Genomic DNA, 56621 nt, shown 5'->3' with positions numbered 1-56621 from the left:
CGCCATCGTCACCTTCGTTATCGCTGGCGGAATTTTTGCAGTGAGAATTGCTTTCGACACTTCCATCCTAACAGCTGCCTGGCAAGCCATTAGCTCTGCCTTAACCGTAGCTGGATTTGCTTTTGGTTTCTTTGCCAGACGCACTTGGAACTATCCACTACTGGCCAAATGGCTTGGCCGCCCGATTGTCCATGGCCTCTGGCGAGGCACCTTAAACACAAGCTATAAGCGCCCTGATGGCCAAGCAATACCTCCAATTGAAATCGCATTTGTAATACGACAGACGTACCTTTCTTTGTCGATAGAGTCGTTTACTAGCGATCAAGAAGGCGAATCGAAAGTTGAGGCCCTTATTCAAAACATGCGGACGGATGCCACGCGGATTTGCTACATCTTTGAACTCCGAAGACAGTACAACGGAGAAAACAAGCTCACCACCGGTTCGGGCGAATTAAAACTTCTCGATGCTGGAAATCGCCTTAAAGGGCACTACTGGACTAACTCTCCAACTCAAGGTGACCTGGAGCTGCGACTGGTCACTCGTGACTGTGAAGAGGTAAATTGCTATGAAGTGGCTGAGCGCAAATGGCTTGAAATTACGTCGCAAATATAATTTTCCGCTTAGTTTAAAGTCAGAGAGAACGTGAATATCCCGTCTGATTCACCGGTACTTGCGCTCGAACACAACATCACTTGGGCCTTCGAGAATGCGACTCCATATTCAGGCGCATCGTTGACTGAAGCTGTTAATGACGGTCGTGTAAGCGCAGAAATCGGGCTGAACTGCGACCTAACCGCAGCGCCACCGAAAGGCCCATGTCTTCATCGGCACACAGCCAAAGCTGTGCCAGAAATGCATCTGAGCTTAAAGCACCTGGAACTATTGTGGTCGTTCATATATTCCTGGATGGTGATTTACGAACGCGGGATCCAAATGCCTATGCTCGCAGGAGTTTGGAATGGTTCCGTTGACACAAGTGACCCAATTATCCAGCGAGCCCTTCAGTTGCGTGGATGGTCAGCCTCTCTTCGTACATTAGCTAGCCACTGGCCCGCACACCTCCCCTCTCCCATTCACTATCCATCAGACCAAGAGCAATGGTACGGAGAAAAAGCTAACTTAGTTTTTCAGCAAGCAGCCGCCTTTTTGCTCGGGCATGAATACGCTCATGCGCTTGGAAAACACATTCAAGCAATAACTCCCGATGTCTCTGACGTCGAAGCGGTCCTGGCTGAAAAGGAAGCGGACGTCAGAGCGTTTGAGAGCTTGGTCGAGTTTGCTACAGATGATGAGCAAAAATTGGACAAGGCTTGGGCAATCATCTCCGCGCTACTTAGCTCCCTATACCTATGCACCGACATGAAGCGAGCGTTTCGACAGTACCGCCACCCGCAGCTACATCATCGACTTCAACACTTCTTGAGCATGTTGAATTTACAGGGCGAGCAATACCAAAGTTACTTCCCGATGTTGTGCGCAATCATCCTTGAGCACGCCATTCCTGAACTCGAAGACACACCTCGTTCTGAAACAATTTTCGAGGATTCTAATCATGCGCTTGATGACGTACTTGACCGCATTACCACTTGGTCAGCATAGGAAACCCCCAGGCGATGAGGAGCAGATTCTGGCCATCCTGCCAGGCGTGTCCGTTATTTTGTGTAAAGCAGCCATTGCTCTGCATTCCGATGAAGGGAATTTTTGGCCGATTAGCCAGCATACGTAACATGCCGTTCACAAAAAATCATTTTCCGCAAAAAAGATGGCTGCCACGAAACACTCGCGCTCCAAGCTGCGGCATGTTCGTAGCAGCCACTATCAATTTGCCGAATTGTTAAAGAACCAAGGCCTGTCAGCTATCGAGGGAGTTCATCAGCGCAATTGATTTAAATTGCTCATAGATATCCTGACGGTGTTGCTCTATAAACCGACTGACGGCGTCGTTAGCCAATAATTTGCTCAGATATCCCTGCGCTACAACCAAATTTAGAACGTCGTCTGCATAGCTATCTTCTATAAGCTTGTACTGGCCTTGCAGGTTTTCCATTTCGTGCTCCATCCGAGCCATTTGTTCAGCAGTGACCCCCTTCATTTCGGGCTTTTCCCCACCCACCAAAAGCTCGGCTGGCGTTGTGGCCAAAAGCGCCTCTGCATAGTTAACAGTCAAACTATTGGCAGAGAGCATCAAATCGACACATACAACCTGACGAGTTGCCTTCATTTTGCGAAGTATTCGCGAGATTTCGGGTGAAAACTGCAGATCTCTCAACAGCTCTACAGCTTCTGGGCATATTCCATCCAAGAGCTTGAGTTTTTTGAGCAGGCTGCTGATGTCGATGTTTAGTGACTGAGCAAGACGATCTTTTGATACCCCCTTGGCCACCGCCTCCTGGAGCATTCTGGTCTCCTGAATACTCGACAGCCGGTTGATCCGACTGTTATAGGTATACGCCTCATCATCCGCCGCCAACAGACACGGAGCCACCGAAAACTCGAGCTCTTGCATAGCCATAAGCCGTACATGCCCATCAAGCACCAGGTACTGTCCAGATATTGCATCCATAGGACTGATTGACAGTGGCTCAATCAAACCAACACTTTGAATTGAGCTGACGATCTGTCGAAACTTCACTGACCCCGGCACACTGCTAGGTAAGCTTCTAGAAGGTAGAAGCTTGTCCAGAGGCACTTGAAGAATTTCCGGAGAGAAAGCACGAGGCACACCGTTCATCGCCTAATCTTCTCCGGCCATACACGCTCTGCCAGATACATCGGCATCACATCGAGTTGTTCTGCCCGCAGCAAATTGACGAAATGTTCGTTGCTCAATAGCTGACGTAGTGCACTGGTGACGAAAAGCAAACGTTTTTGGGTTAAATCTGCCTTTCTGAGAATTAGTTTCTTCCGCTCGACTTCTTTTTCATACACCCGAACCAAACTTGCCGATGTAACGTTGGTGCGCTTCCTCTTGCTAATATGATTAAGTGAGGGTCCCAGCGTTGTACGGCGCTCCAAAATACGTCGGAGCTTGGTCAGTTTGGTGCCTCTTAACAAACCCGATTCATAGGCTTCCTGCATTGCGGTTTGTAGAGCTACGTTGTCCTCGCCTGCGCTGACAATATCTAGGGCGGTATTGAGAGGAACCATTCCTTTTTCAACGGCCATAAGGAGTCTCTCTTCGCCACAACTGAGCAACTTCAGAATTCCAGACACATATTGAGACGACAATGCTGTTTTCTTGCCAATGTCGCCGGGACTATAGCCACGCTCAGATAATTGCTTAATGCTTCTGAGAATTTCCAGCGGCCGGTACTGACGACGTGCGATGTTCTCGACAAGACTCATGATGTAGGCGTCCTCATCACTCGCCTCCACCACCAATGCGGGGATTTGCTTTTCGCCAAGCATCCGAAACGCACTCAGACGGCCTTCCCCGCAAACCAAGGCATACTCATGCTGGCCCCCAACGTTAGCTCGCCGGGTCACAACAATAGGTTTTTTCAGGCCAACATTGCGAATGCTTTCAACAATGCCCTCAAAACTGCGTTGATTTCTCTCCCGGGGATTTAGTACCCGAATCAGCTCAACGGGAAGCATCTCCACTTTTTTTGCATCTAGCTGAAGCATCACGCTGCCCTCCGAATCCGAAAACGTTCCGCCATCCCATAGAGATAGTCCAGCGTATCGAAGCGATAGCTATCCAGCTCAAATGCGTTTGACTCAGCCAAACAGAGACGATCTAGCCCAAAATCCAAGCGGGGCAGCAAGTAGTAATCCAGTGCAGACTGATTTTCGTAATTCAGACGAACCGCTACCGTGATATCTGGGCAGAGACTGGTATCAAAACGGATTTTCCAGCGCCGCCCACCAGCCTCTGTCGTATGACATCGGGACAAAACGATTGAGATGCTGAATTCGTCATTCACATCCAAAATACCAGTAGCTGGATCACGAACAACACTGCCGCCTAGCTCTTGAATACTCAACTCAGTTTGCCGAACGATACCGGGATGCATTTCCCTTAGATAGCGGTTGATTTCGAGATAGCCAAAATCTCTGTCTGGCGTAAAACCAACCATCTGGTACGCACGGATCAAGCTGCCGAAGCGATGTGCATAAACGGAAGTTGACGGCATACCATCGGTTTCATTGATGATGAGCCCGGAGAGGAATCCACGGGTCTGATATAGGTTCCTCAAGCGTTCGAGCAAGTCGTTGTCAGAATATCGACGAAACCGCGCTCGCATAATGCCTTGTGCTGTGTAAAACAACTCCGAGGGGACAACCGACTCGAACGCTCCCTCTTTTCGTATCCACATATCTGGAGTGTTGGTCACCCGAGCCTTCTTTAACTTGAAGGAGATACGGTTGTATACGTTATTGCCAATGTATTTCTCATTAGTCAGCACTTCGCTGACGGTTGCTCTCGTCCAATCGCGATCTAAATCCGTCCTATGTCCAAGCGTGTTCAGTCTGGATGCGATCTGGGACTCCGTCAGTCCATCTTCGATAAACCAACGGTAGATCTGATTAACCACCAGGACCTCCTCCTCTGGCCCTGGGACCAAAATGACACGGTCAGTCTGAAGACTTTTGTGCTCCCCTCGAGCCAACTCGCCCTTGTGATTACCATGCTGGTCGATCAAGACCCTGCGTAACCCATACCCAGCAGGCCCTCCCTGGCGATACCCAAGTTCGATCAACCGACATTGCCCAGCAAAGACCTTAGCGGAAAGCTCACGGCTATACTCACCAGCCATAGCTCTCTTGACGCCCTTAACGATCGTCGACACGGGCGAGCCATCGTTTTCGAATTGCTCAGCAACGTAGCTGACCAAGATGTTTTTTCGCTTGCAGATGTACTCGTAATAGGCCGACTCATCGGCATCCTGAAAGCGCCCCCAACGACTGACGTCGTATACGAGGATGAGATTGAATTCGGCCTTCCCTGACTCAACATCGGAGATGAGCTGTTGCAGTGCCTGGCGACCGTCAATTCGCAGTCCGCTCTTTCCTTCATCTGCGTACGTTTTCACGATCTGAATTCCGCGTCGTTGCGCGTATTCGCGGATATTGGCTGCCTGATTTTCAGTTGAGTATTGTTGATGCTCAGTCGACATCCGTACATACTCAGCCGCCCTGAACAAAGCAGTCTGAACTCCGTCGCCATCAACCAATGCTTGAATAGGCATTTTTGTTCTCCACCCGATTAACCAGGCGCAACATGGCGCCTGGCAGAATGAACAAATCACAAAAAAAATCAAACGATTGGCCCAAGCTAGCAAGAAATTAGAAACATGAAAATGTGGGCGACATTTGCAATCACCCATCTCTCGAAAATGCTGACAGGACGTGGATTTCGACGATCCACACCACCCCGTTTGCAATACTGTCGCCGTCTAAGCGCTCAAGACGGTAGCGCCCAGGTGGTAGATGCGTTATTCCGTTGGTTTCTCGAGGTAACGTTCGCCGTAAATTTCGGCCCTTTTGCAGAAGACGATTTCGATCAGCGTAGTCGGGATGATCTGCTCGATAGTCCCGCCAATAGCCTGGTTTGTCAGACGCCCAATCGGCATTACTATCGGATGGCTGTTTAGGGGTGGACAGCCGCTCTCGTTGCTTAGCCCGACGACGCCGCTCCCGCTGACACTCAGCTTTTGAGCAGTAGGTTTGATCAGGGGTTTGCGGCCACGGTTTGAAATATTGGCCGCAGGCAATGCACTTTTTCGTGTTCACTTTTTGAGCTCCATGGGTTGAAAACCACATGGATTCACGAAAAGCTTCGGAGAACTGGCCCTGGCGTTGAGCCACCCCGCTTGCGTGACTAATAAAATTTCATAAACACTTGTAAATCAGAAGCTTGCAGAGATCACAAGAATTCCCGGATAGAGCCCACCAAGAGCCTAGAAGGCGTAAAATTTGAGCTATCCATATGATCTGTATCCTTTTTCGCTCCTTTATTTGTGCAGCACACCCCCAGGACGACCGGGGCTTCCCCGAAAAAAAACAGGGCACCGCGGTGCCCTGTTTTCATTCAGCCCGAAGCGAACATCGGATCAGACTTTATAGACGGCCAAGGTAGTCAATACCTGATCAGCCAGTTGATCAACCCGCTTGGCACTCTCGGCAGTTCGCTCCGTTGCGGCGTTGTTTTCTTCGGTCATCTGGGCGACAGACTCAACGTGCATGGCGATATCGTTGCTGGCCGAACTCTGTTCGCGCAACGCCTCTGCAATATCGGAAATTGCTGCAGCAACCTGCTGGGTATCCTGCCCGATACCGGTAATTTGCTCACCGGCCGAGCTGGTCAGTTCCCGCTCCTGATTCACCTGGGTGACGACATGCTGCATACCTTCAACGGCAGCGAGACTGCTCTGCTGAATGGCAGCAATCATCCGTCCAATTTCACCGGTGGACTGGGTGGTCCGCTCAGCCAATTTTCGTACCTCGTCGGCGACGACGGCAAAACCACGCCCCTGCTCCCCTGCCCGGGCAGCTTCGATCGCAGCATTGAGGGCCAGCAGATTAGTCTGGTCGGCAACGTCCTTGATCACCTGGACGACAGCTGAAATCTGCTCGGACTGACGGCCAAGTTCCTGAATCGTACCGGCCGCCCGGTCGACCGTGGCACTGATCTCAACCATGCCTTGCACCGAGCGATTAATCGTTCGCCCACCGGCCTCCGAACGTTCCTCGGCCGTTTTTGAAATACGCAGGGCATCGGCGGCACTATCGGAAACATGATTGATGCTGACCGTCACCTGCTCAACCGCTGCCGCCATCGATGAGGCCGCGGAGGCTTGATGTGCGGTGGCCGCAGCAACTTCGTGAGCGGCGCCGGAAAGCTCACCCACCTCGCGACGAACATCACTCATCCGCTCGGTCACATTTTTCAGGGAGGCTTGCATTTGAGCAACCAGACCATTGAAAGCCGAGGCGGTCCGCCCGACCTCATCATCACTCTGCACCTCGACACGCAAACGAAAATCAGAACTGCTTCCGATTTCCTGCATGGCTTTCTGCATGGCGGAAAGCGGGCCAATCACGGCGCGATAAATCCAGATACCGACCAGCACCATGACCAACATCGCAACAACCACGACCGTAACGCTAACCAAGTGCGCCTGGCGCTCCTTGGCCTCGGCATCGGCCTTTGCGGCACTGGCGGTAGCGATATTGATATCGACCACTTTACCCAGACTCGCCTCGGCCTTGATGAAGCTGTTGCGCTGAGCATCAAAAGCATCGTAAAAGCGCTTGAATGCTTCTTTCTGTGCCGGCTCTCCCAGCCCCGTCGCAAGCTTCTGCATTTCTGCCGTCACCTTCAGGTCAAGCTGCTTCCAGCTTTCCCAGTCCGCCATGAAAGCCTTCCACAACAGTGCTTCCTCAGGCGTTTGTGGCAATGGTTCGTAAATTTTCCAACCCTTGTCGATCCGCTTCCATGCATCATTTTTGGCCGCCAGTGCGCTGACAAAATTGGCTTTTGCAGCCGCACTGTAATCATTTTCCCAAATGGCCGTTTCCAGCGAAGCGCGTGCTAGATCGGTCTGCGCTTCATTAATGATTTCCAGGCCAAGGATCGATGGCAAGCGCACATCGACCGCCTCGTGCAGGGCGGCCCCCTCCTGAGCCGTCGCCCACAAACCGACCGCACCCACACTGCACACAGCAAATACGGCAAAACAGATCAGCGTAATCAAACGCACTTTGATGGTCATGACTATTCCTTTAGGCATATACAACGATAATACCGAAGGAAGTACGACATATTGCAATCAATTGTTACAAACAACCGCCAATCGCAGCTATTTAAGTATCACAATCGGCGGCAAAAACACCTCGGTCACCAACACCCGCTGGGTTGCCAGTACGTGGAGCGAACGGCGAGCCCAGAGGTGGCGCGGTGCGTGACCAAGACCTGCCGCCCGAATGGCCCGGCCAAAAAGCGGGTGGCGCGGGTCGAGCCGAATGAACTCGATGGCTCCGCGGTTGAAGCCCGGATGTGCAAAAAGCAGGGAGCCCAGCGAACGCGTCCCCAGGCGGGCCAACCAGCGGCCGAGCCGACCGTTTGTCGCGGTCGACAGCATGGTATGGGCAAAAATCACCGGGACGGCATCGCATTCCAGCAAGACTTCGCGGACATGCGCCTGATGGCGGCCGGCTTCAAGCTGGATGGCCTCGTCGGGTAAGGGCTGGCCGAGACGATAGCTGAGCAGGCGCACCCGAAACGACCGGCTGCAGCGCTGGAGTCGGGTCGTCAGCGAGCCCGGCTCGACCAGCCAGGAATGAAGTTGCGGATCAAGCCGCCCGCGCGGCAAATACTCGCGCCATTTGCTGCGTTTCATTACTGGGGACGCGGAGCCTTGTCGATGCCGTTGAGCTTGCTGCCGGGCTTGATGCCGCGCTGGGCGAACCAGCCAAGATTCATTTCCAGGGCGTAACGGGCCGGCTTACGGGCGCAGTGGTTGTCTTCGGTCTGCGGCTGCATGTCCTCGATATTGATGATGTAGCCATCGGCATCGACGAAAGCCACTGACAAGGGCAGCAAGGTGTTGCGCATCCACATGCAGTGCGTGTTGTTCTGAGCGAAGACAAACAACATGCCATGCTGCTGCGGCATGCTCTTGCGATTCATCAGGCCCACTTGGCGATTCTGGTCGTTGGCGGCAACTTCAGCCTCGATGCGGTGGAATCCCGTGGTCAACTCCATGACCGGCATCGAACTCTGGGCCAGCGCAGCACCGCTGAGCAGACCGGCGGCCAGCAGGCCGAAAAGGGTTTTATTCATTGATTTTTCCTTGCAAATCCTTGTAACTGCCTTCGAAGCGCCGCCATTCTCCCAGCCCCAGGCCAGTCACCGTCAGTCCGCCAATCGCGGCACGCACCAGGCGCAGCGTAGGATACCCGATGGCCGCCGTCATCCGCCTGACCTGGCGGTTCTTGCCTTCGGAAATCCGGATTTCCAGCCATGAGGTTGGAATTGCCTGGCGAAAACGGATCGGCGGATCGCGCGGCCAGAGTTCGGCCGGCGGGTCGATCAACCGTACCTTGGCTGGCTGGGCGGTGAAATCGGAGAGCTTGATACCGGCCCGCAAACGATCGAGCGCCGTCTCATCCGGCACGCCTTCGACCTGAGCCCAATAGGTTTTTTCCAGCTTGTGCTTCGGGTCGGCGATGCGCGCCTGCAACTTGCCGTCATCAGTCAGGATCAACAGGCCTTCGCTGTCGGCATCCAACCGGCCGGCGACATAAACATCCTTGAGCGGAATGAACTCGTCGAGCGCCCGCCACTTGCCTTCCGGCGTGAACTGGCTGAGAACACCGTAAGGCTTGTTGAGGAGAACGATGGTGGACACGCGCTCAGGCTTGAATGGAAAAGCGCGATTTTGACCGATTTTCATCGTCGACCGCAGCATTCTCAGTGATAAAAGGCATAGCCGATCAGGATCGCCCCGACCAGCCCGACCGCATCGGCAATCAGTCCGCCGGCCAGCGCATAGCGCGTCTTGGTGATACCGACGCTGCCAAAATAGACCGCCAGCACATAGAACGTCGTTTCGGTCGAGCCCTGGATGATCGCCGCCAGCTTGCCCTGGAAGGAATCGACACCGTAGGTGGTCATCACATCGACCATCAGGCCGCGCGCTCCGCTGCCAGAAAGTGTCTTCATCAGACCGACCGGCAGGGCCGGCACGAAGTCGTCGTTCATGCCGAGCGCCAGCACCAGGCTGCGAATTCCGCCGATCAGGTAATCCATGCAGCCGGTGGTGCGAAACACCGAGATGGCGACAAGCATGGCGATCAGGTAAGGAATGATCTGCACGGCAACACCGAAGCCTTCCTTGGCCCCTTCGACGAAACTTTCGTACACATCGATGCCGCGCCAGGCGGCAACGGCGACAAACAGGACAATGATCGACACGATCAGCCCGCTGCCGAGCAAGCCGATCATTTGCGCCATCTGCTCCGCCGGCATGCCGGCCAGCCAGAAATACAAACCGGCCATCAGCGTGGCAAAACCAGCGAAAAACGCCAGCACCGGCTTGCAGAACAGGTTGATACGCTGCCAGACGGCGACCGCGATCAGCCCGGCGCAAAAGGAGACGAAGGTCCCGAGCAGCGTCGGCAGGAAAATATCGGCCGCATTGAAACCGACCAGCCCCTGCTGCAGCGCAATGCTCTGGCGGATGGCGATCACCGAGGTCGGAATCAGCGTGATGCCCGCCGTATTGAGCACCAGGAACATGATCATCGGGTTGCTCGCCGTATCCTTCTGCGGATTGATTTCCTGCAGCTCACGCATCGCCTTCAGACCGAGCGGCGTCGCTGCATTATCCAGCCCCAGCATGTTGGCGCTGACATTCATCACGATACTGCCGCTGGCCGGATGACCGGCTGGAATATCAGGAAAGACGCGGCGAAAGAACGGCCCCAGCGCACGCCCGAAAAGCTGGATCAACCCGCCTTTCTCGCCGATTTTCATGACCCCCAGCCACAAGCTCATGACACCGACCAGGCCGAGCGAAATATCGAAACCGGTTTTTGCGGTATCGAACAAACCGTTCAGCACGCGCGAAAACACCGCCAGATCGCCCTGCAGCAACTGCAGCACGGCAGCCGCAAAGCCGACAAGGATGAAAGCGACCCAGATTCGATTCAGCACGGGAAAAGGCGGGCAGGTTGAAGGTGCGCCAGTCTAGCCCAGTCACCGGCGACTGTCGCCGTCAGTCCATGCCGTCCGATCATGGCTGCAGGCCGACCAGTTCCGGCCCACCCCACAGCGGCAAGGCCCAGTCCGCCCGCAACGAGGCATACGCCTGGCTCGGCAATTGAAGCAAAACAGGCGCTGCCGCACCCTCCAGCCAAGCAACGATGCGGCGCATATCGGCCAGCGCCATGGCGGTACAACCCGCCGTCGGCACGCCCGGGGCTTCCCAGACATGCAGAAAAATACACGAGCCGCAGCCGGCCTTCGGTGCATCGGCATTGTGGGCCACCACGGCGCCCAACTCGTAACGGGCATCGCTGCGCAACATCGCCTCGCTCGACGTCCAGTCCACCGCACAGGACGCTTGATCGACCAGGCAGTTGTAGTGTGCCGAGGCGGGATCATCGACACACCTCAGCCCAGGGTGGGCCGACAGATAAGGCAGGCCGTTCACGCAGGCGGCGGGCGCATAACCGAAGACTGCGCTGATCGAAAACACGCCGGCCGGCGCACGTCCATCACCTTCCTGCTTGGCCAGGCCGCTCATTGCTGGATGCCGGCCACGCCCCCAGGCCAGACCGTTACGCCCCAAAGTCACAGGCAGGGCTTCGCCTTCAGGTTTCCATGCACCGCCCGGCAAACGCTCGAAACACTGCAAACGCCCGTCCTGGGCATCCCAGGTCGGGGCCAGGCAGAGCAGAATTTGGCGGCAATCAGCGGGAATCGGGATCATCGGGGATCATCGAAAAGTTTCAGGCAGGCCATACGGATTCAGGCTTGTTGCTGCGGTCGACCGCAGCAAACGGCCCAAAATGCAACGCCCCGGATTCGGGCCGGGGCGTTATCGCACCTGCGGCAGACTCAGGCCGCAGCCTTCTTGCATTCCTTGACGCAGGCCGCGCAGGAGTCGGCGCAGGCTTTGCATTCAGCGTGGTGATCGGCGTGCTTGCGACACTCTTTCTCACAGGTCGCACACACTTCAGCGGCCAGCTTGGCAAACGCCGGCACATAACGGGAATCCTGGCCGGCCAGCTTCATCAGCGCCGTGCAGGAGGCAAGCAGTTCGTTGACCGACTGTGCGCAGGCCGCCATTTCCTTGTCGCCCGTCCCCAGCAAATAAATACAGTGGGCCAGACAGGCCTCACCGGTTTTGAGGCAATCTGCGCTGGCTGCGATCAGACCTGCATTGCGTTTGGCCATGTTGCCGTGATCGTGGTGGTCATGCTGCCCTGCCGCCATCGCCGTCCCCGACAAGGCACCGGCCATCGCTGCGGCCACTGTTTTCAGTACATCGCGTCGTTGCATCGTTATTTCCTTTCCTGAATAAGCCATTGGGAGCCGGACAAGCGGCTCGCGAAAAACTGTTCATTGGGTGGTCGATTGTATTTCAGGCTTTGTATTTTCAGTTTGCGCTAGCGCAAATCGCCGGCCCCATGGCCTTGTTATCCTTGCCGCAAGCGGATCGGCATTCCCATTGCCGCGCCCGCCCTATACACTGGGGCTGTCAATGCCTCACAACCTGGAGAATGAAACATGCAAGGATCGTTCGAGTACAAGATCAATGCCCATGGCGACAAAGTGGCGCTCAGTATCGATATGGATACGATCAGCGCCAACGCACTGGTCCGGCTTGATCGTTACATCAATTGGGCTGAAATCCTGAAACAAACCGAAAACGACCCGGAAGCAGCGTACGCAGCTGAACGCCTGCACACCGTATTGCATCATCTCGGGCGCTAATCCCCAAAATACATGACAACGAGGCCGGCCAGGCCTCCCGCTGGCGCCGGCCATGAAATTCTCGCGCATCTTCCTGAATCGACTGCACAACCAGCCTGATCCACAGGACACCGTCGTAGTCATCGACGTGCTGCGCTCGTTCACGACAGCAGCCGTCGCCCTGTCCAAGGGAGCATCGGCGATTTACCCGGTCGAGGCGATTGCCTCGGCAGTTGCGCTGCACGCCAGATTGCCCGGCGCCGTATCAATCGGCGCCATCGGCGGCGGCGATCCGGTTCCCGGTTTCAATTACGGCAACTCCCCTTCGCAACTGATCAATGCCGAGCTATCCGGCAAACCCGTCGTCATGACGACGGCGGCAGGCGTCCGTGGTTTGCAGCGTTTCCATCATGCACGCCAGCTTTACGCTGCCAGCCTGGTCTGCGCCCGCGCCACGGCAGAAGCCATTCGCCGCTCGGGGGCCAGCGAAATCTGCTTTGTCATTACCGGCGAGTGGGTAGACCGCGACGGCGATGAAGACATCGCGTGCGCCGACTACATCGAAGCCCTGCTGCGTGAGGAACAACCCAGCGCGCAAGTATTTTCCGAACGCGTCAGGCATTCCGATTTCGGCCGGCGTTTCAGTGCCGGCACCTGGCCGAACTTGCCGCTGGCCGATCTCGATCTCTGTGCCGAGCCGGATCGTTTCAACTTTGCCATGCCGGTCAGCCACGACGGCACGCAACTGATGATCCGCTGAAACCGGGCCGGCGTGGCGACCGGGCGGGCATGCCGCGGTCGACCGCTCATTTCAGCCCGAAACGATGGCCGGCACCAGCGTTCGGAGTACCTGGCACCTAGTGGCTGGTCCCTTCCGACTTCGTGATCTTGTTCCAGATATTGTATTTGCCGACCGGTTTCTTCATCGGCAGGCGCTTCACTTCCTTGAGCGTCACCGCGTCGTAAATGATCAGCGCGCCGTCCATTTCCCACAGGCTGGCCAGCACATATTTACCATCCTTGGTGAACTCGACGTGGGCGAAGGTCTTGCCCGGCGCCGGCTTGAGTTCGGCGACGATTTCCAGCTTCTCCTTGTCGATGATCTGCATGGTGTCCTTGAACTCCTTGCTCATCATCGAATCGGTCCATGCATAGCGGCTGTTTTCGTGGCTACGCATGAAGAAACCGGGGCCGCGGGTCTTGATCTGCTTGATCGTCTTCCACGTTTTCATGTCGATGATGCTGATCAGCCCTTCGTTCAGGTTCGGCGTCGCCATCACGGTCCTGTCCTGTCCGCTATCATCCTTCCACGTCCAGCTAATGCCGGAACCAAGATGCGGCATGCCGGGCAACTCCAGATCGGCAATTTTCTTGCGCGCATCGAGATTGACCACCTGCCCCGTCACGGCCGCCTTGGCATCGTTGCGCGAAGCCCCCATGACCTCGTCGTAACCCTGCGTGAAATAGAAATCATCGAGGTAGTCGTCAAGCTGGCTGCGCTGCGGATTGAGGAAGCCGGAAACAAACGCGCCTTCCTTGTATTTGAAATCGTGAATCATGCCGGCCGGGATGTCGTCGGCCTTCGGGTTGTACGAGACTTCCCAGACTTCTTTCACGTCCTTCAATGCAGCCACGAAACTCTGGCGCGGGCTGGCGTCATAGACGGCCGAAACGCGCGAAGTCGTCTTGCCATCCTTGTCGGCGACCGGCAGGATCTTTTTCAGATTGAGATCGGCATCGAGGATGACCAGGCTGTGCGGCAGGTAATTAGCCACCGCCACCCATTTGCCATCGCCGGAAACCGCGGCGTTGCGCGTATTGATCCCGGCCCGCACTTCGGCGATCACTTTCAGGTTCCACAGGTCAAACTTGGTGATCCAGCCATCACGCGAGGCAAAAAATACGTAACGCCCATCCGGCGTGAATTTCGGCCCGCCGTGCAGGGCGAAGCGCGACTGGAAGCGATGGATCGGTTCCAGCTTGTCGCCGTCGAGAATCGACACATGGTGGTCGCCGCTTTCAACCACGACGAACAGGTTCATCGGATCGGCCTTGAACTGCGGCTTATCCGGCAAACTGCCTGGCACATGATTGACGATACGCGAAGCCTTGATCGCCGCTTCATCCCACACCGGCATCGGCATGATCGGCGTGTAGGCGTACTCAACCAGCGCCTTGACTTCGGCCGGCGCAAGCTTCTCCCCAAAGGACGGCATCTGGGTGGCAGCCCGCCCTTCCTTGATCACCTTTTCCGCCTCGCCTTTGCGCAGGCGCGCCAGGTTTTCCGGAATCAGGGCCGGGCCGACACCGCCGAGCCGCGCTTCTCCATGACAAGCCGCGCAATGCTCCTTGTAGGCAGCCGGCGCATCTGCCGCTTCTGCCATCTGCGCCATGCCCAGCAGAAAATACGCCGCGAAACCGGCCGGGATCAGGATTTTCCAACCCAAAGCACCGGGCACCGCGCTTGGTTGATCGTCTTGTTGCATGTTCATAACCCGATTTCCTCATCGACCAGATAACAACCCGGATCTTCCGCCCAGGCATCGCCGGTCATCTGCTGGGCGCGCACACGGGTGTTGCCGTTGCAGATATCCAGGTAGGCACATTCGCCGCAACGCCCCTTGACGGCCCGCGGGTGCTGCTTGAGGCCGGCCATCAGTTCGTCCGACGTATCCGGCCAGATGTCCGAAAACGGCCGATCCTTCACATTGCCCAGCTTGTGGTGCCACCACATGGTGTCCGGATGCACGTTGCCCAGGTTGTCGATGTTGGCGACATTGACGCCCGATGAATTACCGCCCCACTGGCGGAGCTTGGCCTCGACGTGGGCCGCCTTGTCCGGAAAACGGCGACGCACCCAATGCAGGAAATACACGCCGTCGGCATCGTTGTTGCCGGTGGTGAATTCCTTCTCCAGCCCGCGCTGCTTGTATTCCCAGCAGGTATCAAAGAGCAGGTCCATCGCCCAGCGCGTCAGCTTGTGCTGGGCGTCGTCCTTGCGATTCTTGTTGCCGCGTCCGGCATAGTTCAAATGCGAGAAATAGAAGCGGTCGATGCCTTCATCCTCAACCAGCTTGAGCAGGCCGGGCAGATCATGGGCGTTATCCTGCGTCATGGTGAAGCGGACACCGATTTTCAGGCCGAGATCGCGGCACAGGCGGATGCCTTTCAGCGAGGCCTCGAAAGCGCCATCCATACGGCGGAATTTATCGTGCGTCTCGCGGATGCCGTCGAGCGACACGCCGACGTAGTTGAAATCGCACTCGGCAATCTGGTCGATATTGTTTTCATCGATCAGCGTGCCATTCGACGACAGACCGACATAAAACCCCTTGGCCTTGGCGCGCTTGGCGATGTCGTAGATATCCGGGCGCAGCAGCGGCTCCCCGCCGGAAAGAATGAGCACCGGCACCTTGAAGCCCTTGAGATCGTCCATGACCGTATAAACCTGCTCGGTCGTCAGTTCACCGGGGAAATTGGTGTCGGCCGAAATCGAATAGCAATGCTTGCAGGTCAGATTGCAACGGCGAATCAGGTTCCAGATCACCACCGGGCCGGGCGGATTGCGCTTCGGACCGAGCGGACTTGGCTCAGCGATTTCCTGCATGTACTGGGAGATTCGGAACATGAAATGCCTTCAAAAAGTGTTGGCGCTATTGCACCCGAAGGCCGGAAGCCAAGCCTTGACGTGCATCAACGGAGAAAGACCTTATGCCCGCTCCGGACATTGCAAAAATCACAAATATAACTAAAATGACAACACCAAACCCACTGGCAAAATCATGGAAACCCTCCGCTCAGAACAATCCGGCGACGCACCGCTGGCCCGAGTGCTGGTTGTCGACGACTCCGCCTCGATGCGCGAAGGGATTTCGGCCATTCTTCGTCATATGGGCTGCGCTGTCGAGATGGCGCGCGACGGCCTTGAAGGCTACCAAAAAGCGCAATACCTATCGCCTGATTTGATCATCAGCGATCTGGAAATGCCGAAAGCCAACGGTTTCGATCTACTGTCCAGCGTCAGGTCGGATAGCGCACTGACCATGGTGCCGTTCATCATGATCACCGGCGTCTCCGACCGCTCCAGCACACGCCGGGCAATGGAACTGGGAGCCGACGACTATCTGACCAAACCGTTCACGCCGGAAGAGGTCATGTCCGCCGTGCAAAGCCGCATCGAGAAACAGCGCAACTGGCGCCAGGCGACCGAGGCCCTGGCGACCAGCTACAGCCAGGGCATGATGGGTGTTCTGCCGCACGAGTTTCGCACACCGCTCAATGCCATTCTCGGTTTTGCCGAACTGATGGCGATGATCGCCGACAACGGATTGACGCCAAAGCAGACGCGTGAGTTTGCCGAAACCATCCAGCGCGCCGGAAAAAAGTTGCTCAGCCACACCACCCGCTTCCTGACTTTGATGGAATATCAGGGGCAGAACACGCCGATCCCGCCCGGTACAAGTTGTGAAATTTCGCATGAGCGGGTCGAGCAACTGGTCAACGAGATGCTCGCCGAGCAATTGCCAACCAGCCAGGTAAATGCCTGCATCGATATCACCCAAGCAAACCTGAAATGCCGTGAAGACCTCTTGCGCACGATGATTCGCGAGTTGAGCAGCAATGCCATCAAATTTGCCGAAGCTCATTCGACGGTATCCGTCACCGGCCATCCGAAGGGCAACGATTACCTGCTGACGATCGACAACCACGGCCATCGTTTCCCGCTCGACAAGATCCGCAACGTCGGCGCCTTTGTCCAGTTCGAACGCGACACGCAGGAGCAGCAAGGGCTGGGCATCGGGTTGGCCACGGTGACGCATGCCGCACGGCTGGGACGAGTACAGCTCGATATCCGGAACATAGCCCCCGACATCGTCCGTTTCACGCTGCGCCTGGCGCTCGCCTGACACCGGCCGGAGACGGTGCGGCGCACGCTGATTCAATAGTCGCCCGATGCGTTGCGGTATACTGGCCGGATGACCCCAAAAGCAAACACCCTTGCCAGCACCGAGCTGGCGTTGCCCGGTCGCTGGGCCGCCGAAGTCGAGCCCAAACTGGCAAGCGACGAAAAGATCCAGGCCTGGCTTGAAATTGACCTCGACAGTCGTTTGCAGTTTTCATCCGGCCTCGTTCTTGTAAGCAACCGACGCCTGCTGGCATTTGCGCCCGGCCAAGACCGTGCCGAAGAGTGGCCGTTGCGAGAGGGACTGACACTGGATCACCACGACCACGCGGGTGTCGGGGCGCTTGAACTGGTCGACACCGATGGCCGACTCGCTACCTGGCGCTACACACTGGCCAAGAACCTCGCCGCACTGCGCGTCATCAATGAATTCAACCTGCATCGCGACAGCGTTGCCAAGGGTCAGCCGGTACTGCGGTCTACCGAGGATTGTTGCCCGAAATGCAAGGTGCAGTTGCCACCCGGCGAAGAGGAATGCCCGGTATGCAACCGCGAATCAAGCGTCGCCCCATCGACCTGGACACTGTTCCGTCTGTGGCGCTTTGCCCGGCCGTATCGCTGGCAGCTGATTCTCGGTTTTGCCCTGACTTTGGCGTCGACCGCAGCAACGCTGGTCCCGCCCTACCTGACCATGCCGTTGATGGATAACGTGCTGATCCCGTTCCAGAACGGCAAGCCGATCGACTGGCCGCTGGTCTCGATGTACCTCGGCGGACTGTTCGGCGCCGCGCTGCTCGCCTGGGTGCTCGGCTGGATTCGCACCTATATTTTGTCGCTTGTTTCCGAACGCATGGGCCGCGATCTGCGCACGCAGACCTACGACCACCTGCTCGGTCTGTCGCTCGAATATTTCGGCGGCAAGCGGACCGGCGACTTGATGGCGCGCATCGGCAACGAAACCGACCGGATCAATATCTTCCTGTCGCTCGACCTGCTGAACTTCGCCACCGACGTGCTGATGATCACGATGACCGCCGTCATCCTGTTCAGCATCAACCCGTGGCTGGCGCTGGTCACGCTGCTGCCGCTGCCGATCATCGGCTGGCTGATCCATTTCGTCCGCGAAAAGCTGCGTACCGGCTTCGAGAAAATCGACCGCGTCTGGGCCGAAGTGACCAACGTGCTGGCCGACACCATCCCCGGCATCCGCGTGGTCAAGGCTTTTGCCCAGGAAAAGCGCGAAGGCGAGCGTTTCCGCACGGCCAACGAGCACAACCTGCAGATGAACGACAAGCTGAACAAGACCTGGTCCTTGTTCACCCCGACCGTGACGCTGCTCACCGAAATCGGCCTGCTCGTCGTGTGGATTTTCGGCATCTGGCAAATTTCCAAGGGCGACAGCTCGGTCGGCGTGCTCACCGCCTTCCTCGCCTATATCGGCCGCTTCTACACCCGCCTCGACTCGATGAGCCGCATCGTCTCGGCCACGCAACGTGCCGCCTCCAGCACCAAGCGCATTTTCGACATCCTCGATCACGTTTCCAGTGTGCCTGAACCGACCAACCCGATTCATCTTGACAAAGTCACCGGCCGGCTTGAGTTGAAAAAAGCCAGCTTCCGCTACGGCACCCGCTCGGTCACCCGCGACGTCGATCTGGTCATCCAGCCCGGTGAAATGATCGGTCTGGTCGGCCACTCCGGCTCAGGAAAGTCGACGCTGGTCAATCTGATCTGCCGCTTCTACGACGTTTCCGAAGGTCAGGTGCTGATCGACGGCGTCGACGTCCGCTCGGTGCCGGTCGCCGAATTCCGCCAGCACATCGGCCTCGTTTTGCAGGAACCCTTCCTCTTCTTCGGCACCATCGCCGACAACATCGCCTACGGCAAGCCGAACGCGACGCGCCAGGAAATCATCGCCGCCGCCCGTGCCGCACACGCGCACGAGTTCATCCTGCGTCTGCCGCATGGTTACGACTCGTTGGTTGGCGAACGCGGCCAGGGCCTGTCCGGCGGCGAGCGCCAGCGCATTTCCATCGCCCGCGCCCTGTTGATCGACCCGCGTATCCTGATCCTCGATGAAGCGACTTCCGCGGTCGACACCGAAACCGAGAAGGAAATCCAGAAGGCGCTCGACAATCTGGTCAAGGGCCGCACCACCATCGCCATCGCCCACCGCCTGAGCACGCTGCGCAAGGCCGACCGGCTGGTTGTCATGGATCGTGGCCAGATCGTTGAAATCGGCAATCATGACCAGTTGATGGCCGTTGAGGGGCATTACTACAAGTTGTATCAGGCTCAGGCGCGCAATGTGGACACCGAGCCGGAACTGCCGCGCACCCCCGACCTCCCGAAAACCGTCACGGTCTGAGAAACAACCCCATGTCGAATTGCTCCTTTCAGCTTTTGCGCGATGCCTACGGTCAACTGGTTTTCATTGCCGAAAACGGTGACCGCCATGAAGGCATCACTCCCGTGCGAGCCTTTCCGATCGCCGCCCCCGACGAAGGTTTGTCGCTGGTCAATTACGAAGGCCACGAAGTCGCGTGGATCGAAAACCTGGCCGACCTGCCCGCCCCGATCGGCACGCTGCTCGAAGAAGAGCTGGCCAGTCGCGAATTCGTCCCTGAAATCAAGGGCATCACCGAGGTCTCCAGCTTCGCCTGCCCAAGCACCTGGCAGGTCCTCACCGATCGCGGCAGCACCGAGTTGATCCTCAAGGGGGAAGAAGACATCCGCCGCTTGAGCGCCAGCCGCCTGCTGATTGCCGATACCCACGGCATCCAGTTTCTGGTGCGCGACATGAGCCAGCTTGACCGCCATAGCCGCAAACTGCTTGACCGCTTTCTCTAAACCAACGGATGTGACGGGTTGTAGCAATGTGTGACATTTTTTTGTCGCCGGTAATCCATCCTCCGCTGAAAGCGTTAATAATTCACAACTGCCCCAATAACAAACTTTGAACCGTGGAACGGAGCCGGGCGATACAAGCATGAGCAAAAAAGAAATCATCATTCGGGACATCATTTCCCTGCGTGGCCCAAGCATCTGGACCTACCCGCCCGCCCTCGAAGCCTGGATCGACATCGGCGAATTCGAAGACTATCCGAGCAACAAACTGCCCGGCTTCACCGAACGCCTGAAAGCCTGGTTACCCTCGCTGGTCGAGCACCGCTGCAACTACGGCGAACACGGCGGTTTCCTGCGCCGGCTCGATGAAGGCACCTGGATCGGCCACGTACTTGAACACGTTGCCCTTGAACTGATGACGCTCGGCGGCCTGCCCGACGGGTTCGGACGGACTCGCGAAACGACAACACGGGGCGTCTACAAGCTGGTCGTCAGCAACTGGCAGGACGACATCACCCGCACGGCGCTCGACATCGGGATTGCCCTGATCATGGCCGCTGTCGAAGACAAGCCTTTCGACATGGCCGAAGCGATCACGACCATGCGCCGCCGGGTCGACCGCAAATATCTCGGCCCATCGACGGCAGCCATCGTCAATGCCGGCGAAGCACGCGGCATTCCGGCAATTCGCCTGCTCGAAGACGGCAATCTCGTCCAACTCGGCTACGGCGCTTCGGCCCGCCGCATCTGGACGGCTGAAACCGACCAGACCAGCGCCATTGCTGAAACGATTTCCCGTGACAAGGACCTGACCAAGGAACTGATTTCCTCGGTCGGCGTACCGGTGCCGGAAGGCCGCGAAGTCGATAGCGCCGACGATGCCTGGGATGCCGCCGAAGACATCGGCGTACCGGTCGTCGTCAAACCGACCGACGGCAATCATGGCCGCGGCGTGTTCATCGACCTGACTACCAAGGAAGAAGTCGCCAAGGCCTACGCCATTGCCGTAGAAGAAGGCTCCGGCGTTCTGGTCGAACGCTCGATCCAGGGCATCGAACACCGCCTGCTGGTCGTGGGCGGCAAACTGGTTGCCGCCAACCGCAGCGACCTGATCACTATCACCGGCGACGGCAAATCCTCCGTCCAGTCCCTGATCGACAGCCAGATCAACATCGACCCACGGCGTGGTACGACCGAATTACATCCGCTCTCGATCATCCGCATCGACACCGCCGCCAAGATCGAACTCGAACGCCAGGGCCTGGATGCCGACAGCGTCCCGGCCAAGGGCCGCGAAGTGCTGATCCAGCGCAATGCCAACCACGCTTTCGACTGCACGGATGACGTTCATCCCGAAACAGCCCAGGTCGTTGCACTTGCTGCCCGCGTTGTCGGCCTCGACATTGCCGGTATCGATCTGGTCTGCAAGGACGTTTCCAAGCCACTCGGCGAACAAGGCGGCGCGATTGTCGAAGTCAATGCCGGCCCCAGCCTGCTGATGCACATCAAACCCGGCATCGGCAAGCCCCGTCCGGTCGGCCAAGCCATCGTCAACAACCTGTTCGGCGAAAGTGCCACCGGCCGGATTCCCCTGGTTGGCGTCACCGGTACCCACGGCAAGAATGCCGTCGCCAAGCTGGTTGCGCACCTGATCTACCTCTCCGGCCAACATGCCGGTCTGGCCTGCAAGGACGGCATTTACCTCGGCCGCCGCCAGGTCCAGAAAACCAATGCCGCCAACTGGGAAGGCGGTCGTCGTCTGCTGCTCAACCGCGCCGTTCAGGCTGCGGTGATCGAGAACGGCGCACCGGTCATTCTGGGCGAAGGGCTGGCCTATGACCGTTGCTCGGTCGGTATCGTCACCAATATCGTGCCGGAAGACGAAGATCTGTCGCGCTGGGATGTCCAACCGACCGGCGGCGAGTATTACACCACCCACCGCTCCATTTTCCGTACCCAGGTCGATGTCGTCCTGCCCAGCGGTCATGCCGTGCTCAACGCAGAAGACGAACTGGTCGCCGATTTTGCCGATCTATGCGACGGCGAAGTTGTCCTTTTCGCGGTCGACCCGGCCAATCCGACCTTTGTCGCACACCTTGCCGCCGGCAAGCGCGGCGTCACTGTGGTCGAAAATCGTGTTGTATTGCGCAACGGCAGCGATGAAATCCGACTCTGCCGCCTGATCGATGCGCCGTATATCGGCAAAGCCAAGGCCCCCAAGCAGGTTGCCAACCTGCTGGCCGGCGTCGCCGGTGGCTGGGCCATGGAGTTGAGTCAGGAAGTGCTGACAACAGGGATCAAGACTTTCGGGCTTGAACAACTCGATCCGTCTGCCCTGCTCCTGCTGCGCGCCAAAAAATCGCAACCTGCCAAAAAGCCGGCTAACGGCCGAAAATAACAAGGATCAAGCGTCATGGACGTTTCCCGCATTCGCGCCCTGCGCGGCCCCAATTTGTGGAGCCGGCATACCGCCATTCAAGCCATCGTCACCTGCGAAGGTGCCGAGTGCGCCATCGCCAACCTGCCCAATTTCGAAGCCCGCCTGCGCGAACGCTTTCCGGAACTCGGCGACCTGATTCCTTCGGACCATCTCGATACCGTATCGATGGCCCATGCGCTGGAATTCGCTGCGCTCGGCCTGCAAGCACAAGCCGGCTGTCCGGTCACTTTCAGCCGCACGGCACAAACGGTCGACCAGGGTGTCTATCAGGTCATTGTCGAATACACCGAGGAAGATGTCGGCCGCCTGGCTTTCGAGCGCGCCGAACAACTTTGCCAGTCCGCTCTCGATGACACACCTTTCGATCTGGATGCCACGCTGAAGGAACTGCGTGACCTCGATGAAGATATCCGCCTTGGCCCCTCGACCGGCGCCATCGTTTCGGCCGCCATCGCCCGCGGCATTCCCTTCCGTCGCCTGACGCAAGGCAGCCTGGTTCAATTCGGCTGGGGTAGCAAGCAAAAGCGCATCCAGGCGGCTGAAACCAGCCTGACCAGCGCGATCGGCGAATCGATTGCCCAGGACAAGGAACTGACCAAGAAACTGCTGCATGCCTCGGGTGTTGCCGTACCGCACGGTCGCCCGGTCGAAGATGAAGACGATGCCTGGGTTGCCGCCCAGGAGATCGGCCTGCCGGTCGTCGTCAAACCGCAGGACGGCAACCAGGGCAAGGGCATTTCGGTCAATCTGACGACCGAGGAGCAGGTCCGCCGCGCCTATCGCGTCGCCATCGAATTCCGCGACGACATCATGGTCGAGAAATTCCTCTCCGGCCACGACTGGCGCCTGCTGGTCATCGGCGACAAGCTGATCGCCGCCGCCCGGCGCGATCCACCGCTGGTCATCGGCGATGGCACGCATACCGTCCGCGAGCTGGTCAATATCGTCAACAGCGATCCGCGCCGCTCGGATGGCCACGCCACCTCGCTGACCAAGATCCGCTTTGACGAAATCGCCCTCGCCCGCCTTGAAGAGCAGGGTTACAGCGCCGAAACCATTCCGCCACGTGGCGTCCGCGTCGTATTGCGTAACAATGCCAACCTGTCGACCGGTGGCACCGCCACCGACGTGACCGATGACGTTCATCCCGAACTGGCTGCCGCTGCCGTCGCCGCCGCCCAGACCGTCGGCCTCGACATCTGCGGCATCGACGTCGTTTGCGACACGATGCACAAGCCGCTCGAAGAACAAGGTGGCGGCATCGTCGAATGCAACGCCGCCCCCGGCCTGCGCATGCACCTCGATCCATCCTTCGGCAAAGGTCGACCGGTCGGTGAGGCCATTGTCGGCATGATGTTCCCGGATGGCGACAATGCCCGCATCCCGGTAGTCGCGATTGCCGGCACCAACGGCAAGACGACGACCAGCCGCCTGATCGGCCGCATTTTCGAAAGCAATGACCTGCGTGTCGGGATGACCAGCACCGACGGCATTTATGTCGAAGGTCGCCGGATCGACAGCGGCGACTGTTCCGGCCCGCGCAGCGCCCGCAATGTACTGATGCACCCGGACGTCGACGCCGCTGTCTTCGAAACCGCCCGTGGCGGCGTGCTGCGCGAAGGTCTTGGTTTCGACATGTGCGACGTCGCCGTTATTACCAATATCGGCATCGGTGACCATCTCGGCCTGAATTTCATTACCACGGTCGACGAGCTCGCCGTCGTCAAACGCGTCATCGTCGAGAACGTCGCACCGAGCGGTACGGCGGTGCTCAATGCCGCCGATCCCGTCGTTGCAGCCATGGCTCATCACTGTCACGGCAACATCATTTTCTTTGCCCGCGACCGTGCCAACCCGGTCCTCGCCACACACCGCGCCCAGGGAAAACGCGTCGTTCATGTCGAGCGTGATGCGATCATCTGCAGCGAAGGTCGTAAAAAACATCGCATTCCGCTGGCCAATGTGCCGCTGACCCGCAATGGCACGATCGGCTTCCAGATCGAAAACGCGATGGCCGCCACAGCCACCGGCTGGGCCCTCGGTTACAGTTGGGAAAGCATCGAGCGGGCACTCGCCAGCTTTGTCAGTGATGCCGCCACTGCCCCTGGTCGCTTCAACGTATTCGACTACAAGGGAGCCACGCTGATTGCCGACTATGGTCACAACCCGGACGCCATTCAGGCACTGGTTGGGGCCATCAACAACATGCCGGCCGTACGCCGCTCGGTGGTCATCAGCGGCGCAGGCGACCGACGGGACGAAGATATTCGCCAGCAAACCGAAATCCTCGGCGAAGCTTTCGACGACGTGATTCTTTACCAGGATGCCTGCCAGCGCGGCCGTGAAGATGGCGAAGTGATCGGCCTGTTGCGCGAAGGCCTGGCCAATGCCAGCCGGACCAAGCAGATCGAAGCCATCACCGGCGAATTCATTGCCATTGATACTGCTCTCGGTCGTTTGCAACCGGGTGATCTTTGCCTGATCCTGATCGATCAGGTCGAAGAGGCCCTGGCACACATTGCACAACGCATTTCAGAAACAAGCTGAGATCGCAACGCAACAAACAAAAGGCCCGGTTTTTAGACCGGGCCTTTTGTTTTGATCAGTTTTTCAGGCTATCGAGGCAATGGTCGGGCCTTGCTGCAGGCGGAAAAAATCGACATATTTACTGTCGACTTCCTTGATGTGCTTAAGCAGCCATTCGGTCAGAAAGGTAGCCAAGGCCGGCGAGGTATCTTCGGAAAGCAATTTGGTGCGCAACAGGCCAAGGCTGTCGATGAAATAGCTGTGTTCGTTGCGGTGTGCCTCAAGATCCGGGTAATCGAACATCCGCATCAAACACTCTTCAACCCGGAAATGGGTCCTTGAGTAGTCCGTCAGACGTTCGAGCGACTCGAATACCTGAGAGTCCCTGAAACTGGTGTTCTGCGAATAAACAATGGCATCCAGGCAATCAAAAAGCACTTGGTGTTCTTCATCAATTTCATGAATGCCCAGCGCAAAATTTCTGGCCCCTTCACTTAGTGCTTTGTTCATCCGTCTCTCCGCAAACCGACCATTCATGGCAAAGACAAATATTATATATTAAACACTTATATTATATTTGTTAAATATTGAGATTGGTGCATTTCGAGAGCAATGACTTACCCCCCAATTCGCAGCCCTGTTTTCTTGAGAATTCGGGTCGAATAAAGAACGTCATTCCCCAGGCAATCGTCACCCAGCAAACGACGAATATCATCAGCCTTGGCAGAGCATTCCTCGCGCGAACTCCCGTGCACCATGGCGAACAAATTGTAGGGCCAGGCTGGCAAAGCGCGCGGTCGACGGTAGCAATGCGTCACAAATGGCAAGGCACCGACGCGCCCCCCCAACTCATCGACCTTGTCATCCGGCACATTCCAGACGGTCATGCCGTTTGCAGTCCAGCCGATGGCGTAATGGTTTGGCACAACGCCAATACGCCGGATCAGGCCACGATCGAGCAAGCCTTGCAGGCGCAACATGATATCGGCCTCACTGAGGCCAAGCTGTTCGGCAAGCTGGGCGTAGGGACGAGCGACAAGCGGCAAACCGCCTTGCGTCGCCAGGATCAGTTGGCGGTCAACGGTATCCATCACAACCTGGCCTCCAGTTTCATTTCAACAAAGTATTCACGCTCCTTCGGAAAAGCAAAAACCGGCAAGCCGGTATCCGCCTCGATACGCGCAATCGCCTCGGCAATCCCCGCCTGGCTTTCCGTCGCCAGCACAAACCACATATTCAAGGCATGCTCCCGCCGATAATTGTGGGCGACCTGCGGCAGGGCATTGACCTGTTCGGTGACTGCCTCGTAGCGCGCCTCGGGAACAGCCAGCGCCGCCAGGACGAATGCCCCGCCCATTCGCTCGATCTGGAACATTGGTCCGAAGCGGGTCAGCACCTTGTCGGCAAGCAGCCTGTCAAGACGGCCAATCAGTTCATCTTCATCGATACCGAGCTGCCCGGCGACGACCGCATAAGGTCGCTCGCAAATCGGAAAGTCACCCTGCATTGTGTCGATAATCCGGCGGTCGACCGCATCAAGCTCACGCATAACGTGCCCCGTTCTGTTTGAAACGCGTTAACGAAAAGAGCGTTTCATGCGCACAGGCATCAAGCCCATGGCGTTGACGCAGATCGGCAATCAGATTTTCAACCTCGGCCCGTTCGCGGCCATGAATCATGCAGAACAGGTTGTATGGCCAGTCCGGCAAGTGGCGCGGCCGCCGATAACACAAGGTGACCGCCGGCTCTTCGGCGAGCGCCCGGCCGATTTCGCTGACCTGATCATCGGGAATGTCATGAACCACCATGGCATTGGCCCGAAAACCCAGCTCGTGGTGGCGGACGACCACACCGAAACGCTTGATTGCACCATCATCGAGCCAACGTCCGATACGGCCGAGAACATCCGATTCGGAAGCGCCGATACGCTCGGCAATCATCGCAAAAGGACGCATGAACAGCGGCAGTCCCTCCTGCAATACCGCCACCAGACGTCGCTCGGCTTCATCGATCAACGCGGCAGGACGCACCGGACGAGCAATCGCCGCTTTTTTGGGGGCACTATCGTTCAGTGAAAAACCCAGGTCGATATGAAACTCCTCGACCAGCGGCAAAGGCATCAGGGGATAGCCGGCTGCCTGTTCAATGGCGCCCAATGTTGCCTGCAAGCGACCTTCGCTACCGGCGGTGACGACAAACCACAGGTTGTAATGATGCTCACGCTCGTAATTGTGATTCACCTCCGGAAAGCGGTTGACCGCGGCAGCCACCGCATCAAGCTGCTCAGCCGGAACCGCCATGGCGGCCAGCGTCGAGGCACCGATCCGCTTCGGTGCGAAGACTGCGCCAACACGAGAAATCTTGCCCTCGCGGCGCAATTTCTCAAGGCCACCGAGGACGACTCGTTCCGCCACCCCGAGTCGGGCCGCCAATTCGGCAAAAGGCGCCGGGCAGAGCGGAAAGTCGCGCTGAAACTCGTTCAGCAAACGAAATTCAAAGGTCTCGTTCATCAAAAACCAATACGCGTCGCACGCGATGTAAAGAAAATACCTGACGGGCTTTCGGCCGGCACCTCACCAATCCGGCGGAAACTGGCCGTGTCGTGAATCAGCACTTTGTTATCGTCGCGGGCTGACAACCAGACATTTTCGCCGCGCGGCGCAAATTCCATGTGCAAAATGCCTTTCCCTGGCTCGAAAGCATGCACCACCTTGGCAGCAAGCGTATCGATCACGTCAATCTTGCCATTATCGGGAAAGGCAAAATTGACCCAGATCTGACGACCATCCGGACGCGCCATGACAAATACCGGCTGGCCACGTACCGGAATGCGCCCAACCTCTTTCCAGCTGGCCACATCGACGACCAGCACTTCATGCCGCCCGATGGCCGGCAGATAGGCCTTGCCTTGAGCCACGGACCAGCCGCGCAGATGCGGCATCTTGAACACCGGCAGCTTTTCCTGACCGCGACCGTAGTTCTCCAGCACCTTGCGGGCGCCCTTTTCCGGCTGCCACAGATCCAGCAGGGCAATCCCGTCCTCGCCGAAGAGGCCGGCCATGAAGTAGCGTCCGTCCGGCGTGACCAGACCATCGTAAGGCTGTTTGCCGGCAGGATAACGTTGCGTTACCGGCTGGCGTGGATTGGAAAAATCGGAAACCCAGATTTCACCCGCATCAAACAGCGCATAGGCAAACTTGTTGCCCGCCGTATCAGCCAGCCCGACGACTTTCGAAAATTGCCCCGGCGCATATTCGGCGGGCACTTCGGAAAGCAGTTCGAGGGTTGCGGCGTCAAACGCCTTGATGCCGCCTGGCGAATAATTCTGGGCTACGACAATCCGGCCATCCTGCGAGATCGAACCGCCGATGGCGTTACCGGACTGGATGATCCGTTTGACGATCTTCGCTTCCAGCAGATCGATCTTGGTCAAACCGCCATCACGACCAAAGATGAAGGCATAGCGACCATCGCGCGAATAAACGGCGGAAGCGTGCGACAGATCGCCCAAACCGGCAATGCGCCCGTACGGCTCACGGGAACTGGTATTGATCAGGGTGACATGACCGGTCGCCCGTTCGATGATCAAACCAAGATCGCCCGTTCCGCGCAATTGAGGGCCGGCACAGGCATTAAGCAACAACACGGCAAGACAGCCGAGAATCAGGCGCATGGTTTTCATTGGGGAAATCCGCTCATCAGTTGATCGACAATCCAGCCGGCTTCCGCTTCCGACATGAATTGTTTCCAGGGCGGCATCGGCGTACCTGGCCGGCCGTAGTAAATCGTTGCGACCATCGCTTCCACCGGTTTGTCACGCAGATTGGCCGGCAACAACCCCGGTCCCAAGCCGCCCTGCAGGGTCATGCCGTGACAGGAGCCGCAATCCTGGCGGACAAGATGGACCAGCTCCCGCTGGCGCGCAGCATCGGGCTCCGCCGCCAGTGCTGCGGTCGACAGACAACAAAGGGCAAAAATCAGCCTATTCGACAAAGACGACACCTTTCATTTCAGGATGCGGCCCACAGCGATATTCATGTCTGCCTGGCTGCGTAAATTGCCGGGACCAGCTTTCATCGGGAAACAGGCGATCCGACTCCAAACCACCTTCCGCGGGGAAAAGGACGGAGTGGCTGGTCCGTTTTTCATGATTGGTCCAGCGCACCGTATCACCAACCTTGATGTGCAACTCGGCAGGATCAAAGCGGTAATGTTCCATTGTCGCTTGAAACGTCGTCTGCCCCAAGGCAGAAAAACAAACGAGCACCAGCATTGCGGGTGCTCGTTCGAGAAAAAGCCGTCCGGTCGTCCTTGCTACTCCGGAAGGCATGATGCTTACTGCTTGACCGCCTTTACATCACCATCGGTACCAAGGCCGAGGCTGTGGCCGAAGGAAACGTGGTGGAAACGACCAGCGGCATTGTCGGCGTGAATGGCAATACCGAACGGTACGGCTTTACCCGGTGCCAGATTGACGCCGCCAGCCAGCTTGCGGGTAAAGGTCACGGTGTAGGTATCGCCAGCCTTGGCGCCTTCTGCAACCACACCAGCCTTGCCACCTTCCATGTTGCGCTTGTCGGTCACCGTGCCGTCAACCGCCTTGCCGCCACCGCCACTCTTCCACTGCATCAGGTCCATGGCGCCTGGTGTCGCGTACTTGGTCTTGGTATCAGAAGCACCCGGCATGGTTCTGGCATCCTTGTGGCAGGTTGCCCAGCAACCGACCTGATCGGCCATCGGCACCTTGTCATTCGGGAACATGATGCTGGCCTTGACTTCATTGTCCTTGTCGCCATGATCGGCACCGCCGGCCGGCGCCTTGAATGTCAGACGAACATACAGATTGCTGGCATCAAATGCAGCCTGAACGCCAACCGGGTAAGTCATGGTCTTCGGAGCGCCCTTGGGCTCCATTTCCTTGCTGGCCAGACGCTTCAGATCAAGACTGAGCTTGCCATCCTCAATGTGGCAACCGGCACAAGCCTCGCCCTTCTTGAGACCGGCTGCACCACTATGATCACCCTTGCCGGTTGCCCATTCGATCGGGTTGGCTGCCGGATGGAAAACATGGATTTCTTTCTTTGGCACCTTGCTCCAATCAGGAGCAGCCAGAGCAGCCTGCGAAGCAAAGGCAACAAATGCGCCCATGACGGCGAGCGAAACAAAATTTTTCTTCATTGTGGATCTCCACTTGATCATGCCCGGTTATCACCAGACCACTGGGTTGATTATTGCGACGCTGGATATGCTACGGGGGCTTTCGCCCCCGTAGCTTTGTCACGAATCAAATAATCAAAAACGATTAATAGATGTCGTGCTGGGTGTTGAAGACGTTGAACTTACCGGTCGGGGTAATCATCTTCGGATCGGTAATCACCTTCTTCAGCTTCAGCGTTGCGTCATCATAGACAACGATAGCCGACTGGTCGGTCTTGCCGCCCCACAGGGAGATCCAGACTTCCTTGCCGTCAGCCGAGTACTCCGGATGCACAGCGCGCTTGGTTGCCTTGGTAGCCGGCAGACCGGAGTCCTTGGCCACGTTCAGGACAGCCTTCGGCTTGGACAGATCGGACATGTCCCAAACGGAAACGGACTCGGCCAGATCCTTGTCCGGATTCTGCGGCGAATCGGCCCACAGGTTCTTGGACTTCGGATGGGTCTTGACGAACAGGTTGCCCGGAACGTGTTTGACTTCCTGCACAACCTTCCAGTTGTAACCCTTGAACTTGGCGTTCTTCTTGTCGTCGGACGGCGTCGAGATCAGCGTCACGACATCGGCACCGAGGTGACCCGTTGCCCAGACCGGACCAAACTTCGGATGCACGAAGTTGGCACCGCGACCCGGGTGCGGGATCTTGGCGACATCGACCAGCGCAGCCAGCTTGCCGGTCTTGGTGTCGACCGCAGCAATCTTGTTGGAGGCATTGGCCGCCACCAGGAAGTAACGCTTGGAAGCATCCCAGCCGCCGTCATGCAGGAACTTGGCGGAACCGATGGTGGTGGTCTTCAGGTTCTTGATGTCGGAGTAATCGACCAACAGGATCTGGCCGGTTTCCTTGATGTTGATAACCCATTCCGGCTTGGTGAAGGACGCAACGATGGAAGCAACGCGCGGTTCCGGATGGTATTCGCCATCGACGGTCATGCCGCGGGTCGAAACAACCTTGAGCGGCTTCAGCGTGTCGCCGTCCATGATCACGTACTGGGGCGGCCAGTAGGAGCCGGCAACGGCGTACTTGTCTTCGAAGCCCTTGAACTTGGAGGTATCGACCGAGCGTGCATCGAAGCCGATCTTGACTTCAGCCACAACAGACGGCTGTTCCATCCACAGGTCGATCAGCGACAGACGACCGTCGCGGCCGATCACGTAAACGTAACGACCAGAAGCGGACATACGTGAAATGTGAACCGCATAACCCGTCTTGACGATGCTACGGATTTCCTTGGTATCACCGTCGATCAGAGCAACTTCGCCGGTATCACGCAAGGTGACCGAGAACATGTTCTTCAGGTTGTACTTATTCATTTGCTTGGTCGGACGCTGGTCGACCGGAACAATCACCTTCCAGGAATCCATCGTGTCCTTGAAGCTGTACTCTGGCGGCACATCCGGGGTGTTCTGGATGTACTTCGACATCAGGGAGATTTCTTCCTTGGTCAGGATGTCGTCAAAGTTAACCATGCCGCCATCGGTACCGTAGCCGATGATCTTTTCGAGGCGCTGCTGGCCCAACTTGAGCGTGCCGCCTTCGGTGACGTTGCCGTCCTTGTCCTTCTTCGTCCAGTGCGGCTCGAGATTCTTGCCGGTTGCGCCCTTGCGCAGAACACCGTGACAACCAGCACAGCGTTCAAAATAAATCTTCTTGGCCGTTTCCTTCTCGGCAGCCGTCATCTCCGGACCCTTGGCGGCATCCTGAGCGAAAGCGGAGCCCATGGCCGCAGCCATAGCAGTTAATGCAAGCATCCCCACAACAGTTTTTTTCATCTTTTCTCTCCTAGAAAAAAATTAAACGCGTCCGTTCCCCAACGCGATGGGCGCTAGGTTGAACCTGACGCCGCCTCCCATCCTTGATCCTAGTCAATCTTTTTGCTCAGAAGAAAATGTTTATATTCATACATATAATTAGCCATATATAACTATCAATATACGTCTTTGGTGGTACAAGACCACCGGTAAACCCCGCCCCTATTGGCACATCCCATTTCCCGCATTAGGATGGCCGCCCAAAGGTACAAAATGATCATGGACAAAAAAAACACACTCCCCGCCGGCAAAGTCTGGCTGATCGGCGCCGGCCCGGGTGACCCGGAACTCCTGACCGTCAAGGCTGCACGCCTGATCGGCCTGGCAGATGTCCTGGTCTTCGACCACCTCGTGGGTGACGGCATCATGGATCTCGCACGCAGCGATGCGCGCCAGATCTATGCCGGCAAAGAAGCCTCCAAGCACACCTTGCCACAAGACTCGATCAATCAGTTGCTGGTCGAACTGGCACAGGAAGGACTTTCCGTCGTCCGCCTCAAAGGCGGCGACCCGTTCATTTTCGGACGCGGCGGCGAAGAACTCGAAACGCTGGTTGCATCGGGCATTCCATTCGAAGTCGTACCCGGTGTCACGGCAGCCGCAGGTTGTGCAGCGTATTCCGGCTTTCCGTTGACGCACCGCGATCATGCCCAGTCAGTCACCTTTGTGACCGGCCATCTGAAGGATGGAACCGTCAACCTCGACTGGCCTGCGCTGGCTCGTCCGAACCACACGGTCGTCTTCTACATGGGCATAGGTGCGGCCGATGAAATCTGTCGCCAGATGATCAATCACGGCCTCCCGTCGCTGACGCCGGCCGCCGTCATCCGCAACGGCACGATGCCAAGCCAGAAAACCCTGCTCGCAACGCTGGGGACATTGCCGCAGCGTATTGCCGAATCCGGCATCAAGCCACCGGCACTGATTGTCATTGGATCCGTCGTCGGACTCCATGAAAAACTGAGCTGGTTCGAAAAAGCATGAAGCACCTGGCCTGCCTGATTGCACTTCTGCTTGCCTCCTCCGCCCACGCCTATTCAGGCAAAGAGTTGCGTGAGGACTGCCAGGCAGCAGAAGCCTTCTTTGCCCAGAAAAAACACACCGACCCTTACGACTCGGTCAAAAGTGCCCGCTGTATTTCGTATATCGCCGGATTCGCCGACGGGTATGCGGTTGGTGACTATCTTTCCGACAAGGTGGGCGTAAAACTCAACGCTTTCTGCCTGCCCGCCGAGGGCGACATGTCTTTTCGCCTGGTTCGTGCCGTGCAAGCCCAACTTGACCGCCAGCCTCCGAACAGCAGTGCCAACACTGCAGCAACCGTCGCCGCTGCACTGTCAAATGCATTTCCTTGCACGGAGACACTTGAACGAAAGAAGTGATTCGTGGATAATCCGGCCTCCATTCGCCCCGATGGCGGAATCGGTAGACGCAGCGGATTCAAAATCCGCCGCCGAAAGGTGTGCCAGTTCGAGTCTGGCTCGGGGCACCAGTAACAGCAAATCGGCTTTCCCTGCGGAAAGCCTTTTTTGTTTTCAAAGCGGATACAGCCCATGTCGTTGACCGTCGACGACTTCGACTTTCATCTCCCCCCCGAACTGATTGCCCAGCACCCGGCGACAGAACGTAGTGGCAGCCGTTTGCTGCATGTCTGCGGTCAACAGCACTTTGACCGCCAATTTGCCGAACTGCCGCAACTGCTGAAGGCCGGCGACCTGCTCGTCTTCAACGACACTCGCGTCATCAAGGCCCGCTTTTTCGGGCTCAAGGACAGCGGCGGACGAGTCGAGATCATGCTTGAACGCATCATCGATGCGACCCATGCGATCTGCCAGATTCGCGCCAGCAAGGCGCCGAAGGCCGGCAGCACGATGATGCTGGCGGATGCTTTCACGGTCAGGATGACCGGCCGGGCCGGAACGGATGGCGATTTCTTTGCACTGGAACTGGTCGACCGCGACAATTTTTGGGAAGTCGCCGAGCAATACGGCAAGCTCCCGCTGCCGCCCTACATTGAACACCCGGCCGAAGGTGCCGACGAAACGCGTTACCAGACGGTCTACGCCCGCGAACCCGGCGCTGTTGCGGCACCGACAGCCGGCCTGCATTTCGATGAAGCGATGCTGGAAAAGCTGCAGGCACAGGGTATCAATAGCGCATTCGTCACGCTGCACGTCGGGGCCGGGACCTATCGGCCAATGCGCGTCGAGAAAATTGCCGACCACCGCATGCACAGCGAACGCTTCGAAGTCACCCAGGCCACGGCAGATGCCATTGCTGCAACACGTGCAGCCGGCGGCCGGATCATCGCGGTTGGCACGACCAGCCTGCGTACCCTCGAATCGGCCGGCAACGATGACGGCACGATCTGCGCGGGCAGCGGCGAAACCGACATTTTCATCACCCCGGGCTACCGCTTCAAAGTGGTCGACCGGCTGATCACCAATTTCCACTTGCCGAAATCGACGCTGATGATGCTCGTTTCGGCCTTTGCCGGTTACCAGCCGATCCGTGCCGCCTACGCACACGCGGTGGCCGACGGCTACCGCTTTTTCAGCTATGGCGACGCCATGCTCCTGGAGAAATCCGATGCAGTTTGAACTCCACAAGACCGATGGTGCGGCCCGCCGCGGCACCGTCACGCTGGCCCATGGCCAGATCCAGACCCCGGTTTTCATGCCGGTCGGCACCTACGGCACGGTCAAGGCGATGACGCCGACCTCGCTGCACGAAATTGGCGCCCAGATCTGCCTCGGCAACACCTTCCACCTGTGGTTGCGTCCGGGCCTCGATGTCATTGCCGCACACAAGGGCCTGCATGACTTCATGAACTGGCAAAAGCCCATCCTCACCGACTCCGGCGGTTTCCAGGTCTTCTCACTCGGCGCAATGCGCAAGATTACCGAGGAAGGCGTCAAGTTCTCATCGCCGCACGATGGTGCCAAACTGTTCCTGACACCGGAAATCTCGATGCAGATCCAGAAGGTGCTCAACTCCGACATCGTGATGATCTTCGACGAATGCACGCCCTACCCGGCGAGCCGCGAAGAAGCCGCCAAGTCGATGCGCATGAGCATGCGCTGGGCGCAGCGCTCGCGCGATGAACACGACAAGCTGGAAAACAGCAATGCGCTGTTCGGCATCGTTCAGGGCGGCATGTACGAAGACCTGCGTGACGAATCGGTCGCCGGCCTGTGCGACATCGGTTTTGACGGCATGGCCATCGGCGGCCTGTCGGTCGGCGAACCGAAGGAAGACATGGCACGCATCCTGGCCCACACCGCGCCGAAGCTGCCAACCCACAAACCGCGTTACCTGATGGGTGTCGGCACACCGGAAGACCTGGTGTACTCGGTCAAGGCCGGTATCGACATGTTCGACTGCGTGATGCCGACCCGCAATGCCCGCAACGGCCACCTGTTCACCCGCTACGGTGACGTCAAGATCAAGAACGCCCGCTACAAGATGGACACCGGACCGCTCGATCCGTCCTGTTCCTGCTATACCTGCACGCAATTCACGCGCAGCTACCTGCACCATCTCTTCCGCAACGGTGAGATCCTCGGCGGCATGCTCAACACCATCCACAACCTGCATTTCTACCAGACCATCATGGCCGAGATGCGCGCAGCAATCGAGAACAGCACCCTCGAACAATGGTCGGCCGCCTTTGCCCACGACCGTTCCTCGGGCCAGTGATAGAATCCTGCGTTCTGAACTTTTTAGTTATCCGGAGTTTTCTTAATGATTAGCCTTGCCCACGCCCAGACCGCTGCTGCATCTGCCGACCCGACAGGTGGCCTGATGCAGATGCTGCCGATGATCCTGATGTTCGTCGTGCTGTGGTTCCTGATGATTCGTCCGCAAATGAAGAAAGCCAAGGAACACAAGGCTCTGCTCGCCGCACTGGCCAAGGGTGATGAAGTCGTCACCCAGGGCGGAATCGTCGGCAAGGTGGTCAAGGTTGGCGACAACTACGTCACCGTCGAGATCGCCGAAGGCACCGAAGTTGTTGTGCAAAAACCGTCGATCGGCCTGGTCTTGCCGAAGGGCACGCTGAAGTCCCTGTAATCCCCAAAAGGCGGCCGCTGGCCGCCTTTGTTGCTTTGAAGCCATCATGAATCGCTACCCTCTCTGGAAGTACATCACCGTTGCCATCGCATTGGTGCTGGGCTTCGTCTACACCCTGCCGAACTTTTTCGGCGAATCGCCGGCCGTGCAGGTTTCCAGCGCCAAGGCAACGATCAAGATCGATGACAAGGCCAAGGCCCGCGTCGAAGAATCCCTCAAGCTGGCAGGCATCACCCATGATGGCATCCAGCTTGACTTCAATGGCGTCAAAACCCGGTTCAAGGACACGGACACCCAGTTGAAGGCCAAGGACATCCTGGAAAAAACCTTCAATCCGGTCGCAACCGACCCGCAGTATGTGGTTGCCCTGAACCTGCTGGCCGCCTCGCCCCAATGGCTTACCTCGCTGCATGCGCTGCCGATGTACCTCGGCCTCGATCTGCGCGGCGGCGTGCATTTCCTGCTTCAAGTCGACATGAAGGGGGCACTGACCAAGCGCCTCGACTCGACCTCGGCCGATTTGCGCAGCGTCCTGCGTGACAAGAACCTGCGTCACGGCGGCGTTAACCGCGAAGGCGAGCGTCTGGTCATCAAGTTTCGCGAACAGGAAACCCGTGACAAGGCACGCAATGCCATCGCCGACAGCCAGCCCGACCTGACCCTGACCGAGCAGGGGGATGCCAGTGAATTCCGCCTGGTCGCCACGCTCAAGCCTGAAGCGCAAAAGCGTATCGGTGAGTTTGCCCTCAAGCAGAACATCACGACCCTACACAACCGGATCAACGAACTCGGCGTCGCCGAACCGGTCATCCAGCAGCAAGGTGCCGACCGTATCGTGGTCCAGTTGCCCGGCGTACAAGACACCGCCAAGGCCAAGGATATTCTCGGCCGTACCGCAACCCTCGAAATCCGCATGGTGGACGATGCTCCCGGGGCACTGGAAGCGGCCATTGCAGGCAATGCGCCTTTTGGTACAGAGGTTTACAACGAACGGGGCGGCCAGCCGCTGCTCGTCAAGAAACAGGTTGTCCTGACTGGCGACCGCCTGACCGATGCGCAGCCTGGCTTCGACAACCAGACGCACGAAGCCGCCGTTCACTTGACGCTGGATTCGGCCGGTGCCCGTATTTTCAAGGACATCACCCGCGAAAACGTCGGCAAGCGGATGGCCATCCTGCTGATCGAAAAAGGCAAGGGTGAAGTCGTTACCGCCCCCGTTATCCGGACTGAAATTGGCGGTGGCCGCGTCCAGATCTCCGGCCGGATGACGACCATGGAAGCGAATGATACGGCCCTGCTGCTGCGTGCCGGCTCACTCGCCGCCCCGATGGACATCATCGAGGAACGGACCATCGGCCCCAGCCTCGGTGCAGACAATATCCGCAAGGGCTTCCACTCGACGATGTGGGGCTTTGCCGCTATCGCCCTGTTCATGATCATCTACTACCAGATGTTCGGTGTCGTTTCCGTGCTCGCACTGGCTTCGAATCTGCTGTTCCTGGTCGCCATCCTGTCGCTGCTGCAAGCTACGCTGACCCTGCCGGGCATCGCCGCCATCGCACTGACGCTGGGTATGGCCATTGACGCCAACGTGCTGATCAATGAGCGGGTACGCGAAGAACTGCGCGCCGGCATGCCGCCCCAAGCGGCCATCTCGGAAGGCTATGAACGCGCTTTCAGCACCATTCTCGACTCCAACATCACCACGCTGATCGCCGGCCTCGCCCTGCTCATCTTCGGCTCCGGCCCGGTGCGCGGCTTCGCTGTCGTCCATTGCCTCGGCATCATGACTTCGATCTTCTCTTCGGTCGTCGTTTCCCGCGCCCTGGTCAATCTGATTTACGGTCGTCAGAAAAAGCTCACCAAGGTTGCCATCGGTCAGATCTGGAAACCTGGCACGGCAAGCCCCACGGTCAACGACCAGAAATAAGGAAAAACGGACATGGAATTTTTCCGTATCAAGCAAGACATCCCCTTCATGCGCCATGCGCTGAAGTTCAACATCATCTCGCTGCTCACCTTCCTGCTGGCCGTCGTCTTTCTCTTCACCAAGGGACTTCACCTGTCGGTCGAGTTCACCGGCGGCACGCTGATCGAAACCCACTACGAGCAATCTGCCGACCTGGAAAAGATTCGCAGCGCACTGGGCAAATCCGGCTTCAGCGATTATTCGGTGCAGAACTTCGGCTCATCTCAGGACGTCATGATCCGCCTGCCGCTCAAGGGCGACCAGAACACGGCTCAATTGGGTGAAGCGGTGATGAAGGCGCTGGAAACCGAAGCGTCCGGCGCCGAATTGCGCCGCGTCGAGTTTGTCGGCCCGCAAGTCGGCAAGGAACTCGCCGAAAACGGTGCCATGGCCCTGCTGCTGGTCATCCTCGGCATCATCGTGTACCTCGCGTTCCGCTTTGAATGGCGCTTCTCCGTATCCGCCATCATCGCCAACCTGCACGACGTGATCATCATTCTGGGGTTCTTCGCATTCTTCCAGTGGGAATTCTCGCTCTCAGTCCTGGCTGCAGTCCTTGCCGTACTGGGCTACTCGGTGAATGAATCAGTCGTCGTCTTTGACCGTGTCCGCGAAACCTTCAAGGGCAAGCGCGGCATGTCGACGCCAGAAGTACTCGACCACGCAATCACCAGCACCATCAGCCGAACCATCATCACCCATGGCTGCACCCAGTTGATGGTGCTCTCGATGCTGGTTTTCGGTGGCGAAACCCTGCACTACTTCGCCATGGCTTTGACCATCGGGATCTGCTTCGGCATCTACTCTTCGGTACTCGTCGCCAGTCCGCTGGTCATGTGGCTGGGCGTATCGCGCGAGCAGTTCATCAAGCCGAAAAAAGCGGTTGAAGGCGCCAATGAAGATGGCGCAGTAGTCTGATCGACTGCGCCGGTCGACAATAAAAAAGCCGCCAGATTGGCGGCTTTTTCATGTCCGGAAAATATCCGGATCAATACAGGGAATCACCAGGCCGGTGTTTCTGCCGCCGGCGGAGGCGGCGGCGGCTCAGGCAGCCAGAGGCCACTGGCGAGATATACCGCTGCTGCAGCCAGCACCAGAGCAACCAGCAAGGCAAGCACACCACCCCCTTTGGCCGACTCGCCCGAAGTCGTTTCCTTCCAGCCTGTCACCATCGGCTTGACCAGGTTTTCCTTCTTGACGTGGCCGTAGAAAGCAATCGCGGCGACATGCAAACCAATCAATACAAAGAGAACATTGGCAGCCAGCGTATGCCATCCTGTCAGCCGGTTGCTCAGGTTTTTATCAACCAGGTCGAACAGTGGGCCGACAAAGGCAATGTCGTCATTGCTGAACAAACCGCTACTCACCTGAAAAGCCAGCAGGCCGAGCAAGCCGAAAACCGAAAAAGCCCCCAGCGGATTGTGTCCGTGAGCGTGCCAGTTGCCGGCCAGATAAGCCTTCAGCTTGGCCGGGGTCGGAAAAAACTGGGAAAACCGGGCATAGCTTGAGCCAACCACCCCCCAGACCAGACGAAAAACGACCAGCCCGGCAATCAACAAACCAAAGCGCTCATGCCAGACGATCAAATTCCCGCCGATCAGGCCGCTGATAATCGCCCCACTCACCGAAACAACCAGCAACCAGTGAAAAAGACGGGTGGGCAAATCCCAGAGCCGGATACGTTTACTGTTCATGTCTATCCTTCATGTTCATGAAAAAACAGGCGCCCGAAGGCGCCTGCTGTCATGCCGAGCCCGAGGCGATTATTTCTTGATCTTGAAATCGTCGTGACAGCCCTTGCAGGTACCGCCGAGCTTGCCGAACTGCTCACGGGCCGCGGCAACATCACCGGTTGCCGCAACCTTGGCCATTTCATTGGCTTCCTTGACGAATGCACCAGCCACCTTGCCGACACCTTCCTTGTTGGTGAACAACTCCGGCTTGACGCGGGTATCTTCCCAGCCCTTGCCCTTGTCGGTGCCCGGCAGGTAAAGCGCCCCCATGCCTGAATTGGCAATGGCCTGGATGGCATTCGCCGCCTTGATGACCTCGTCCTTGTTGTACGTACCTTCAACGTTGGCCTTGATGCGAGTCATGTTCCAGGCCATGAAGGTGTAGCCCGATTGACGGAACTTGATGGCCTCTTCCGGCTTGACCTGGGCGACGGCAGTGCCGGTCAGGGTGACGGCGAGCAGAGCGAGCAAAAGCTTGGATTTCATATTATTTTCTCCGTTGTTGTTGAGGTGAATTGGCCTGCAAAACGGTGTACGTCAGCAGGCATCAATTTATTCCGCGCAAAAATTATATCTGCCACGTATGACCGGGCGGCACGGACTTGTTGATCCTTTCTCACAAAAATAGTGAGAAAAACTCAACAATCAATCAGACAGCAAAAACGTGTTTGACGCGCAAGGCCGGGGCGCCACTTTCGATGGCCAGCAGGCGGTCGATATTCGGATGTTTGCCGGCATGCAAACGGGCATCGTCGGTATGCTCGGCAAAAATCTCCAGGCCCTTTTTCGCAGCTTCAAGATTGATCGAACCATAGGTCTGGGCCAGATGGTTGTACACCGCCAGGGAACCCTGGCTACCCGCCTTGTTTTCGATAGTTGCCACCACGGTTTCCTCCTTGTCGAGCAGGTTGACCGCGGCAAGGTGCGAGATTCCGGGCAATTTCTTCAGATTTTCAGCAAACGACATTTATTTCCAGTCCCGTTTGGCCTTGACCATGCCAATGATCAGACCCGTTGTAAAAGTAGCAATCGGCACGGTAAAAGCGATGGCCTTGATACCGCGCTCAGCGCCGAAGTGATAAAGCAGCCAGATCATCGGCAACAATCCGAGGAAAAGGCCGATCGATCCGCCGCGGATGCCGCCACGGATCACGTCCTGGTCCGTGGTTTTACGCTCGCCGACGCAATGCGGGCAATAAATGGCGTCGGCCGGCACGTCCTGCCCGCATTTGGAGCACAACATTTAGATGCGCTTGGCCAGTTCGGCCGCCTTGCCGGTGTAGTCCCACGGCGTCAGCTTGAGCAGTTCGGCCTTGGCAGCCTCCGGAATTTCCAGCGTGGACACGAAAGCCTGCATGCCGTCGCGTGACACGCGGGTACCACGGGTCAGTTCCTTGAGCTTTTCGTAGGCATTCGGCACGGCGTAGCGACGCATCACGGTCTGGATCGGCTCGGCGAGCAGTTCCCAGTTGGCGTCGAGGTCGGCCTTCATCAGGTCGGCGTTGATTTCCAGCTTGCCCAAGCCCTTCAACAGCGAGTCGTAACCGAGCAGCGCATAGCCGAGGCCGACCCCCATGTTGCGAAGCACCGTCGAATCGGTCAGGTCGCGCTGCCAGCGGGAAACCGGCAACTTTTCGGCAAGGAACTTGAGCATCGCGTTGGCCAGGCCGAGGTTGCCTTCGGAATTCTCGAAATCGATCGGATTAACCTTGTGCGGCATGGTTGACGAGCCGATTTCACCGGCCTTGACCTTCTGCTTGAAGAAACCGAGCGAGATATAGCCCCAGACGTCGCGGTCGAGGTCGATCAGGATGCTGTTGGCGCGGGCAAAGGCGTCGAACAGTTCGGCCAGCGCGTCGTGCGGCTCGATCTGGATGGTGTACGGGTTGAAGGTCAGGCCGAGCGACTCGACGAAACGCTTGGCGAAGCCCTCCCAGTCGTAGCCCGGATAGGCGGCGAGGTGGGCGTTGTAGTTACCGACGGCGCCGTTGATCTTGCCGAGCAGTTCGACGGCGGCGATGCGGGCGCGGGCGCGCTGCAGGCGGTAGGCGACATTGGCCATTTCCTTGCCCATCGTCGACGGCGTCGCCGGCTGACCGTGCGTGCGGCTCATCATCGGGATGTCGGCGTAGGCGTGGGCCAGTTCAACCAGCTTGGCGATGACCTTGTCCAGCGTCGGCAGCATGGCCTGCTCGCGGGCGCCCTGGCACATCAGCGCATGCGACAGATTGTTGATGTCTTCGGAGGTGCAAGCAAAGTGGATGAACTCGCTGACCTTGACCACTTCGGCGTTGCCCTTGGTCTTGTCCTTGATCCAGTATTCCAGCGCCTTGACGTCGTGATTGGTGGTGGCCTCGATGGCTTTCACTTCGGCAGCCTGTTCCGGCCCGAAATTGGCAACCAGAGCATCCAGCTCGGCCACGGTCGACGGGGAAAAAGCGGCAATTTCGGCAAAGTGCGGCTCGGCGGCCAGCGCCTTCAACCATTCAATCTCGACCTTGAGGCGGGATTTGATCAGGCCGAACTCGGAAAAATGTTCGCGCAGGGCGTCGACTTTGCCGGCGTAGCGGCCATCGAGCGGGGAAAGGGCAGTCAATGGATTGAAGGTCATAAAAACATCCTTTTGAGTAAGCCTGCAATTTTACCTGTCCGACGATCCCCTGCGCCATACGCTATAATCCAACTCCCCAAATCAGAGAGCATGTAATGAAGCTGATCGGCTCCCACACCAGCCCTTTCGTCCGCAAAGTACGGATCGTTCTGGCTGAAAAGAAAATCGAGTACGACTTCGAAATCGATTCCCCTTGGCTGGAAGACAGCAAGGTGCCGAACATCAATCCGCTCGGCAAGATCCCGGTTCTGCTGCTCGACGACAACACGCCGCTCTTCGATTCGCGCGTCATTGTCGAATACATCGACAATGTGACGCCGAACAACAAGCTTTTCCCGGCGCCCAATCGCGAACGCATCGAGGTCAAGCGCTGGGAAGCGGTGGCCGACGGTATCTGCGACGCAGCCGCCAGCGCCTTTCTCGAAGCCAAACGCCCGAAGAAAGAGCAAAGCGCCAGCTGGATCGCCCGTCAACGCGACAAGGTCATGCGCGGCCTCGATTTCATGGCCGAAGAACTCGGCGACAAAGCTTTCTGCATGGGAACGCATTTTTCGATGGCCGACATCGCCAGCGTCACTGCGCTGGGTTACCTGGCATTCCGCTTTGCCGACATCAACTGGCAGGAAAGCCACCCCAATCTGGCCAAGCTCTACGCCAAACTGATGCAGCGACCTTCGTTCGCCGACTCAGTACCGCACGATTAAAAAAAGGCGCCAACGGCGCCTTTTTCAATACTGCTGCGGTCAACCAGGGAATCACCGCAAAAATCAACGCAAGAACAATCAGCCACGCCGGCGCACAGGCATGGCCATTTTTTCCCGGATCACCGGCAAGAGACGCGCTCCGGCCTGCTGCCCCATCGCAATCAGGGTCCTGCGGGCAGAGAAATCGGTGCTTGAAATACGGCTGACTTCAGGACGGATGACGATATCTGCATCAGCGGCTTCACGCTTGCGCAACGCCTGCCCCATGATCTCGAATGAGCGCAGCAACAGGTTATACAAGCCATGCCCGTCGTCCCCGGTCGGGTCGAATCCACCGACATCGACCGCCACAACCAGGTCACACCCCAGCTTGCGGGCCGTCGATACTGGCAAAGGACTGACCAGGCCGCCATCCAGATACTCCTGACCATCCAGGCTGGCCGGAATGAACACACCGGGAATCGAGCACGAAGCGCGCACCGCGAAACCGGTATCGCCCTTGTTGAAAACAGCCAGCTCACCGCCGGGGTATTGCGTGGCGACGGCTGCAAAAGGCGTTTTAAGCGATTCGAGGGAGCGGTTCTGCAGGGACTGATTGACGAAAGCATGCAGGCTCTTGCCCGTCACCATGCCTCGCTGCTGCGTCGGGCCGTTGACCAGATCGACAATTTCGCTGTCCTTGACCCGCATCGCCAGCTCTTCCATCTGAACCCCGGAAAAACCGGCAGCCCAGAATGCACCGATCAGGCTGCCGGCGCTGCAGCCGACAATCAGGTCCGGCCGGATACCGCCCGCCTCAAGTGCCTTGATCACGCCGATGTGGGCAAACCCGCGCGCCGAACCACCGCCCAGCACCACCGCCAGACGACGCTTTTCAGGCAATGCGCCACTTTGTGCCAAAACATCGAGCGGCGAAGCCAACACGCCACCGGCCAGCGAAGCGCCCAGCAAGCGGCGGCGTAATGGCGAAAAATCTTCCTGACGATTTTCCATGATTCAGGATCAGCCCTTGCTCTGCGGCTGTTCGAGCAAACGCTTGAGACGGTCGAAAGCCTGCTCGAAGGCGTTGTCAGGTTCGCCACGCACCAGATTCTCAAGCTTTTCGCCGAGCAGAATGATTTCAACCCGACGATTGAGCTTGCGCCCAGTTTCGGTATCGTTGGGCGCCAGCGGTTTGCTCAAGCCTACACCGACCGATTTCATGCGGCCCTGCGGCACGCCACGCGTCAGCAGGGCATCGCGCACCGCATCGGCCCGACGCTGCGACAACGCCTGGTTGAATGCCGCCGCACCAACATTGTCGGTATGCCCTTCAAGCAACAGATCGGCGCTCGATTTTTCCCGTAGAAGCTGGGCCACCCGATCGAGATAAGGCGCGGCCTCGGTCAGATCAAGCGACGCCTTACCGAATTCGAAGAGCACGGTATCGGGCAACCAGACCATGACGCCGCGGTCGGTCTGGGCAACGGCCAGCGTCACCTTGGCCGGCGGCAACGGTGCCGTGGCACAACCGCCAATCAACAACAGGCCAAGCACTGCAGCCGAGATTGAAATTTGGCGACGCAAAAGAGAGATCGACATGATGATTCCTTCGGAGATGGCAAAGGCTGCTTGTCTGGATCAGAACCAAACGGGGAAGAGTCAGCCGGAATGGGAGCGGATTATGTTCACCACCCAACAAATAGGCAAACCGGCCAGCCCGCCACGCTATGCACGACAAAAAGTCGTAAGCCGATGAAATAAAAAGAAAAACAGAGCGCCCGACAGCCCCATGCACGGACAGGAAACTACAACTCTTTACAGAATTTGAGGCGTACGACAGGAATATCGACAGTACGCCTCAAGTTCAATCAGCGAATGATCCCGCCACCGAGACAAACCCGGCTTTCATAGAGCACCACCGACTGCCCCGGCGTCAGCGCCCACTGCGCTTCGGCAAAGCGGATTTCGCAGCTTTCGCCATCGACGCGGTCGACCTCGCAAGGCTGGTCGGAAGTCCGGTAACGCGGCTTGGCGGTATACACCCAATGCGTATGCGGCGCCTGGCCGGACACCCAGGAAAGCTGCTCGGCAACCAGGCTTTCCTTGAGCAAGGCCGGATGATCGTGGCCCTGCACGACATAAAGCACATTCTTTTCCATATCCTTGCCGGCGACAAACCAGGCATCGTGATCGCCGCCGCCCGGCTGGCCTTTTTCCTTCAGGCCACCGATATGCAAGCCCTTGCGCTGGCCGAGGGTGTGGTACATCAGACCATCGTGCTGACCGAGCACCTTGCCGTCATCGAGACGACGAATTTCACCCTGCTTGGGCGGCAGGTAGCGGCTGAGAAAATCCTTGAACGGGCGTTCGCCGATGAAACAGATCCCGGTCGAATCTTTTTTGGCGGCCACATGCAGATTCTCCGCCTCTGCAATCTTGCGCACGTCCCGCTTGTAAAGATCGGCCAGCGGGAACAGCGTCTTCGACAACTGCGCCTGATTCAGCCGATAGAGAAAATAGCTTTGATCCTTGGTGCCATCCTCGGCCTTGAGCAACTGGAACTCGCCATTGAATTCGCGCACCCCGGCGTAATGCCCGGTGGCGATCTTGTCGGCACCCAGCTTCATGGCGTGATCGAGGAAGGCCTTGAACTTGATTTCGGAATTGCACAGGATGTCCGGATTCGGCGTCCGCCCGGCCTGGTATTCGCTCAGGAATTCGGCAAAGACGCGCTCGCGGTATTCGGCGGCGAAATTCACGACTTCTACGTCGATACCGATCCGGTCGGCGACACTCATCACATCGATCAGATCCTGACGCGACGAACAGTACTCCTCGGTGTCGTCGTCTTCCCAGTTCTTCATGAACAGGCCGATCACCTTCCAGCCTTGCTGTTTCAGCAACAAGGCCGCCACGGAGGAATCGACACCGCCGGACAAGCCGACCACTACAGTTTTTTCAGACATCGGGCCCAGCCCCCTTCTTCCATTCATCCAGCGGCAGGATCACCGCGGGTTGTCCATTATCAACAAACCAGCTATCGACCACAAAGTGGCGGCCATCACCCTCACCCGGCATTTCAATCACGGCCGAGTAATGCGCCGGAAAAACGAACGCCCAGCGACGCATCTCGATAGCTGCAACATGGTGCCAGCGCAAATCGCCACGCGCTTCAAGCAGGTGCAGCAAGCGGGTGGTCGATGTCGAATGATCGATGCAATCCATCTTGCCCGGCACGCCAGCATCGGCGTAGTTGCCGCCGCGATCATTGCGGATATCCGATTGCTCGCCGGCCCAGGCGTACAGTTGCCCAATGACGCCAGCGAGCAATTCACGCTCGTTTTCGGCGTCGACCGCGGCACGCAAGGTGCGATCAACTTCACTCAATTGCGCATCGCCGTAGCGAATTTCAGCCTGCACGAGACAACCGTAACCGTAGCAAAGTTGCACCTTTTCCTCGGCCAGCAGCGAGCCGCAGCAAAACAGCAGCGCAAGCAGCCAGGACTTCATCAGGCGTAATGCACCAGCAAATCGAGCGGATACGATTTTCCGGCCAGCAGATCCTCGACGCAGCGCAGGATCAGCGGGCTGCGATGCCGCGCCTGCGTTGCCTTGATTTCATCAAGCGTCAGCCAGCGCGCAGCAACAATCCCGTCATCGAGCTTGCGTTCAGCCTCAAAGCCACGCAACTCGCCACCAAATGCAAAGCGCAGATAGGTCACATCCTTGGTCGGATGCTTCCAGTTGTAGATCCCGACCAGATGTGTCGGCTTGAAGTGGTAGGCGGTTTCTTCCAGCGCCTCACGCACCACGGCATCGATCAACGCCTCGCCTTCTTCGAGATGCCCGGCCGGCTGATTGAAGGCCAGCCCGGCTTCGGTTTCCTCCTCGACCAGCAGGAACTTGCCGTCGCGCTGAATGACAGCAGCAACGGTGACATTGGGTTTCCAGATCATGGCAACGACTCTATCGGCAAAGGCGTTATTTTACCCACTGATTTCGGCTAGAATTATGGGCTTTTACGAGCGCATTACGGAGAATCAAGCATGTCGATGGCGGATCGCGACGGATTTATCTGGCAAGACGGCAAACTGGTGCCCTGGCGTGAAGCCACCACCCACGTCCTCACCCACTCCCTGCATTACGGCATGGGCGTATTTGAAGGCGTCCGGGCTTACAAGACTGAAAAAGGCACGGCCATTTTCCGCCTCGAAGACCACACCGACCGCCTGTTCAACTCGGCACACATTTTCCAGATGCAGATGCCCTTCACGCGCGACGAAGTCAATGAAGCGCACAAAGAAGTCATCCGCGCCAACAATCTCGAATCCGGCTACATCCGCCCGATCGCCTTCTACGGCTCCGAAAAGCTCGGCGTTTCGCCGAAGGGTGCCAAGGTACACATCGCCATCGCCGCCTGGCCGTGGGGTGCTTACCTCGGCGAAGAAGGCATGGAGCGCGGCATTCGCGTTAAGACATCCAGCTTCACCCGCCACCATGTGAATATCTCCATGGTTCGCGCCAAGGCTTGCGGCCACTACATCAACTCGATCCTGGCCAACAACGAAGCGACGAACGACGGTTACGACGAAGCCATGCTGCTCGATCCGGAAGGCTATGTCGCCGAAGGTGCCGGCGAGAACCTGTTCATCGTCAAGAAGGGCAAGCTCTACACGCCGGACCTGACGTCCTGCCTGGAAGGCATCACGCGCGCCACCGTGCTGCAACTGGCCGCCGAAATGGGCCTCGAAGTCTGCGAAAAGCGCATCACCCGCGACGAAGTCTATACCGCTGACGAAGCCTTCTTCACCGGCACCGCCGCCGAAGTCACGCCGATTCGCGAACTCGATGGCCGTCAGATCGGCATCGGCAAGCGCGGCCCGCTGACCACCCGCATCCAGGCCAAGTATTTCGACGTGGTGTACGGCCGTTCCGCCGAACACGACGGCTGGCTGGCTTACGTATAAATCAGGGAGTTTTCGATGTCCGACAAGACCACTGTTGAAGTCACCGCACACGACCTGCCGCTGCATTGCCCGCAACCGGGTTCCGCACTGGCCAGCCTGCATCCGCGCGTCTTCCTCGACGTGCTGAAAAGCGGCGAAGTCACCTGCCCGTACTGCAGCACCCAGTATGTTTTCAAGGGCGAAGCGCCCAAGGGCCATCACTAACCGGGCGGCGGGCCAAAAGCCCGCCTTAACCGCATGAAGAAGGCACTGATCGTCGCCCCCTCGTGGATCGGCGACACCATCATGGCGCAGCCGCTTTTTGCGCGGCTGCATGCCAAACATCCCGGCTTGCAACTCGACGCCCTCGCCCCGCGCTGGGTCGCCTCCGTATTGCAGCGCATGGCGGAAATCACCGACATCGTGGACAGCCCGTTCGGGCATGGCCAGCTTTCGCTCAAGGCGCGCTGGCGGCTTGGCCGCGATCTGGCGGCACGCGATTACGACGCGGTCTACGTCCTGCCCAATTCACTGAAATCGGCCCTCGTGCCGTTCATGGCCGGGATTCCGCTGCGCGTCGGCTTCATCGGCGAATCGCGCTACGGCCTGATCAATCGGCGCCATACGCTCGACAAGGCCGCCTTACCGCTGATGGTCGAACGCTTCGCACAACTGGCCGAAGCCCCCGGTGCCAGCCTGCCCCGCCCGATTTCGCACCCAACGTTACGGTCGACCGCAGCAGAGCAGCAAAATACGCTGACCCAGCTTGAACTTGAGCGCCCGTCCCGTATCGTCGCTTTTTGCCCCGGTGCCGAGTACGGCCCGGCCAAACGCTGGCCGGCAGCCCACTTCGCCGAGCTGGCCAAAAAACTGGCCGAGCAAGGCTGCGCCATCTGGCTGTTCGGCTCACCCAAGGATCACGCCGTCGCCGAGGAAATTTCGCAACTCGCCCCCGGCCTGTGTCGCAATTTATGCGGCGCAACCTCGCTTGGTCAGGCGGTCGACCTGCTGGCACTGGCTGATCTGGTGGTTTGCAACGATTCCGGCCTGATGCATGTTGCCGCCGCACTCGACCGGCCGCTGGTCACGCTCTACGGCTCATCTTCGCCCGGTTTCACGCCGCCGCTCTCGAACCAGGCCGACATTCTCAGCCTCAAGCTGGAATGCAGCCCGTGTTTCAAGCGCGAATGCCCGCTCGGCCACCTCGACTGCCTGAATCAACTCTCCCCCGGCACGGTCTTTGCCGCCTGCCTGACCAGAATTGCCCCGAGAACGACCCGATGAGCAAACCCGTCGCTTATGCCTCGCCCGAAGATGTCGAGCAGGCTTTCTACGAAGCCCTGATCAAGGGCGATGCCGACCTGATGATGTTGCTCTGGGCCGAGGACGAAGAAACCATCTGCATTCATCCGACCGGCGTCCGCTTGCAGGGCGTGGTGCCGATCCGCGAAAGCTGGCGCAGCATTTTCGGCAACGCCAAGCTGCGCGTCGATGCCGAACAACTAACTCACTGGCAGGGCTCGGTGATGGCCATTCATCATCTGACCGAAGTGCTTTATGTCGGTGACGACCCAAGCCCGCACGGCCCACTCTACGTCACCCACGTCTACACGCTGGGCGCCCATGGCTGGCGCATGGTCAGCCGCCACGCCTCGGCGGCCGACGACGGCCATCAAGCCATGGCTGAGTCGATTCCGCACACGCTGCATTGAAGACGGCGCTCAAGCCCGGAATCAAGCCCGCCGTCAAAGCCTATCGCGCTCCCGGCTGGCTGCCCGGCGGGCACGCCCAGACAATCTGGCCATTGCTCATCAAGCCCCGCCCGATCAAGCTGCGACGCGAACGCTGGACAACACCTGATGACGATTTCATCGACGTCGACTTTCTCGACGGCCCGGCCGACAGCCCGCTGCTCGTTCTTTTCCATGGACTCGAAGGCAGCGCCCGCAGCCACTATGCGATTTCCACGGCACGCGCCTGCCAACAAGCCGGCTGGCGCTTCGTCATGCCGCATTTCCGGGGGTGTTCGGGCGAACTGAACCGCCGGCCACGCGCCTACCATTCCGGCGACTCGGCAGAGATCGACTGGATATTGCGTCGCCTGCACGACATCAACCAGCAGCAGCCGATCCATGCAGCAGGTGTTTCGCTCGGCGGCAACGCCTTGCTCAAGTGGGCCGGCGAACAAGGCCCGGCAGCCAGCGCACTGGTCACCGGCGTCGTCTCGATTTGCGCCCCGCTTGATCTCGCCGCCTGCGGCCACCATCTGGCGCGCGGCTTCAACCGGATTTACACCCGGCATTTCCTGAAAACGCTCAAGGCAATTTCGCACGCCCGCCTGCGCCAATTTCCCGGACTGTTCGATGCAATAAAAATGCAGCAGGCCAGCAACCTCTACCAGTTCGACGATGCCGTCACCGCACCGGTCCATGGTTTTGCCGGTGCCGATGATTACTGGCAGCGCGCTTCGGCCAAACCCTGGCTGAAATCGATCGCCGTGCCGACGCTCGCGGTCAACGCCAAAAATGACCCATTTTTGCCGGCCCGATTCCTCCCCGATACCGCCGAGGTGAGCCGTTTCGTCCATCTGGAACATCCAGCCGGGGGCGGCCATGTTGGTTTCGTCAGCGGCCCCTTTCCGGGAAATCTGGACTGGTTGGCCCAAAGACTCTTACACTTCTTCCTTTTCGAACGTCATACGACCTCATCATGAGCCAACTTCCTGCTGAAATCTTCAAGGCCTACGATATTCGCGGCATCGTCAATAAATCCCTGACCGCCGACGTCGTGCGCCAGATTGGCCACGCACTCGGCTCGCTCGCCGCCGAGCAAGGCCAGAAAGCCATCGCCGTCGGGCGCGACGGTCGCCTGTCCGGCCCGGAACTGGCCGGCGCCCTGATGGACGGCATCTGCGCCGCCGGTATCGACGCGATCGACGTTGGTTGTGTACCGACCCCGGTCACCTATTTTGCCGCCTACGAACTCGGCGTGCACTCCTGCGTTTCGGTCACCGGCAGCCACAACCCGCCGGACTACAACGGCCTGAAGATGGTGATCGGTGGCACGACACTGGCGCTCGACGCCATTCAGGACCTCAAGAAGCGCATCGAAGCCGGCAACCTCAAGCACGGCCAGGGCAAGCGCAGCAGCGCCGATGTACTCGGCGCCTATGTCGAAAAGATCGTCGGCGACGTCAAGCTGGCCCGCCCGATGAAGATCGTCATGGACTGCGGCAACGGCGTCGCTGGCGCCATCGCCCCCGAACTGTTCAAGCGCCTCGGCTGCGACATCGTTCCGCTCTACTGCGAAGTCGACGGCAACTTCCCGAACCATCACCCGGACCCGTCCAAGCCGGAAAACCTGGCCGATGTCGTCAAAGCCCTGAAAGAAACCGATGCCGAAATCGGCATTGCCTTCGACGGTGACGGCGACCGCCTCGGCGTGGTGACCAAGGATGGCGAGATCATCTTCCCGGATCGCCAGTTGATGCTCTTCGCCGCCGACGTACTTTCCCGCGTACCGGGCGGCCAGATCATCTATGACGTCAAATGCACCCGCCTGCTCGCCCCGTGGATCCGCCAGCATGGCGGCGTGCCGCTGATGTGGAATACCGGCCACGCGCTGGTCAAGGCCAAGCTCAAGGAAACCGGCGCTCCGCTGGCTGGCGAAATGTCCGGCCACACCTTCTTCAAGGAGCGCTGGTACGGCTTCGACGACGGTTTGTACACCGGCGCCCGGCTGCTTGAAATCCTGTCTCGCGCGGTCGACGCCAATCCGGTGCTAAAAAATCTGCCGAATGCGCCGTCTACACCTGAGTTGAACATCAAGATGGCTGAAGGCGAACCGTTTGTCCTGATCGACAAGCTGAAAGCCGAAGGCAAGTTCGAAGGCGCCGAAGAGATCATCACCATCGACGGCGTTCGTGTCGAATACCAGGATGGATTTGGTCTGGCCCGCCCATCGAATACCACGCCGGTCGTAGTGCTGCGTTTCGAAGCCGACAACGATGTCGCGCTGGAACGCATCCAGGCCGGGTTCCGTAATGCCCTGAAGGCCGTCTGGCCGGGGATTGAACTGCCGTTTTAAGGAGTTTTCGTGAGCGACACCGCTGCTGATCAGTTATTTCTCGGCCGGCAACCCATTCTCGACCGCGAGCAGCGGCTCGTCGCTTACGAACTGCTTTTCCGCAACGGCACGCGCAACAGCGCCGAAGTGACCGATGGCGTCCAGGCTACCGCCACGGTAATCGCCAACGCCTTCAGTGAACTCGGCGTCGAAGCAGCGCTTGGCAGTTGCCGCGGCTTCATCAATGTCGATGAGGCTTTCCTGTTCAGCGACATGCTCGAACTGTTACCGCGGCACGCCGTCGTACTCGAAATTCTCGAAACCGTGCCGCCCAGCGCCGCCGTCGTCGAACGCTGCGCCGCACTCAAGGCGGCCGGCTTCACGCTGGCCCTGGATGATGTCATCCAGCTCGAACCTGAATTTGCCGATCTGCTGGCCCTGGTCGAAATCATCAAGGTCGACATCCAGCCGCTGTCCCGCGTCCAGTTGATGCAACTGGTCATGAAGCTGAAACCGCTCGGCAAACAACTGCTGGCCGAGAAGGTCGATTCGCGCGAACAAATGGAGCAATGCCTCAAGCTTGGCTTCACGCTGTTCCAAGGCTACTACTTTGCCAAACCGACGATCATCGCCGGCAAGAAACTCGATCACTCCCAGTTATCGCTGATGAAGCTGATGGGTCTGCTGCTCAGCGATGCCGACACCAGCCAGATTGAAGTCGCCTTGAAGCCGGAACCGGGTCTCACGGTCAACCTGCTGCGCATGACCAATTCCGTCGGCGCCGGCAGCACCGAGAAAATCACTTCGCTGCGCCACGCCATCACCGTACTCGGCCGCCGCCAGTTGCAACGCTGGCTGCAACTGCTGGTTTTTGCCTCTGGCAGCCAGAACGGAAGCGTCAATCCCTTGCTGCTCATGGCCGCAACGCGCGGCCGCCTGATGGAACTGCTGGCTGCCGAATTGATGCCGGGCGATGCGGCGCTGGCCGACCAGGCATTCATGGCCGGCATCATGTCGCTGATGCCGGCACTGGTTGGCCTGCCGATCAATGAAATCGTTACTCCGCTCGGACTATCCGGCACAGTCCGCGATGCCTTGTGCGATGGCAGCGGCCCGCTCGGCCAAATGCTGGCGCTGGCAGAAAACAGCGAAAGTGGCGAACTGGCGCAACTCGCCGAGAGCCTTTCGCGACTGCCCGGCCTTGGCCCCAAAGCCCTCAACCGCGCCCAGACGCAAGCCTTGCAATGGGCCAACAGCATCGGCCAGGAAACACCGTCGAACTGAACGCAAGCCATGGGTGATACAGATAGTCACCAAACGCTACACGACAGTGCTGGCTCAAGGTTGAATCCCCCTGCAAAATAGGGGCCTCGACACTAATCAGCTGCGCCAAAATCTGCCATGAGCCACGAAGAGTCCCCCTCCTTTTCCCAACAGCGCATCCACTTCCAGCAAGCACCCAAAAGCCTGGCCGGCAAGCTGATTTCGCTGATTCTCGGCATCGCCTTCCTGACGCTGGCCTTCATGTTCTCACTCGTTGCCCTGGCGGTTGTCGCCGTTGGCGGAGTCGCCCTGTGGGGCTGGCTGTGGTGGAAAACCCGCGCCATTCGCAAGCAGATGCGCGAACAACCCGCACAAGACAGCCCCACCGGTTTCGAGACCGGCCGGGTCATCGACGGTGAAGTCATCCGTGAAACGACAGGCACCCCCCCGGCCGGCTACCTGCCTCGCTAAGCCCCAGCCTCGCCCGATATTAAAAAAAATGCCACCGATCCGGTGGCATTTTTGTTTCCCGCCGAACGAGCCGGGAGCGGCCCATCCGGTGACTCAAAAAGAATTACAGCTTGCCGTCGACCCAGGCCGCGACAGAGGCCAGCGCAGCCGGCAGATTTTCCGGCTGCGTACCGCCCGCCTGCGCCATGTCAGGACGACCGCCCCCCTTGCCGCCGACCTGCTGAGCAACCAGATTGACCAGTTCACCGGCCTTGACCTTGCCGGTCAGATCAGCCGTCACGCCGGCAATCAGCGTAACCTTGCCATCGGCGACCGAAGCCAGCACGATGGCCGCCGACTTGAGCTTGTCCTTCAGCTTGTCCATCGTTTCGCGCAGCGAATTGAGATCGGCGCCTTCCAGGGTTACCGCCAGCACTTTGGCACCCTTGATGTCGACCGCCTGATTGAGCAGATCATCGCCTTGGGAAGAGGCCAGCTTGGATTTGAGACGGGCCAGTTCCTTTTCGAGGTTACGGACATTGTCGAGAATACCGACGACACGCTCGGCAACCTCTTCCGGCTGCGTCTTGAGCAGGGCGGAAACACCCAGCACCTGACGTTCCTGCTGCTGGACGTAGCGCAGCGCGTTATGGCCGGTTACCGCTTCGACGCGACGCACACCGGCGGCGACGCCGGATTCAGCCAGAATCTTGAACAGGCCGATGTCGCCGGTCCGGCTGACGTGCGTCCCGCCGCACAGCTCTTTCGACGAACCGATACCGACAACGCGCACTTCATCACCGTATTTTTCGCCGAACAGCATCATGGCACCCGACTTCTGGGCATCCTCGATGCCCATCACGCGGGAATCGGTTGCGGCGTTGGCCAGGATTTCGTGATTGACGATTTCCTCGACCTCACGGATTTCCTCAGCACTCATCGCGGCAGTGTGGGCAAAGTCGAAACGAGTCTTGTCCGGATCGACTTGCGAACCCTTTTGCTGGACATGCTGACCCAGCACTTCGCGCAACGCCTTGTGCATCAGGTGCGTCACCGAGTGATTGCGTGCCGTAGCGGCTCGCGACGGTGCATCGACCCGTGCCGTGACGGACTGACCGACAACCAGTGAACCGGTCTTGACGACGCCGTGGTGACCAAAAACGGTGGCTTGAATCTTCAGCGTATCCTCGACGGCAAAAATGCCGGCTGCGGCCTTGAACTCGCCGCGGTCGCCGACCTGGCCGCCGGACTCGGCGTAGAAAGGCGTGTTGTCGAGTACGGCCACACCCAAATCGCCCTCGTGCAGCTCGTTGACCGCGACACCGTCCTTGTACAGCGCCAGGATCTTGCCCTGCGCTTCAAGACCATCGTAACCGTGGAAAGTGCTGACCGGGCCATCGTATTCGAGATTGGCCGCCATCTTGAACTTGCCGGCGGCACGCGCCTGTTCCTTCTGACGCGCCATGGCGGCATCGAAGGCCGCTGCGTCGACGGTGATTTCCTGCTCACGGCAGATGTCCTGCGTCAAATCGAGCGGGAAGCCGTAGGTATCGTGCAGCTTGAAGGCGGTATCGCCGTTGAAAACCTTGTTGCCGGCAGCCTTGAGGGCAGCCAGTTCACTTTCGACAATCGCCATGCCATGTTCGATAGTGGCGAAGAAACGCTCTTCTTCCTGCTTCAACGTGGCAGTCACTCGCGCCTGATTCTGAACCAGTTCGGGATAGGCGCCACCCATTTCGGCGACCAGATCCGGCACCATTTTGTGGAAGAAGGCAGCACGGGCGCCCAGCTTGTAGCCGTGACGGATGGCGCGGCGGATAATTCGGCGCAGTACGTAGCCGCGGCCTTCGTTACCCGGAATGACGCCATCGGCCAGCAGGAAGGAACAGGCGCGAATATGGTCGGCCAGTACCTTGAGCGACGGGCTGTTGATGTCAGCATCGCTGGTTTCGCGCGCAGCAGCCTTGATCAGGCTCTGGAACAGGTCAATTTCGTAGTTGGCGTGCACGCCCTGCAACACGGCCGAGATACGCTCCAGCCCCATGCCGGTGTCCACCGAGGGCTTGGGCAGCGGATGCATCACGCCGGCTTCGTCGCGGTTGAACTGCATGAAGACGTTGTTCCAGATTTCAATGAAACGGTCGCCGTCTTCTTCAGGCGATCCCGGGGGGCCGCCCCAGTGCTTTTCGCCGTGGTCGTAGAAGATTTCGGTGCACGGGCCGCAGGGGCCGGTGTCGCCCATCATCCAGAAATTGTCGGAGGCATAACGGGCGCCCTTGTTGTCACCGATGCGAATGACGCGCTCGGCCGGCACGCCGACTTCCTTGGTCCAGATATCGTAGGCTTCGTCATCCTCGGCATAGACGGTGATGGTCAGCTTGTCCTTGGGCAACTTGTAGACTTCGGTCAGCAACTCCCAGGCGTAGGTAATTGCGTCGCGCTTGAAGTAATCGCCAAACGAGAAATTGCCAAGCATTTCGAAAAAAGTATGGTGACGCGCGGTGTAGCCGACATTTTCGAGGTCGTTATGCTTGCCGCCGGCGCGCACGCATTTTTGCGAGGTCGTTGCGCGGCTGTAGGGACGCTTGTCGAAACCGAGGAAAACGTCCTTGAACTGATTCATCCCGGCGTTGGTAAACAACAGGGTTGGGTCCTCGTG

Annotated in this window: 57 protein-coding genes and 1 tRNA gene (2 of these 58 only partly in view); 26 read left to right on the top strand and 32 right to left on the bottom strand. The window is 58.3% G+C overall.

Annotation, left to right across the window (positions count from 1 at the left end; all coding sequences use genetic code 11):
* A protein-coding gene (locus GBK02_RS06095; RefSeq protein WP_203468846.1) for a hypothetical protein crosses the window boundary here: on the top strand, positions 1-613 show its 3' portion. Its footprint begins 53 nt before the window's first position; the window shows 613 of its 666 coding nt (coding positions 54-666); its start codon lies off the left edge, out of view; the stop codon is at positions 611-613.
* A gap of 30 nt (positions 614-643) precedes the next feature.
* Positions 644-1600 (top strand): phage exclusion protein Lit family protein, encoded by a 957-nt coding sequence (locus GBK02_RS06090; protein WP_203468845.1) that lies wholly within the window; start codon positions 644-646, stop codon positions 1598-1600.
* A 253-nt stretch (positions 1601-1853) separates the two neighbouring features.
* On the opposite strand, the gene GBK02_RS06085 is transcribed toward GBK02_RS06090, so the two are convergent.
* From GBK02_RS06085 to GBK02_RS06040, 10 genes are all read right to left on the bottom strand, one after another.
* On the bottom strand, positions 1854-2732 hold the full coding sequence (locus GBK02_RS06085) for a plasmid partitioning protein RepB C-terminal domain-containing protein (RefSeq protein ID WP_203468844.1): 879 nt from the start codon (positions 2730-2732) through the stop codon (positions 1854-1856).
* Entirely contained in the window at positions 2729-3628 is a 900-nt protein-coding gene (locus GBK02_RS06080; protein WP_239003256.1) for a plasmid partitioning protein RepB C-terminal domain-containing protein, read from the bottom strand. Before GBK02_RS06080 ends, GBK02_RS06085 begins: the two co-directional genes overlap by 4 nt.
* The gene (locus tag GBK02_RS06075) at positions 3628-5193 is read right to left on the bottom strand and encodes a recombinase family protein (protein WP_203468842.1); all 1566 of its coding nucleotides are present in this window, start codon (positions 5191-5193) and stop codon (positions 3628-3630) included. The genes GBK02_RS06080 and GBK02_RS06075 overlap by 1 nt, the downstream gene beginning before the upstream one ends.
* Before the next feature lie 864 nt (positions 5194-6057).
* Positions 6058-7719, bottom strand: coding sequence for a methyl-accepting chemotaxis protein (locus tag GBK02_RS06070; protein ID WP_203468841.1), 1662 nt, complete (start codon positions 7717-7719; stop codon positions 6058-6060).
* An 87-nt stretch (positions 7720-7806) separates the two neighbouring features.
* A complete protein-coding gene (locus GBK02_RS06065; RefSeq protein WP_203468840.1) occupies positions 7807-8346 on the bottom strand; it encodes a chorismate lyase in 540 nt (179 codons plus the stop codon).
* A complete protein-coding gene (locus GBK02_RS06060) occupies positions 8346-8789 on the bottom strand; it encodes a DUF192 domain-containing protein (RefSeq protein ID WP_203468839.1) in 444 nt (147 codons plus the stop codon). The genes GBK02_RS06065 and GBK02_RS06060 overlap by 1 nt, the downstream gene beginning before the upstream one ends.
* Positions 8782-9402: a pseudouridine synthase gene (locus GBK02_RS06055; protein ID WP_371810508.1), complete on the bottom strand. Its 621-nt coding sequence runs from the start codon at positions 9400-9402 to the stop codon at positions 8782-8784. The genes GBK02_RS06060 and GBK02_RS06055 overlap by 8 nt, the downstream gene beginning before the upstream one ends.
* 17 nt (positions 9403-9419) lie before the next feature.
* On the bottom strand, positions 9420-10664 hold the full coding sequence (locus tag GBK02_RS06050; RefSeq protein WP_203468838.1) for a nucleoside recognition domain-containing protein: 1245 nt from the start codon (positions 10662-10664) through the stop codon (positions 9420-9422).
* A gap of 79 nt (positions 10665-10743) precedes the next feature.
* Positions 10744-11442, bottom strand: a complete 699-nt coding sequence (locus GBK02_RS06045; protein WP_203468837.1) for a L,D-transpeptidase — start codon at positions 11440-11442, stop codon at positions 10744-10746.
* Positions 11443-11570: 128 nt separating this feature from the next.
* Positions 11571-12014, bottom strand: a complete 444-nt coding sequence (locus GBK02_RS06040; RefSeq protein WP_203468836.1) for a four-helix bundle copper-binding protein — start codon at positions 12012-12014, stop codon at positions 11571-11573.
* Between the two features lie 228 nt (positions 12015-12242).
* On the opposite strand from GBK02_RS06040, the gene GBK02_RS06035 reads away from it, so the two are divergent.
* Together GBK02_RS06035 and GBK02_RS06030 are read left to right on the top strand one after the other, a co-directional pair.
* Positions 12243-12449: a hypothetical protein gene (locus GBK02_RS06035; protein WP_203468835.1), complete on the top strand. Its 207-nt coding sequence runs from the start codon at positions 12243-12245 to the stop codon at positions 12447-12449.
* A gap of 52 nt (positions 12450-12501) precedes the next feature.
* Positions 12502-13188 (top strand): 2-phosphosulfolactate phosphatase, encoded by a 687-nt coding sequence (locus GBK02_RS06030; RefSeq protein ID WP_203468834.1) that lies wholly within the window; start codon positions 12502-12504, stop codon positions 13186-13188.
* A gap of 97 nt (positions 13189-13285) precedes the next feature.
* Here the strand turns inward: GBK02_RS06030 and GBK02_RS06025 are convergent, their stop codons facing one another.
* Both GBK02_RS06025 and nirJ read right to left on the bottom strand, forming a co-directional pair.
* Positions 13286-14914 (bottom strand): nitrite reductase, encoded by a 1629-nt coding sequence (locus tag GBK02_RS06025; protein WP_203469314.1) that lies wholly within the window; start codon positions 14912-14914, stop codon positions 13286-13288.
* A 2-nt stretch (positions 14915-14916) separates the two neighbouring features.
* Positions 14917-16056 (bottom strand): heme d1 biosynthesis radical SAM protein NirJ, encoded by a 1140-nt coding sequence (gene nirJ, locus GBK02_RS06020; RefSeq protein ID WP_203468833.1) that lies wholly within the window; start codon positions 16054-16056, stop codon positions 14917-14919.
* Between the two features lie 154 nt (positions 16057-16210).
* Between nirJ and GBK02_RS06015 the strand changes: the two genes are divergently transcribed.
* The 5 genes from GBK02_RS06015 to cphA (GBK02_RS05995) all read left to right on the top strand — a co-directional run bounded on the left by GBK02_RS06015 (position 16211) and on the right by cphA (GBK02_RS05995) (position 25165).
* Positions 16211-17335 carry a hybrid sensor histidine kinase/response regulator gene (locus GBK02_RS06015; protein WP_203468832.1) on the top strand — a complete coding sequence of 375 codons (1125 nt, stop codon included), beginning with the start codon at positions 16211-16213 and terminating at the stop codon, positions 17333-17335.
* A 69-nt stretch (positions 17336-17404) separates the two neighbouring features.
* Positions 17405-19699 carry an ABC transporter ATP-binding protein gene (locus tag GBK02_RS06010; protein ID WP_203468831.1) on the top strand — a complete coding sequence of 765 codons (2295 nt, stop codon included), beginning with the start codon at positions 17405-17407 and terminating at the stop codon, positions 19697-19699.
* Positions 19700-19710: 11 nt separating this feature from the next.
* Positions 19711-20181, top strand: coding sequence for a DUF1854 domain-containing protein (locus tag GBK02_RS06005; RefSeq protein ID WP_203468830.1), 471 nt, complete (start codon positions 19711-19713; stop codon positions 20179-20181).
* Positions 20182-20320: 139 nt separating this feature from the next.
* Complete coding sequence (gene cphA / locus GBK02_RS06000; protein ID WP_203468829.1) at positions 20321-22576, top strand: cyanophycin synthetase; 2256 nt, start codon at positions 20321-20323, stop codon at positions 22574-22576.
* A gap of 15 nt (positions 22577-22591) precedes the next feature.
* Positions 22592-25165 (top strand): cyanophycin synthetase, encoded by a 2574-nt coding sequence (cphA, locus tag GBK02_RS05995; RefSeq protein ID WP_203468828.1) that lies wholly within the window; start codon positions 22592-22594, stop codon positions 25163-25165.
* Between the two features lie 63 nt (positions 25166-25228).
* On the opposite strand, the gene GBK02_RS05990 is transcribed toward cphA (GBK02_RS05995), so the two are convergent.
* The 9 genes from GBK02_RS05990 to GBK02_RS05950 form a co-directional block, all read right to left on the bottom strand.
* Positions 25229-25654: a bacteriohemerythrin gene (locus tag GBK02_RS05990; protein WP_203468827.1), complete on the bottom strand. Its 426-nt coding sequence runs from the start codon at positions 25652-25654 to the stop codon at positions 25229-25231.
* Positions 25655-25761: 107 nt separating this feature from the next.
* Positions 25762-26235, bottom strand: coding sequence for an AsnC family transcriptional regulator (locus GBK02_RS05985; protein ID WP_203468826.1), 474 nt, complete (start codon positions 26233-26235; stop codon positions 25762-25764).
* Positions 26235-26693: an Lrp/AsnC family transcriptional regulator gene (locus GBK02_RS05980; protein WP_203468825.1), complete on the bottom strand. Its 459-nt coding sequence runs from the start codon at positions 26691-26693 to the stop codon at positions 26235-26237. Before GBK02_RS05980 ends, GBK02_RS05985 begins: the two co-directional genes overlap by 1 nt.
* Entirely contained in the window at positions 26686-27654 is a 969-nt protein-coding gene (locus tag GBK02_RS05975; RefSeq protein WP_203468824.1) for an Lrp/AsnC family transcriptional regulator, read from the bottom strand. The genes GBK02_RS05980 and GBK02_RS05975 overlap by 8 nt, the downstream gene beginning before the upstream one ends.
* On the bottom strand, positions 27654-28826 hold the full coding sequence (locus tag GBK02_RS05970; protein WP_371810507.1) for a cytochrome D1 domain-containing protein: 1173 nt from the start codon (positions 28824-28826) through the stop codon (positions 27654-27656). Before GBK02_RS05970 ends, GBK02_RS05975 begins: the two co-directional genes overlap by 1 nt.
* Complete coding sequence (locus GBK02_RS05965; protein ID WP_305852116.1) at positions 28823-29137, bottom strand: cytochrome c; 315 nt, start codon at positions 29135-29137, stop codon at positions 28823-28825. Before GBK02_RS05965 ends, GBK02_RS05970 begins: the two co-directional genes overlap by 4 nt.
* Entirely contained in the window at positions 29127-29417 is a 291-nt protein-coding gene (locus GBK02_RS05960; protein ID WP_226408085.1) for a plastocyanin/azurin family copper-binding protein, read from the bottom strand. The genes GBK02_RS05965 and GBK02_RS05960 overlap by 11 nt, the downstream gene beginning before the upstream one ends.
* Positions 29418-29479: 62 nt before the next feature.
* Positions 29480-30322, bottom strand: a complete 843-nt coding sequence (locus tag GBK02_RS05955; protein ID WP_203468821.1) for an ethylbenzene dehydrogenase-related protein — start codon at positions 30320-30322, stop codon at positions 29480-29482.
* A 124-nt stretch (positions 30323-30446) separates the two neighbouring features.
* A complete protein-coding gene (locus GBK02_RS05950; RefSeq protein ID WP_203468820.1) occupies positions 30447-32129 on the bottom strand; it encodes a cytochrome D1 domain-containing protein in 1683 nt (560 codons plus the stop codon).
* 258 nt (positions 32130-32387) lie between these two features.
* Between GBK02_RS05950 and cobA the strand changes: the two genes are divergently transcribed.
* From cobA to secF, 8 genes are all read left to right on the top strand, one after another.
* Complete coding sequence (gene cobA, locus GBK02_RS05945) at positions 32388-33152, top strand: uroporphyrinogen-III C-methyltransferase (protein ID WP_371810506.1); 765 nt, start codon at positions 32388-32390, stop codon at positions 33150-33152.
* Complete coding sequence (locus GBK02_RS05940; RefSeq protein WP_203468818.1) at positions 33149-33550, top strand: Rap1a/Tai family immunity protein; 402 nt, start codon at positions 33149-33151, stop codon at positions 33548-33550. The genes cobA and GBK02_RS05940 overlap by 4 nt, the downstream gene beginning before the upstream one ends.
* A gap of 25 nt (positions 33551-33575) precedes the next feature.
* Positions 33576-33660, top strand: a tRNA-Leu gene (locus GBK02_RS05935).
* Between the two features lie 61 nt (positions 33661-33721).
* Positions 33722-34768 (top strand): tRNA preQ1(34) S-adenosylmethionine ribosyltransferase-isomerase QueA, encoded by a 1047-nt coding sequence (queA, locus tag GBK02_RS05930; protein ID WP_203468817.1) that lies wholly within the window; start codon positions 33722-33724, stop codon positions 34766-34768.
* Entirely contained in the window at positions 34758-35867 is a 1110-nt protein-coding gene (gene tgt / locus GBK02_RS05925; protein WP_203468816.1) for a tRNA guanosine(34) transglycosylase Tgt, read from the top strand. The genes queA and tgt overlap by 11 nt, the downstream gene beginning before the upstream one ends.
* A gap of 45 nt (positions 35868-35912) precedes the next feature.
* The gene (yajC, locus tag GBK02_RS05920; protein WP_203468815.1) at positions 35913-36239 is read left to right on the top strand and encodes a preprotein translocase subunit YajC; all 327 of its coding nucleotides are present in this window, start codon (positions 35913-35915) and stop codon (positions 36237-36239) included.
* A gap of 46 nt (positions 36240-36285) precedes the next feature.
* Positions 36286-38169, top strand: coding sequence for a protein translocase subunit SecD (gene secD / locus GBK02_RS05915; protein ID WP_203468814.1), 1884 nt, complete (start codon positions 36286-36288; stop codon positions 38167-38169).
* A 12-nt stretch (positions 38170-38181) separates the two neighbouring features.
* Entirely contained in the window at positions 38182-39126 is a 945-nt protein-coding gene (gene secF / locus GBK02_RS05910; protein ID WP_203468813.1) for a protein translocase subunit SecF, read from the top strand.
* 83 nt (positions 39127-39209) lie between these two features.
* Here the strand turns inward: secF and GBK02_RS05905 are convergent, their stop codons facing one another.
* From GBK02_RS05905 to purB, 5 genes are all read right to left on the bottom strand, one after another.
* Positions 39210-39902, bottom strand: coding sequence for a cytochrome b/b6 domain-containing protein (locus GBK02_RS05905; RefSeq protein WP_203468812.1), 693 nt, complete (start codon positions 39900-39902; stop codon positions 39210-39212).
* 69 nt (positions 39903-39971) lie between these two features.
* Entirely contained in the window at positions 39972-40427 is a 456-nt protein-coding gene (locus GBK02_RS05900) for a cytochrome c (RefSeq protein ID WP_203468811.1), read from the bottom strand.
* A 163-nt stretch (positions 40428-40590) separates the two neighbouring features.
* Entirely contained in the window at positions 40591-40908 is a 318-nt protein-coding gene (locus tag GBK02_RS05895; protein ID WP_203468810.1) for a DUF2322 family protein, read from the bottom strand.
* Positions 40909-41184 carry a zinc ribbon domain-containing protein gene (locus GBK02_RS05890; protein WP_203468809.1) on the bottom strand — a complete coding sequence of 92 codons (276 nt, stop codon included), beginning with the start codon at positions 41182-41184 and terminating at the stop codon, positions 40909-40911.
* Positions 41185-42552 (bottom strand): adenylosuccinate lyase, encoded by a 1368-nt coding sequence (gene purB, locus GBK02_RS05885; RefSeq protein ID WP_203468808.1) that lies wholly within the window; start codon positions 42550-42552, stop codon positions 41185-41187.
* A 95-nt stretch (positions 42553-42647) separates the two neighbouring features.
* Between purB and GBK02_RS05880 the strand changes: the two genes are divergently transcribed.
* Positions 42648-43256 carry a glutathione S-transferase gene (locus GBK02_RS05880; protein ID WP_203468807.1) on the top strand — a complete coding sequence of 203 codons (609 nt, stop codon included), beginning with the start codon at positions 42648-42650 and terminating at the stop codon, positions 43254-43256.
* A 78-nt stretch (positions 43257-43334) separates the two neighbouring features.
* Here the strand turns inward: GBK02_RS05880 and GBK02_RS05875 are convergent, their stop codons facing one another.
* The 5 genes from GBK02_RS05875 to GBK02_RS05855 form a co-directional block, all read right to left on the bottom strand.
* On the bottom strand, positions 43335-44249 hold the full coding sequence (locus GBK02_RS05875; protein ID WP_203468806.1) for a patatin-like phospholipase family protein: 915 nt from the start codon (positions 44247-44249) through the stop codon (positions 43335-43337).
* Positions 44250-44258: 9 nt separating this feature from the next.
* On the bottom strand, positions 44259-44837 hold the full coding sequence (locus GBK02_RS05870; RefSeq protein ID WP_203468805.1) for an OmpA family protein: 579 nt from the start codon (positions 44835-44837) through the stop codon (positions 44259-44261).
* Between the two features lie 269 nt (positions 44838-45106).
* Entirely contained in the window at positions 45107-46204 is a 1098-nt protein-coding gene (gene mnmA, locus GBK02_RS05865; RefSeq protein WP_203468804.1) for a tRNA 2-thiouridine(34) synthase MnmA, read from the bottom strand.
* Positions 46197-46748: a hypothetical protein gene (locus tag GBK02_RS05860; RefSeq protein ID WP_203468803.1), complete on the bottom strand. Its 552-nt coding sequence runs from the start codon at positions 46746-46748 to the stop codon at positions 46197-46199. The genes mnmA and GBK02_RS05860 overlap by 8 nt, the downstream gene beginning before the upstream one ends.
* Positions 46748-47194 (bottom strand): NUDIX hydrolase, encoded by a 447-nt coding sequence (locus GBK02_RS05855; RefSeq protein WP_203468802.1) that lies wholly within the window; start codon positions 47192-47194, stop codon positions 46748-46750. Before GBK02_RS05855 ends, GBK02_RS05860 begins: the two co-directional genes overlap by 1 nt.
* 90 nt (positions 47195-47284) lie before the next feature.
* On the opposite strand from GBK02_RS05855, the gene GBK02_RS05850 reads away from it, so the two are divergent.
* The 8 genes from GBK02_RS05850 (at position 47285) to GBK02_RS05815 (ending at position 53983) form a co-directional block, all read left to right on the top strand.
* Positions 47285-48205 carry a branched-chain amino acid transaminase gene (locus tag GBK02_RS05850; protein ID WP_203468801.1) on the top strand — a complete coding sequence of 307 codons (921 nt, stop codon included), beginning with the start codon at positions 47285-47287 and terminating at the stop codon, positions 48203-48205.
* Positions 48206-48220: 15 nt separating this feature from the next.
* Positions 48221-48409 (top strand): zinc-finger domain-containing protein, encoded by a 189-nt coding sequence (locus tag GBK02_RS05845; RefSeq protein WP_203468800.1) that lies wholly within the window; start codon positions 48221-48223, stop codon positions 48407-48409.
* Positions 48410-48442: 33 nt separating this feature from the next.
* Positions 48443-49468 carry a lipopolysaccharide heptosyltransferase II gene (gene waaF / locus GBK02_RS05840; RefSeq protein ID WP_203468799.1) on the top strand — a complete coding sequence of 342 codons (1026 nt, stop codon included), beginning with the start codon at positions 48443-48445 and terminating at the stop codon, positions 49466-49468.
* The gene (locus GBK02_RS05835; RefSeq protein WP_203468798.1) at positions 49465-49896 is read left to right on the top strand and encodes a nuclear transport factor 2 family protein; all 432 of its coding nucleotides are present in this window, start codon (positions 49465-49467) and stop codon (positions 49894-49896) included. Before waaF ends, GBK02_RS05835 begins: the two co-directional genes overlap by 4 nt.
* Positions 49893-50897: a YheT family hydrolase gene (locus tag GBK02_RS05830; RefSeq protein WP_239003188.1), complete on the top strand. Its 1005-nt coding sequence runs from the start codon at positions 49893-49895 to the stop codon at positions 50895-50897. Before GBK02_RS05835 ends, GBK02_RS05830 begins: the two co-directional genes overlap by 4 nt.
* Entirely contained in the window at positions 50894-52270 is a 1377-nt protein-coding gene (locus GBK02_RS05825; protein ID WP_203468797.1) for a phosphomannomutase/phosphoglucomutase, read from the top strand. Before GBK02_RS05830 ends, GBK02_RS05825 begins: the two co-directional genes overlap by 4 nt.
* Positions 52271-52279: 9 nt before the next feature.
* Positions 52280-53533 (top strand): EAL and HDOD domain-containing protein, encoded by a 1254-nt coding sequence (locus GBK02_RS05820; protein WP_203468796.1) that lies wholly within the window; start codon positions 52280-52282, stop codon positions 53531-53533.
* Between the two features lie 117 nt (positions 53534-53650).
* Complete coding sequence (locus tag GBK02_RS05815; protein ID WP_203468795.1) at positions 53651-53983, top strand: hypothetical protein; 333 nt, start codon at positions 53651-53653, stop codon at positions 53981-53983.
* 103 nt (positions 53984-54086) lie between these two features.
* Here the strand turns inward: GBK02_RS05815 and alaS are convergent, their stop codons facing one another.
* Positions 54087-56621, bottom strand: the 3' portion of a protein-coding gene (alaS, locus tag GBK02_RS05810) for an alanine--tRNA ligase (RefSeq protein WP_203468794.1). 87 nt of this gene lie beyond the right edge of the window; 2535 of the gene's 2622 nt are visible here — the last part of the coding sequence; its start codon lies off the right edge, out of view; its stop codon occupies positions 54087-54089.

Origin of the sequence: Dechloromonas sp. TW-R-39-2 (genome assembly GCF_016864195.1) — a bacterium.
GTDB lineage: Bacteria > Pseudomonadota > Gammaproteobacteria > Burkholderiales > Rhodocyclaceae > Azonexus.
Note: the sequence above shows the minus strand (reverse complement) of the source record. Positions and strands in the feature narration are given on the sequence as shown.

Bases quoted from the DNA above. Each gene is read 5' to 3' on its own strand.
- GBK02_RS06085 (WP_203468844.1), bottom strand. From the start codon at position 2,732: ATGAACGGTGTGCCTCGTGCTTTCTCTCCGGAAATTCTTCAAGTGCCT.
- GBK02_RS06080 (WP_239003256.1), bottom strand. From the start codon at position 3,628: ATGCTTCAGCTAGATGCAAAAAAAGTGGAGATGCTTCCCGTTGAGCTG.
- GBK02_RS06075 (WP_203468842.1), bottom strand. From the start codon at position 5,193: ATGCCTATTCAAGCATTGGTTGATGGCGACGGAGTTCAGACTGCTTTG.
- GBK02_RS06070 (WP_203468841.1), bottom strand. From the start codon at position 7,719: ATGACCATCAAAGTGCGTTTGATTACGCTGATCTGTTTTGCCGTATTT.
- GBK02_RS06065 (WP_203468840.1), bottom strand. From the start codon at position 8,346: ATGAAACGCAGCAAATGGCGCGAGTATTTGCCGCGCGGGCGGCTTGAT.
- GBK02_RS06060 (WP_203468839.1), bottom strand. From the start codon at position 8,789: ATGAATAAAACCCTTTTCGGCCTGCTGGCCGCCGGTCTGCTCAGCGGT.
- GBK02_RS06055 (WP_371810508.1), bottom strand. From the start codon at position 9,402: ATGAAAATCGGTCAAAATCGCGCTTTTCCATTCAAGCCTGAGCGCGTG.
- GBK02_RS06045 (WP_203468837.1), bottom strand. From the start codon at position 11,442: ATGATCCCGATTCCCGCTGATTGCCGCCAAATTCTGCTCTGCCTGGCC.
- GBK02_RS06040 (WP_203468836.1), bottom strand. From the start codon at position 12,014: ATGCAACGACGCGATGTACTGAAAACAGTGGCCGCAGCGATGGCCGGT.
- GBK02_RS06035 (WP_203468835.1), top strand. From the start codon at position 12,243: ATGCAAGGATCGTTCGAGTACAAGATCAATGCCCATGGCGACAAAGTG.
- GBK02_RS06030 (WP_203468834.1), top strand. From the start codon at position 12,502: ATGAAATTCTCGCGCATCTTCCTGAATCGACTGCACAACCAGCCTGAT.
- GBK02_RS06025 (WP_203469314.1), bottom strand. From the start codon at position 14,914: ATGCAACAAGACGATCAACCAAGCGCGGTGCCCGGTGCTTTGGGTTGG.
- nirJ (WP_203468833.1), bottom strand. From the start codon at position 16,056: ATGTTCCGAATCTCCCAGTACATGCAGGAAATCGCTGAGCCAAGTCCG.
- GBK02_RS06015 (WP_203468832.1), top strand. From the start codon at position 16,211: ATGGAAACCCTCCGCTCAGAACAATCCGGCGACGCACCGCTGGCCCGA.
- GBK02_RS06010 (WP_203468831.1), top strand. From the start codon at position 17,405: ATGACCCCAAAAGCAAACACCCTTGCCAGCACCGAGCTGGCGTTGCCC.
- GBK02_RS06005 (WP_203468830.1), top strand. From the start codon at position 19,711: ATGTCGAATTGCTCCTTTCAGCTTTTGCGCGATGCCTACGGTCAACTG.
- cphA (WP_203468829.1), top strand. From the start codon at position 20,321: ATGAGCAAAAAAGAAATCATCATTCGGGACATCATTTCCCTGCGTGGC.
- cphA (WP_203468828.1), top strand. From the start codon at position 22,592: ATGGACGTTTCCCGCATTCGCGCCCTGCGCGGCCCCAATTTGTGGAGC.
- GBK02_RS05990 (WP_203468827.1), bottom strand. From the start codon at position 25,654: ATGAACAAAGCACTAAGTGAAGGGGCCAGAAATTTTGCGCTGGGCATT.
- GBK02_RS05985 (WP_203468826.1), bottom strand. From the start codon at position 26,235: ATGGATACCGTTGACCGCCAACTGATCCTGGCGACGCAAGGCGGTTTG.
- GBK02_RS05980 (WP_203468825.1), bottom strand. From the start codon at position 26,693: ATGCGTGAGCTTGATGCGGTCGACCGCCGGATTATCGACACAATGCAG.
- GBK02_RS05975 (WP_203468824.1), bottom strand. From the start codon at position 27,654: ATGAACGAGACCTTTGAATTTCGTTTGCTGAACGAGTTTCAGCGCGAC.
- GBK02_RS05970 (WP_371810507.1), bottom strand. From the start codon at position 28,826: ATGAAAACCATGCGCCTGATTCTCGGCTGTCTTGCCGTGTTGTTGCTT.
- GBK02_RS05960 (WP_226408085.1), bottom strand. From the start codon at position 29,417: ATGCTGGTGCTCGTTTGTTTTTCTGCCTTGGGGCAGACGACGTTTCAA.
- GBK02_RS05955 (WP_203468821.1), bottom strand. From the start codon at position 30,322: ATGAAGAAAAATTTTGTTTCGCTCGCCGTCATGGGCGCATTTGTTGCC.
- GBK02_RS05950 (WP_203468820.1), bottom strand. From the start codon at position 32,129: ATGAAAAAAACTGTTGTGGGGATGCTTGCATTAACTGCTATGGCTGCG.
- cobA (WP_371810506.1), top strand. From the start codon at position 32,388: ATGGACAAAAAAAACACACTCCCCGCCGGCAAAGTCTGGCTGATCGGC.
- GBK02_RS05940 (WP_203468818.1), top strand. From the start codon at position 33,149: ATGAAGCACCTGGCCTGCCTGATTGCACTTCTGCTTGCCTCCTCCGCC.
- queA (WP_203468817.1), top strand. From the start codon at position 33,722: ATGTCGTTGACCGTCGACGACTTCGACTTTCATCTCCCCCCCGAACTG.
- tgt (WP_203468816.1), top strand. From the start codon at position 34,758: ATGCAGTTTGAACTCCACAAGACCGATGGTGCGGCCCGCCGCGGCACC.
- yajC (WP_203468815.1), top strand. From the start codon at position 35,913: ATGATTAGCCTTGCCCACGCCCAGACCGCTGCTGCATCTGCCGACCCG.
- secD (WP_203468814.1), top strand. From the start codon at position 36,286: ATGAATCGCTACCCTCTCTGGAAGTACATCACCGTTGCCATCGCATTG.
- secF (WP_203468813.1), top strand. From the start codon at position 38,182: ATGGAATTTTTCCGTATCAAGCAAGACATCCCCTTCATGCGCCATGCG.
- GBK02_RS05905 (WP_203468812.1), bottom strand. From the start codon at position 39,902: ATGAACAGTAAACGTATCCGGCTCTGGGATTTGCCCACCCGTCTTTTT.
- GBK02_RS05900 (WP_203468811.1), bottom strand. From the start codon at position 40,427: ATGAAATCCAAGCTTTTGCTCGCTCTGCTCGCCGTCACCCTGACCGGC.
- GBK02_RS05895 (WP_203468810.1), bottom strand. From the start codon at position 40,908: ATGTCGTTTGCTGAAAATCTGAAGAAATTGCCCGGAATCTCGCACCTT.
- GBK02_RS05890 (WP_203468809.1), bottom strand. From the start codon at position 41,184: ATGTTGTGCTCCAAATGCGGGCAGGACGTGCCGGCCGACGCCATTTAT.
- purB (WP_203468808.1), bottom strand. From the start codon at position 42,552: ATGACCTTCAATCCATTGACTGCCCTTTCCCCGCTCGATGGCCGCTAC.
- GBK02_RS05880 (WP_203468807.1), top strand. From the start codon at position 42,648: ATGAAGCTGATCGGCTCCCACACCAGCCCTTTCGTCCGCAAAGTACGG.
- GBK02_RS05875 (WP_203468806.1), bottom strand. From the start codon at position 44,249: ATGGAAAATCGTCAGGAAGATTTTTCGCCATTACGCCGCCGCTTGCTG.
- GBK02_RS05870 (WP_203468805.1), bottom strand. From the start codon at position 44,837: ATGTCGATCTCTCTTTTGCGTCGCCAAATTTCAATCTCGGCTGCAGTG.
- mnmA (WP_203468804.1), bottom strand. From the start codon at position 46,204: ATGTCTGAAAAAACTGTAGTGGTCGGCTTGTCCGGCGGTGTCGATTCC.
- GBK02_RS05860 (WP_203468803.1), bottom strand. From the start codon at position 46,748: ATGAAGTCCTGGCTGCTTGCGCTGCTGTTTTGCTGCGGCTCGCTGCTG.
- GBK02_RS05855 (WP_203468802.1), bottom strand. From the start codon at position 47,194: ATGATCTGGAAACCCAATGTCACCGTTGCTGCTGTCATTCAGCGCGAC.
- GBK02_RS05850 (WP_203468801.1), top strand. From the start codon at position 47,285: ATGTCGATGGCGGATCGCGACGGATTTATCTGGCAAGACGGCAAACTG.
- GBK02_RS05845 (WP_203468800.1), top strand. From the start codon at position 48,221: ATGTCCGACAAGACCACTGTTGAAGTCACCGCACACGACCTGCCGCTG.
- waaF (WP_203468799.1), top strand. From the start codon at position 48,443: ATGAAGAAGGCACTGATCGTCGCCCCCTCGTGGATCGGCGACACCATC.
- GBK02_RS05835 (WP_203468798.1), top strand. From the start codon at position 49,465: ATGAGCAAACCCGTCGCTTATGCCTCGCCCGAAGATGTCGAGCAGGCT.
- GBK02_RS05825 (WP_203468797.1), top strand. From the start codon at position 50,894: ATGAGCCAACTTCCTGCTGAAATCTTCAAGGCCTACGATATTCGCGGC.
- GBK02_RS05815 (WP_203468795.1), top strand. From the start codon at position 53,651: ATGAGCCACGAAGAGTCCCCCTCCTTTTCCCAACAGCGCATCCACTTC.